This window comes from Nostoc sp. (genome assembly GCF_036916985.1).
Taxonomy (GTDB): Bacteria; Cyanobacteriota; Cyanobacteriia; order Cyanobacteriales; family Nostocaceae; genus Nostoc.
In genome coordinates, this window is sequence record NZ_JBALFD010000064.1 from 1 (window position 1) to 57,671 (window position 57,671).

At 41.0% G+C, this 57,671-nt stretch carries 56 protein-coding genes and 1 pseudogene (1 of these 57 running past the window's edge); 17 read left to right on the forward strand and 40 right to left on the reverse strand.

What is annotated here, in order from left to right; genetic code table 11:
* Nucleotides 1-3,105, forward strand: a 3,105-nt coding sequence (locus V7L07_RS21220) for a CHAT domain-containing protein (protein WP_335060875.1), incomplete at its 5' end; no start/stop codon positions are given.
* Here the strand turns inward: V7L07_RS21220 and V7L07_RS21225 are convergent.
* Complete coding sequence (locus V7L07_RS21225) at nt 3,102-3,470, reverse strand: hypothetical protein (RefSeq protein WP_335060876.1); 369 nt, start codon at nt 3,468-3,470, stop codon at nt 3,102-3,104. The genes V7L07_RS21220 and V7L07_RS21225 overlap by 4 nt on opposite strands.
* 244 nt (nt 3,471-3,714) lie before the next feature.
* A pseudogene (locus V7L07_RS21230) lies at nt 3,715-3,831 on the reverse strand (M42 family peptidase); the annotation flags it as partial.
* Between V7L07_RS21230 and V7L07_RS21235 the strand changes: the two are divergent.
* Nucleotides 3,816-3,977, forward strand: coding sequence for a hypothetical protein (locus V7L07_RS21235; RefSeq protein WP_335060877.1), 162 nt, complete (start codon nt 3,816-3,818; stop codon nt 3,975-3,977). The pseudogene V7L07_RS21230 and the gene V7L07_RS21235 sit on opposite strands and share 16 nt — an antisense overlap.
* 25 nt (nt 3,978-4,002) lie before the next feature.
* Here V7L07_RS21235 and V7L07_RS21240 read toward each other — a convergent pair whose 3' ends face one another.
* From V7L07_RS21240 to V7L07_RS21250, 3 genes are all read right to left on the reverse strand, one after another.
* Nucleotides 4,003-5,037: an SGNH/GDSL hydrolase family protein gene (locus V7L07_RS21240; RefSeq protein ID WP_335060878.1), complete on the reverse strand. Its 1,035-nt coding sequence runs from the start codon at nt 5,035-5,037 to the stop codon at nt 4,003-4,005.
* A 497-nt stretch (nt 5,038-5,534) separates the two neighbouring features.
* A complete protein-coding gene (locus V7L07_RS21245; RefSeq protein ID WP_335060879.1) occupies nt 5,535-6,935 on the reverse strand; it encodes an S-layer homology domain-containing protein in 1,401 nt (466 codons plus the stop codon).
* An 860-nt stretch (nt 6,936-7,795) separates the two neighbouring features.
* Nucleotides 7,796-7,972 (reverse strand): hypothetical protein, encoded by a 177-nt coding sequence (locus tag V7L07_RS21250; protein ID WP_335060880.1) that lies wholly within the window; start codon nt 7,970-7,972, stop codon nt 7,796-7,798.
* 605 nt (nt 7,973-8,577) lie between these two features.
* On the opposite strand from V7L07_RS21250, the gene V7L07_RS21255 reads away from it, so the two are divergent.
* Nucleotides 8,578-9,783, forward strand: coding sequence for a histidine kinase (locus tag V7L07_RS21255; RefSeq protein ID WP_335060881.1), 1,206 nt, complete (start codon nt 8,578-8,580; stop codon nt 9,781-9,783).
* A 19-nt stretch (nt 9,784-9,802) separates the two neighbouring features.
* On the opposite strand, the gene V7L07_RS21260 is transcribed toward V7L07_RS21255, so the two are convergent.
* Both V7L07_RS21260 and V7L07_RS21265 read right to left on the reverse strand, forming a co-directional pair.
* Entirely contained in the window at nt 9,803-10,831 is a 1,029-nt protein-coding gene (locus V7L07_RS21260; RefSeq protein WP_335060882.1) for a PleD family two-component system response regulator, read from the reverse strand.
* Nucleotides 10,819-11,022 (reverse strand): hypothetical protein, encoded by a 204-nt coding sequence (locus V7L07_RS21265; protein ID WP_335060883.1) that lies wholly within the window; start codon nt 11,020-11,022, stop codon nt 10,819-10,821. Before V7L07_RS21265 ends, V7L07_RS21260 begins: the two co-directional genes overlap by 13 nt.
* A 588-nt stretch (nt 11,023-11,610) precedes the next feature.
* Here V7L07_RS21265 and V7L07_RS21270 point away from each other — a divergent pair.
* Nucleotides 11,611-11,871, forward strand: coding sequence for a chlororespiratory reduction protein 7 (locus tag V7L07_RS21270; RefSeq protein ID WP_335060884.1), 261 nt, complete (start codon nt 11,611-11,613; stop codon nt 11,869-11,871).
* A 150-nt stretch (nt 11,872-12,021) separates the two neighbouring features.
* Here the strand turns inward: V7L07_RS21270 and V7L07_RS21275 are convergent, their stop codons facing one another.
* The gene (locus V7L07_RS21275) at nt 12,022-12,591 is read right to left on the reverse strand and encodes a DUF2854 domain-containing protein (protein WP_292849317.1); all 570 of its coding nucleotides are present in this window, start codon (nt 12,589-12,591) and stop codon (nt 12,022-12,024) included.
* Between the two features lie 277 nt (nt 12,592-12,868).
* Here V7L07_RS21275 and V7L07_RS21280 point away from each other — a divergent pair, with 277 nt between their 5' ends.
* The gene (locus V7L07_RS21280) at nt 12,869-13,042 is read left to right on the forward strand and encodes a hypothetical protein (protein ID WP_335060885.1); all 174 of its coding nucleotides are present in this window, start codon (nt 12,869-12,871) and stop codon (nt 13,040-13,042) included.
* A gap of 130 nt (nt 13,043-13,172) precedes the next feature.
* Here V7L07_RS21280 and V7L07_RS21285 read toward each other — a convergent pair whose 3' ends face one another.
* Both V7L07_RS21285 and ppk1 read right to left on the reverse strand, forming a co-directional pair.
* Nucleotides 13,173-13,589: a response regulator gene (locus tag V7L07_RS21285; RefSeq protein ID WP_335060886.1), complete on the reverse strand. Its 417-nt coding sequence runs from the start codon at nt 13,587-13,589 to the stop codon at nt 13,173-13,175.
* A 554-nt stretch (nt 13,590-14,143) separates the two neighbouring features.
* Nucleotides 14,144-16,324 (reverse strand): polyphosphate kinase 1, encoded by a 2,181-nt coding sequence (gene ppk1 / locus V7L07_RS21290; protein WP_335060887.1) that lies wholly within the window; start codon nt 16,322-16,324, stop codon nt 14,144-14,146.
* 797 nt (nt 16,325-17,121) lie between these two features.
* On the opposite strand from ppk1, the gene V7L07_RS21295 reads away from it, so the two are divergent.
* The gene (locus tag V7L07_RS21295; protein ID WP_335060888.1) at nt 17,122-17,553 is read left to right on the forward strand and encodes a hypothetical protein; all 432 of its coding nucleotides are present in this window, start codon (nt 17,122-17,124) and stop codon (nt 17,551-17,553) included.
* 366 nt (nt 17,554-17,919) lie between these two features.
* On the opposite strand, the gene V7L07_RS21300 is transcribed toward V7L07_RS21295, so the two are convergent.
* The gene (locus tag V7L07_RS21300; protein WP_335060889.1) at nt 17,920-18,063 is read right to left on the reverse strand and encodes a hypothetical protein; all 144 of its coding nucleotides are present in this window, start codon (nt 18,061-18,063) and stop codon (nt 17,920-17,922) included.
* 402 nt (nt 18,064-18,465) lie between these two features.
* Between V7L07_RS21300 and V7L07_RS21305 the strand changes: the two genes are divergently transcribed.
* Nucleotides 18,466-19,368 (forward strand): cation diffusion facilitator family transporter, encoded by a 903-nt coding sequence (locus tag V7L07_RS21305; protein WP_335060890.1) that lies wholly within the window; start codon nt 18,466-18,468, stop codon nt 19,366-19,368.
* A gap of 92 nt (nt 19,369-19,460) precedes the next feature.
* Here the strand turns inward: V7L07_RS21305 and V7L07_RS21310 are convergent, their stop codons facing one another.
* From V7L07_RS21310 to V7L07_RS21355, 10 genes are all read right to left on the reverse strand, one after another.
* The gene (locus tag V7L07_RS21310) at nt 19,461-19,865 is read right to left on the reverse strand and encodes a response regulator (protein WP_335060891.1); all 405 of its coding nucleotides are present in this window, start codon (nt 19,863-19,865) and stop codon (nt 19,461-19,463) included.
* 1,560 nt (nt 19,866-21,425) lie between these two features.
* Nucleotides 21,426-23,048 (reverse strand): glutamine-hydrolyzing GMP synthase, encoded by a 1,623-nt coding sequence (guaA, locus tag V7L07_RS21315; RefSeq protein ID WP_334775794.1) that lies wholly within the window; start codon nt 23,046-23,048, stop codon nt 21,426-21,428.
* A 228-nt stretch (nt 23,049-23,276) separates the two neighbouring features.
* Entirely contained in the window at nt 23,277-24,392 is a 1,116-nt protein-coding gene (gene cbiD, locus V7L07_RS21320) for a cobalt-precorrin-5B (C(1))-methyltransferase CbiD (RefSeq protein WP_335060892.1), read from the reverse strand.
* Between the two features lie 15 nt (nt 24,393-24,407).
* Nucleotides 24,408-24,809 carry a hypothetical protein gene (locus V7L07_RS21325; protein WP_335060893.1) on the reverse strand — a complete coding sequence of 134 codons (402 nt, stop codon included), beginning with the start codon at nt 24,807-24,809 and terminating at the stop codon, nt 24,408-24,410.
* Between the two features lie 157 nt (nt 24,810-24,966).
* The gene (locus V7L07_RS21330) at nt 24,967-25,425 is read right to left on the reverse strand and encodes a hypothetical protein (RefSeq protein ID WP_335060894.1); all 459 of its coding nucleotides are present in this window, start codon (nt 25,423-25,425) and stop codon (nt 24,967-24,969) included.
* Between the two features lie 115 nt (nt 25,426-25,540).
* Nucleotides 25,541-25,792, reverse strand: coding sequence for a DUF6887 family protein (locus V7L07_RS21335; protein ID WP_334718921.1), 252 nt, complete (start codon nt 25,790-25,792; stop codon nt 25,541-25,543).
* On the reverse strand, nt 25,779-25,967 hold the full coding sequence (locus V7L07_RS21340) for a DUF6888 family protein (RefSeq protein WP_335060895.1): 189 nt from the start codon (nt 25,965-25,967) through the stop codon (nt 25,779-25,781). Before V7L07_RS21340 ends, V7L07_RS21335 begins: the two co-directional genes overlap by 14 nt.
* Before the next feature lie 45 nt (nt 25,968-26,012).
* A complete protein-coding gene (locus tag V7L07_RS21345; RefSeq protein ID WP_335060896.1) occupies nt 26,013-26,309 on the reverse strand; it encodes a DUF7734 family protein in 297 nt (98 codons plus the stop codon).
* A gap of 16 nt (nt 26,310-26,325) precedes the next feature.
* The gene (locus V7L07_RS21350) at nt 26,326-26,922 is read right to left on the reverse strand and encodes a DUF3177 family protein (RefSeq protein ID WP_335060897.1); all 597 of its coding nucleotides are present in this window, start codon (nt 26,920-26,922) and stop codon (nt 26,326-26,328) included.
* Between the two features lie 598 nt (nt 26,923-27,520).
* Complete coding sequence (locus tag V7L07_RS21355) at nt 27,521-27,766, reverse strand: Calvin cycle protein CP12 (RefSeq protein WP_069074399.1); 246 nt, start codon at nt 27,764-27,766, stop codon at nt 27,521-27,523.
* A gap of 371 nt (nt 27,767-28,137) precedes the next feature.
* Between V7L07_RS21355 and V7L07_RS21360 the strand changes: the two genes are divergently transcribed.
* On the forward strand, nt 28,138-29,370 hold the full coding sequence (locus tag V7L07_RS21360; protein ID WP_334775817.1) for an FIST signal transduction protein: 1,233 nt from the start codon (nt 28,138-28,140) through the stop codon (nt 29,368-29,370).
* A gap of 87 nt (nt 29,371-29,457) precedes the next feature.
* Here V7L07_RS21360 and V7L07_RS21365 read toward each other — a convergent pair whose 3' ends face one another.
* Both V7L07_RS21365 and V7L07_RS21370 read right to left on the reverse strand, forming a co-directional pair.
* Nucleotides 29,458-30,585, reverse strand: coding sequence for a metallophosphoesterase family protein (locus tag V7L07_RS21365; protein WP_335060898.1), 1,128 nt, complete (start codon nt 30,583-30,585; stop codon nt 29,458-29,460).
* 274 nt (nt 30,586-30,859) lie between these two features.
* A complete protein-coding gene (locus tag V7L07_RS21370) occupies nt 30,860-31,135 on the reverse strand; it encodes a DUF5674 family protein (protein ID WP_335060899.1) in 276 nt (91 codons plus the stop codon).
* 98 nt (nt 31,136-31,233) lie between these two features.
* On the opposite strand from V7L07_RS21370, the gene V7L07_RS21375 reads away from it, so the two are divergent.
* Nucleotides 31,234-32,106, forward strand: a complete 873-nt coding sequence (locus V7L07_RS21375; RefSeq protein ID WP_335060900.1) for an S-methyl-5'-thioadenosine phosphorylase — start codon at nt 31,234-31,236, stop codon at nt 32,104-32,106.
* A gap of 261 nt (nt 32,107-32,367) precedes the next feature.
* On the opposite strand, the gene V7L07_RS21380 is transcribed toward V7L07_RS21375, so the two are convergent.
* Complete coding sequence (locus V7L07_RS21380; RefSeq protein WP_335060901.1) at nt 32,368-32,967, reverse strand: hypothetical protein; 600 nt, start codon at nt 32,965-32,967, stop codon at nt 32,368-32,370.
* A gap of 336 nt (nt 32,968-33,303) precedes the next feature.
* Between V7L07_RS21380 and V7L07_RS21385 the strand changes: the two genes are divergently transcribed.
* The gene (locus tag V7L07_RS21385; protein WP_335060902.1) at nt 33,304-34,224 is read left to right on the forward strand and encodes a lysylphosphatidylglycerol synthase domain-containing protein; all 921 of its coding nucleotides are present in this window, start codon (nt 33,304-33,306) and stop codon (nt 34,222-34,224) included.
* 12 nt (nt 34,225-34,236) lie between these two features.
* On the opposite strand, the gene V7L07_RS21390 is transcribed toward V7L07_RS21385, so the two are convergent.
* Nucleotides 34,237-35,562, reverse strand: a complete 1,326-nt coding sequence (locus V7L07_RS21390; protein WP_335060903.1) for a hypothetical protein — start codon at nt 35,560-35,562, stop codon at nt 34,237-34,239.
* A gap of 520 nt (nt 35,563-36,082) precedes the next feature.
* On the opposite strand from V7L07_RS21390, the gene V7L07_RS21395 reads away from it, so the two are divergent.
* A complete protein-coding gene (locus tag V7L07_RS21395) occupies nt 36,083-36,322 on the forward strand; it encodes a hypothetical protein (protein ID WP_335060904.1) in 240 nt (79 codons plus the stop codon).
* Between the two features lie 197 nt (nt 36,323-36,519).
* Here V7L07_RS21395 and V7L07_RS21400 read toward each other — a convergent pair whose 3' ends face one another.
* Nucleotides 36,520-37,071, reverse strand: coding sequence for a hypothetical protein (locus V7L07_RS21400; RefSeq protein ID WP_335060905.1), 552 nt, complete (start codon nt 37,069-37,071; stop codon nt 36,520-36,522).
* A gap of 38 nt (nt 37,072-37,109) precedes the next feature.
* Here V7L07_RS21400 and V7L07_RS21405 point away from each other — a divergent pair, with 38 nt between their 5' ends.
* Nucleotides 37,110-37,385 carry a hypothetical protein gene (locus V7L07_RS21405; RefSeq protein WP_335060906.1) on the forward strand — a complete coding sequence of 92 codons (276 nt, stop codon included), beginning with the start codon at nt 37,110-37,112 and terminating at the stop codon, nt 37,383-37,385.
* The gene (locus V7L07_RS21410) at nt 37,382-37,633 is read left to right on the forward strand and encodes a type II toxin-antitoxin system RelE family toxin (RefSeq protein WP_335060907.1); all 252 of its coding nucleotides are present in this window, start codon (nt 37,382-37,384) and stop codon (nt 37,631-37,633) included. The genes V7L07_RS21405 and V7L07_RS21410 overlap by 4 nt, the downstream gene beginning before the upstream one ends.
* Nucleotides 37,634-37,739: 106 nt before the next feature.
* Here the strand turns inward: V7L07_RS21410 and V7L07_RS21415 are convergent, their stop codons facing one another.
* The 5 genes from V7L07_RS21415 to V7L07_RS21435 all read right to left on the reverse strand — a co-directional run bounded on the left by V7L07_RS21415 (nt 37,740) and on the right by V7L07_RS21435 (nt 41,795).
* Nucleotides 37,740-38,162 (reverse strand): hypothetical protein, encoded by a 423-nt coding sequence (locus V7L07_RS21415; RefSeq protein ID WP_334979585.1) that lies wholly within the window; start codon nt 38,160-38,162, stop codon nt 37,740-37,742.
* A gap of 68 nt (nt 38,163-38,230) precedes the next feature.
* Nucleotides 38,231-38,917 (reverse strand): hypothetical protein, encoded by a 687-nt coding sequence (locus V7L07_RS21420; protein ID WP_335060908.1) that lies wholly within the window; start codon nt 38,915-38,917, stop codon nt 38,231-38,233.
* A gap of 92 nt (nt 38,918-39,009) precedes the next feature.
* Nucleotides 39,010-39,759, reverse strand: a complete 750-nt coding sequence (locus tag V7L07_RS21425; RefSeq protein ID WP_335060909.1) for a Uma2 family endonuclease — start codon at nt 39,757-39,759, stop codon at nt 39,010-39,012.
* 29 nt (nt 39,760-39,788) lie between these two features.
* The gene (locus V7L07_RS21430) at nt 39,789-40,451 is read right to left on the reverse strand and encodes a restriction endonuclease subunit R (protein WP_335060910.1); all 663 of its coding nucleotides are present in this window, start codon (nt 40,449-40,451) and stop codon (nt 39,789-39,791) included.
* 153 nt (nt 40,452-40,604) lie between these two features.
* Complete coding sequence (locus V7L07_RS21435; protein WP_335060911.1) at nt 40,605-41,795, reverse strand: RNA-guided endonuclease InsQ/TnpB family protein; 1,191 nt, start codon at nt 41,793-41,795, stop codon at nt 40,605-40,607.
* Nucleotides 41,796-42,029: 234 nt separating this feature from the next.
* Here V7L07_RS21435 and acs point away from each other — a divergent pair, with 234 nt between their 5' ends.
* The gene (gene acs / locus V7L07_RS21440; protein WP_335060912.1) at nt 42,030-44,003 is read left to right on the forward strand and encodes an acetate--CoA ligase; all 1,974 of its coding nucleotides are present in this window, start codon (nt 42,030-42,032) and stop codon (nt 44,001-44,003) included.
* A 456-nt stretch (nt 44,004-44,459) separates the two neighbouring features.
* Nucleotides 44,460-45,140 carry a tetratricopeptide repeat protein gene (locus tag V7L07_RS21445; protein WP_335060913.1) on the forward strand — a complete coding sequence of 227 codons (681 nt, stop codon included), beginning with the start codon at nt 44,460-44,462 and terminating at the stop codon, nt 45,138-45,140.
* A gap of 614 nt (nt 45,141-45,754) precedes the next feature.
* On the opposite strand, the gene V7L07_RS21450 is transcribed toward V7L07_RS21445, so the two are convergent.
* The 7 genes from V7L07_RS21450 to V7L07_RS21480 all read right to left on the reverse strand — a co-directional run bounded on the left by V7L07_RS21450 (nt 45,755) and on the right by V7L07_RS21480 (nt 52,737).
* Nucleotides 45,755-46,315 carry an antibiotic biosynthesis monooxygenase gene (locus V7L07_RS21450; protein WP_335060914.1) on the reverse strand — a complete coding sequence of 187 codons (561 nt, stop codon included), beginning with the start codon at nt 46,313-46,315 and terminating at the stop codon, nt 45,755-45,757.
* Between the two features lie 140 nt (nt 46,316-46,455).
* Nucleotides 46,456-47,373 carry an SMP-30/gluconolactonase/LRE family protein gene (locus tag V7L07_RS21455; RefSeq protein ID WP_335060915.1) on the reverse strand — a complete coding sequence of 306 codons (918 nt, stop codon included), beginning with the start codon at nt 47,371-47,373 and terminating at the stop codon, nt 46,456-46,458.
* Between the two features lie 501 nt (nt 47,374-47,874).
* Nucleotides 47,875-48,003, reverse strand: coding sequence for a hypothetical protein (locus V7L07_RS21460; protein ID WP_335060916.1), 129 nt, complete (start codon nt 48,001-48,003; stop codon nt 47,875-47,877).
* 90 nt (nt 48,004-48,093) lie between these two features.
* Complete coding sequence (locus tag V7L07_RS21465) at nt 48,094-48,906, reverse strand: isopenicillin N synthase family dioxygenase (protein WP_335060917.1); 813 nt, start codon at nt 48,904-48,906, stop codon at nt 48,094-48,096.
* Between the two features lie 258 nt (nt 48,907-49,164).
* A complete protein-coding gene (locus tag V7L07_RS21470; RefSeq protein ID WP_335060918.1) occupies nt 49,165-50,655 on the reverse strand; it encodes a BamA/TamA family outer membrane protein in 1,491 nt (496 codons plus the stop codon).
* A 245-nt stretch (nt 50,656-50,900) separates the two neighbouring features.
* Nucleotides 50,901-51,713 (reverse strand): DUF3598 family protein, encoded by an 813-nt coding sequence (locus V7L07_RS21475; protein WP_335060919.1) that lies wholly within the window; start codon nt 51,711-51,713, stop codon nt 50,901-50,903.
* Nucleotides 51,714-51,834: 121 nt separating this feature from the next.
* Complete coding sequence (locus V7L07_RS21480) at nt 51,835-52,737, reverse strand: cell division protein FtsX (RefSeq protein WP_335060921.1); 903 nt, start codon at nt 52,735-52,737, stop codon at nt 51,835-51,837.
* A gap of 236 nt (nt 52,738-52,973) precedes the next feature.
* On the opposite strand from V7L07_RS21480, the gene def reads away from it, so the two are divergent.
* Both def and V7L07_RS21490 read left to right on the forward strand, forming a co-directional pair.
* A complete protein-coding gene (gene def, locus V7L07_RS21485; RefSeq protein WP_335060923.1) occupies nt 52,974-53,537 on the forward strand; it encodes a peptide deformylase in 564 nt (187 codons plus the stop codon).
* A 10-nt stretch (nt 53,538-53,547) separates the two neighbouring features.
* A complete protein-coding gene (locus V7L07_RS21490; protein WP_292849232.1) occupies nt 53,548-53,751 on the forward strand; it encodes a hypothetical protein in 204 nt (67 codons plus the stop codon).
* A gap of 63 nt (nt 53,752-53,814) precedes the next feature.
* Here V7L07_RS21490 and V7L07_RS21495 read toward each other — a convergent pair whose 3' ends face one another.
* On the reverse strand, nt 53,815-57,342 hold the full coding sequence (locus tag V7L07_RS21495; RefSeq protein ID WP_335060924.1) for an NB-ARC domain-containing protein: 3,528 nt from the start codon (nt 57,340-57,342) through the stop codon (nt 53,815-53,817).
* A gap of 287 nt (nt 57,343-57,629) precedes the next feature.
* A protein-coding gene (locus tag V7L07_RS21500; RefSeq protein ID WP_335060926.1) for an efflux RND transporter periplasmic adaptor subunit crosses the window boundary here: on the reverse strand, nt 57,630-57,671 show its final stretch. The gene runs 1,311 nt beyond the window's last position; the window shows 42 of its 1,353 coding nt (coding positions 1,312-1,353); its start codon lies beyond the right edge, outside the window; it ends in the stop codon at nt 57,630-57,632.

Sequence of the window (57,671 nt, forward strand, 5' to 3'; positions counted from 1 at the left end):
GCTTTGCCTTTTGAATGGGCAACAACGCAAAATAATCTCGCTGCTGCCTACAGCTATAGAATCAAAGGAGACAAGGCAGATAACATCGAAAATGCAATTGCGGCTTATACTGCGGCTTTAGGTATCCACACCAGAGAAGCTTTGCCTTTTGAATGGGCAACAACGCAAAATAATCTCGCTGCTGCCTACAGCTATAGAATCAAAGGAGACAAGGCAGATAACATCGAAAATGCGATCGCTGCTTATACTGCGGCTTTAGGTGTCTACACCAGAGAAGCTTTGCCTCAAGATTGGGCAATGACGCAAAATAATCTCGGACTTGCCTACAGCAATAGAATCAAAGGAGACAAGGCAGATAACATCGAAAATGCGATCGCTGCTTATACTGCGGCTTTAGGTGTCTACACCAGAGAAGCTTTGCCTCAATATTGGGCAGCAACGCAAAATAATCTCGCTGCTGCCTACAGCCATAGAATAAAAGGAGACAGAGCAGATAACATCGAAAATGCGATCACTGCTTATACTGCGGCTTTAACCGTCAGAACTCCTGAAGCTTTGCCTCAAGATTGGGCAGCAACGCAAAATAATCTCGGACTTGCCTACAGCTATAAAATCAAAGGAGACAAGGCAGATAACATCGAAAATGCGATCGCTGCTTATACTGCGGCTTTAACTGTCAGAACTCCTGAAGCTTTGCCTCAAGATTGGGCAGCAACGCAAAATAATCTCGCAATTGCCTACAGCGATAGAATCAAAGGAGACAAGGCAGATAACATTGAAAATGCGATCGCAGCTTATAGTGCTGCTTTAACTGTCAGAACTCCTGAAGCTTTGCCTCAAGATTGGGCAATGACGCAAAATAATCTCGGACTTGCCTACAGGGAGAGAATCAAAGGAGACAAGGCAAATAACATTGAAAATGCGATCGCTGCTTATACTGCGGCTTTAACTGTCTACACAAGAGAAGCTTTGCCTTTTGAATGGGCAATGACGCAAAATAATCTCGGACTTGCCTACAGCAATAGAATCAAAGGAGACAAGGCAAATAACATTGAAAATGCGATCGCGGCTTATAGTGCTGCTTTAACTCTCAGAACTCCTGAAGCTTTGCCTCAATTTTGGGCAATGACGCAAAATAATCTTGCTGCTGCCTACAGCGATAGAATCAAAGGAGACAAGGCAGAGAATATCGAAAATGCAATCGCAGCTTATAGTGCTGCTTTAACTGTCTACACAAGAGAAGCTTTGCCTCAATATTGGGCAGGAACGCAAAATAATCTCGCTGATGCCTACAGCGATAGAATCAAAGGAGACAAGGCAGAGAATATCGAAAATGCAATCGCAGCTTATAGTGCTGCTTTAACTGTCTACACAAGAGAGGGTTTGCCTCAAAACCATGTAGGATCTTTGTGGGGACTGGGAATTGCTTACCAAAACACAAACCAGTTTACCTCAGCTTACGATAAGTTTAAATCTGCCATTGCCACTATAGAATCTTTACGAGAAGAAATAGTATCTGGAGAAGAGAGCAAACGCAAACAAGCGGAACACTTTAACGAAGTTTATAGCGGCATGGTAGAAGTTTGCCTGGAATTAGATAATATCACCCAAGCAATTGAATATGTTGAACGTAGTAAAACTCGCTATTTAGTTGAACAAATTCTCGAACGTGACTCTAAAACCATCTTTCCTCCAGAAGTATTCACTCAATTAGAAAAATACAGGGATGAAATAGCCGTAGGACAATATCAAATCCAAAATGGCAAAGCTGAAAATCCCAAAGTCCTTGCACAACATCTCCAACAGTTGCGAAAGCAGCGTAATGAATTGCAAAACCAATACTTACCTGTTGGTTATGGTTTCAAATTCGACTCCTTCCAAGCTTCTTTGGATGAGCATACAGCCATTATCGAGTGGTATATTCTCAACAATAAAATTCTGGCGTTTATTGTCACAAAACAAAGAGAGGTAACTATTTGGCAATCCCAGCCAGAAGATAGAAAAGCTTTGACTGATTGGATAATTCAATATTTGCAGAACTACTACACTCAAAAAAAACAATGGCGAAATAACTTAGGGAAAGCACTCAAAGAATTAGCTTCGATTCTGCACATTGATAAAATACTAACCCAGATACCAAAGCACTGCGATCAACTCATCCTAATTCCCCATCGGTTCCTGCACTTATTCCCCCTTCATGCAATTCCAATAAATCAAAATTCTGAAAATTCGTCTTGTCTTCTGGATTTATTTGCTGGTGGTGTGAGCTATGCACCCAGTTGTCAACTACTGCAACAAGTACAACAGCGCAAACGTCCTGATTTTCAATCTCTGTTTGCAATTCAAAATCCTACAGAAGACCTGAATTACACCGATTTAGAAGTACAAGTTATTCAAAGCTACTTTAATACTTCCAACGTTCTGAAAAAAACAGCAGCGACACTCACAGCAATTAATAATACTGACTTAAATACTTACCATTGCGCCCACTTTAGCTGTCACGGGTATTTTAACTTAACAAACCCCGGTAATTCAGCCTTAATTTTGGCAAATGCACCCATCGCAGACACTCCAACAAAACCCGACTCCGAACGTTACCTGAATTTACGAGCAGGGGAAACCCACGATTTAGAAAAATGCCTGACTTTAGATAGAATATTCAGTCTCAAATTAGCAAAATGCCGCCTCGTTACCCTTTCCGCTTGCGAAACTGGATTGATTGATTCTAAAAATACCAGTGACGAATACATTGGTTTACCTAGCGGTTTTCTGTTAGCAGGTAGTCAAGCTGTAGTCAGTAGTTTGTGGACTGTCAGCGATTTATCTACAGCATTTTTGATGATGAAATTTTATGAAAACCTGCAAACAATAAATAGTGTCTCCATAGCACTCAATCAAGCTCAACAATGGCTACGGAATTTAACCATAGAAGAATTTGAAATAGTTTTGGAGCAATATAAGCCGCAAATTGCGACAACGTTAGCACAAATGCGACCCGGACAACGTTTATTATTTCAAGAATATCTGAAACGCATCAGGCAAGGACAATCCTTGCCATTTGCAAATCCTTACCACTGGGCAGCCTTTACTGCAACAGGAGTTTAAGCATCAGGTTTATTTACACCGCAAAATTTCTTTGCCCCTAACTTAAACACACAAATACTCAGTGCAGTTGCCATACCTGGAGGAATCGGAACACCAATTGCGATCGCTTCTATCGCTGGAGCAAGCAATCCAGATTCCAAAGCTTCTCTAACTTCCTCCTGACAGAAAAATTGGCGGCATTTTTCCAGCCAATCATTTAATCCTCTATCTGCTTCTTGTGCAGTCTCGCGCATAACAAGCAGTGCAACTGCATCGTCTAAATAGCCTTCACACTCTTCTATGGTATCTAATGCTGTTAAAGCTTCAGGACTATTCGCCAACTGTCTGCGAAACTGACTAATTTCCTCTGGTGTAACGGTAATCATTTAATAGTTTTAACCAGTAAATAAATATACGAAGCATTCAGCAATTATACATTTAATGCCTAATCTAGAGATATGGCGTAGTTTACAGCCGTAGGCATCGCGATCGCACGACATCAACAGTAGGAATAATGTTGCTGTGCGATGTCTACGACGGGCTACGCCTACGCGCATTTTCGACAACCAGAAAATTCACGCAATTTTGGGTTGATATGCGATCGCTCCTTCAAATCAAAGCCTCGATAAATCACTCAAACTCAGTTTCGCAGAAAGCTTTTAACAAATCGATACAATTAGCGATCGCTCCTAAATGAGCAATTTCATATCCATGTGTATTTTGGGTGGGAAATGCCAAACAAGCAGCACACTACGCACCAGACTTCCACACCCAGCGCCGTAAATCGTTGCATCAATAACTGGTTAATCTCAGCTTCTACACCACTCGGAGAATGGTGCATGGCTAATTATTCAAGTATTTCCAATCAGCGATCGCAATCTCACATCGATTAGTTTAGTTTTCAACTGTTATATGAGATCATTGTGCATCAACAACCCGACCTGCTGAGACAAGTGCCGATCTTTTTTGTTGACGCTTCAACACTCCTACCGCGCCAAAAGCACCAAGAGCTAAAATCCCCAAGTTTATTGAGGGTTCAGGAACAGACTTAGCCTCAATTGCCGCCAATACCGTTTCTGCTATCACCCTATGACCAGCGGTTGTTGGGTGAAAATCGTCCCAAAAGAGAAAATTGTTGTTCACTGGATTACATATATCTAGCCTATCTAGACAAGACTCAGTTACATTTGTAAAACCGAATGTGCTTGCCTGACTAAATAAAGAATTAGTATCAATATAACTAATGTTGAGATTAGGGTTTTGACTCAAACCGCTTACAGTTTGTCCTAAACCTAAGTTAAACGCACTAGTCGAATTACTAAGAGTTGTAGGGTTGCGACCATCTTTATTAGCCCCTGGTACCTGTCCTAAATCTGGCAAGTTAAATACCACAATATTTTTCGCGCCGATCCCTACTAGAGTATTCAACGCCTGCGATATATTACTGATTGGCGTAGCCGAGTCTCCAGGATTAACAAAAAGGAAATCATTCGCACCTGCCCACAATGTATAAAGTGCATTGGGATCGGCAGTTTGATTAGTTGCTTGCAAAATTCCAGCAAAATCAGAGACTTGTTTGAGAACTCCCGGTAAACCTTGATTGGGAAAGACAGCGTTATCTAAACCAGAGGTAGCACCACCGAAAGCGAAGTTTATCCCTTGGGTAGGAATTGGTGTGGGAGGAATAGTAGTGAAATTTATATCAGTTACTAAAGTGGGCTGTAATCCTAGTTGATTTCCAAGATAATCCACCCAGTTTCGCCCATTAGAAAAACGTCCTTCAAAGTAAGGTGGGCTTGGAGGATATGTTTGGCCGCTAGCATTGTATATATTACCTGTATCAGAAAGACTATCGCCAAATACATAAAGCTGATCGAAACTCGCAGCCGAGGCTTTGGTCGGCAACATGAAAGAAAATAGAACAAATCCGACTGCGACAGCTTGTTTTTTCATATTTGTTTTATCCGTGGTATTTTTTGGTCTGCTGAAAAGTGATAAAAGGGCGATAGTCTGACAAATTGTCCTTTGAGTTACTTCAATGGGTCGCGCCGAGAATTCCTCAACTTCTCTACAACACGCTACGCGTAGCTTGCTTCTACGAAGTAGTACAGCACAGCAAAAAGGTGAGTAATAGTAGCTCTGGGACTGAGTACTGGGGATTGGGAAAAATAATTTTTCCCAATTTGGTTGGGGTTTGAATCCCCATGAAAATTGTCCCAGTCCCTAATCCTCAATCCCCAATTCAAAACTAAGTACCTTTATTGAGCTATTCTGCGTTATTATACTTAAACTATGCCTTAAAAATTCATAAAACACAGATAAAAACGCTGAAAATACTTAGATTTACATTTTCTTCATCAAAAATCGGGATTTTACAAAGAAATAGCAAAATTTACTACCTAAAAGGTTGTAATTGCTCACTTTTATGTTTAGGCTAAAGTAACTGCTTTTTAACTTCTCTTTAACTTCACAGCCTCAGCAGCCGATACACCCTCACCCTGAGTGCCAAAGTACCACAAAGCCATAGCAGCCTCAGCACGCGTTACTGATTTTTTGGGTTGAAACAGAGTCGTATAACCAAACACCCGCCGAATATTCGATTGTTCGCTATTTTGGTAATCAGCCAACACTGCTCTTAAAGCCTTGGGGTCAATTCGCGCTGCATCTTGGAAACCCCAGGTTTGTTTGACTGTATCTAAGTTAGCAGAGGGTAAAGCTTGGCGAGTATCTAGGGGTAATTTCCACAGTAGTAACTGTTCCCGCGTTAGGGGTGCATCAGGACGAAACAAAACTACTGTCGAGTCTCCAGACAAAGGACTGGGAATTAATCCAGCTTCCGCTAATCCCTGAATAGCAGGAAAATCAGGGTCTTTTGCCGATAAATCACTAAAAACTGGTTGAGTACTTTCTGATGCCAAGCGAATTTGTTTAGCTGGATTGCTGGCATACATAGCATTATTAGCAGCAATTAGCCAACGGGCATATTCCCGATGTGTAACGATTTTACTCGGTTCAAACTGTTTAGTAGTACTAATAGTAGAGTTGCTTTTAATTGTCTTTGGCTCTAAAGACAAAACACCTAATGTAGCCAAGTCTTGGATATGTTGCCGCCATTCTTGCGGTACAATATTAAGATCGTTGAATACCTGAGATTCAGGTGTTGCTGTCGGGATTGTTTGGTTATTAGCCGTACTTGGTGTCTGTACTGCTAAGTTTGCAGGTGGTATTGGGCCAATGAACTGGGGATTTCCTGGTTGAGGAGAAATGGCGTTAGTAGTTTCGCCAGGATTTGTAGTTGGGGCAGGTTGTGCCGTTGCAGGACTATTGGGTACGTAATCAATCAGTAATTCAGTAGCCGTTTGGGGTTGATTCGGTGTGGCGTTAGTAACTGATTTAGGCTGAATGGAAATCTTCAACAGCAAATCGTTACGACGTGCCTCAAAAGCGCCCCCTGCATCATCTGTTGGCTGTTGCAAAATCTGCCAATTATTTGTTTGAAACTGGCTGCGATAAAAGCTAGCAATAAAGTTGCTGGGGTCAGAACTCAACCAACGAGTTGAGATTTTATTTTCTGAACTGCTAGCAGGTGTAACTTCCTCTAGTTTGGCATTGGAATATAGGGGAATATCTTTAGGAAAATCAGCTGGTAACTGGACTGTTGATTGGTTTTGCTGTGCTTGTGGTTGGTTAACCTGAGATTCTCCAAAGACAACTGGATTGCTTTGCAGTTTCGGATCTGCTGCCAAAGATTGCTCTAGGTTTTTGGCGACTGGACTGTTAGCACAGGCTGTTAAGGAAGTGAGTAGAACAGCCCAAATTAGAAATACAGCTGGACGTTTACAGGGAAGCACAGGAAATCACAAATTGAGTTTCAATTCCTACCCTAGCGCAGACTGTTCATTAAATGGGCATTGGGCAAAGACAGTTCCGTTTGCGGATAGCTAAGGTTTAGCCCGTTCCGAATGGGGAATCTCACTTATTTACTCAGCACTCCTGAATGTCACAATGCCACTACCACACATCATAAAATTAGGACTTCGACTACTGTTTGCGTAAGTCCCATCATTCAGATCACCAAAAGACACTACCGACTCGCGGCGTCTTCTTCGTAAATGTCTATGTTGGTGAAGATAATATCTCCAAAAATGAGTAAACGGTAGCAAAAGCTACCGTATTGTCTTTGTTTTACAGCCATTAGGTTTTTATAATTCCCATGCTTACTTATAGAATTCCCTAAAATTCTGGAAAACTAACATTTTTGAAAAAAAAAAGAAATAAAGCTGAAATTCTTGCTAGATAAGAGTTTTATGATTTGGGAGTTCGGAGAAAGTTTAGTTCTTAGATCAAGGCTAAAGCCACCGACTACGAACTGATCAATACTAGATTGTGAATCAATAGGTCGCGCCCTTTCCAATATTTTAGATAACTGTCTAAAATATTCCATTGCTAGAGTGCATGACTAGCTTTAATCTGGTTGCAGATGCACTAGTTGTAATGCGATGCCTACGGCGGGCAAAGCCTACGCCAAGCAACTGAAGTGATAGACTAGGACTAAAGCCCCCCTAGCCTCACCCAAGGAGGGGAAATCAAGTTCGCTAACGCTGGCTTACAATCAATTTTGGAAATTATTCATCTAACGATGGTAAGCTGAGTAAGGCAATCTCTGGAAAATGCCAGTGTTAAGCAATTCCAGGAACTTAGCGTAAGTTCATTATTCTTGGCAACTGGGGTAATAAGCAAAGTAGCTGAGTGTCGCAGCAGTTTTCCTAGCATCTCTAAATTGATTTTCTAGGGAAAATGCTACTTGTGCTATTGTCAAGAGTTTCTTGACAGCCTCGAAAGCAGTGAGTGCTTTCTCTAAAAGTGCGTAGTTTACCGCCGTAGGCATCGCCTCTATGTTATCTAAAGCTTTTCCTTACTAACCCATCCCCTGTTCTTCTAGGAAGGATGGTAGTTTTTAAAGGACAAAGCTGGACATAAGGTGTGCTTCGCAATTTATAGAGACAGTACACAATTAGCTATCGCTATTTTACCAATCATTAGTAAGATTAGGTAAAGGCAGGCAAAAAAGACACTTCATCGAATCACTGGCGGTTGAGAAAACCCTCTACAAAATTGGTCTGAACAGTTAACAGCTTCCTGATAAATTAGATACAATTAGCATCTGTGTTTACTTGGGTGATTGCTTATTCAAAGCAAGTACTCGAATTGACAGGCTGCCTCACTAACCGATTTGACATAGTAATAACGTTTTCACCTGCTAACTCTGGCGAAAATTTTTAATTCAGGGCAAATTAAGACTTATATTCAAGGGGCTTGGGTGTTTCTTGGAGATGAAGTTAGCCAAAAGGCTGAAAAATATGTATCTGATGTCAAAAATGCAGATCGGATAGGAGTATGAAAATCTAAAATATATATTAAGAAGAAAAACAACGACCATCGACAACCGTCAGTCTATTTTACTTTCTGTAAAGCGTCACCGGGTTGTTACCAGTGCTGAAACACGATTACATGCAAGTTTCCCAGGATCAGCCGATTCATTCTGAGGCTCCACTCCAACTGCTGCTGTTTGTCGATGGACGCCCCAAGTCCCGCCAACAGGTACAGCGAATACGTGCTTACTTAAAAGAATTGCAGGCTGAGTATAGTTTTGAACTTCAAACTATTGATGTTGGACAACAACCTTACCTAGCAGAACACTTTAAATTAGTAGCAACGCCAGCTTTAATCAAAATTCATCCCGAACCACGACAGGTTTTAGCTGGGAGTAATATCATAGCGCAATTGAAAAACTGGTGGCCTCGCTGGCAAGTTGCTGTAGACGCCTATTTAAAATTACAAGAAGACTTACAAGAACGTATAGATGATACTGCAAGGGTCACATCACCCAAATCTACTATCCGTTCTGTTGCTGTTTCTGCTGAACTAATCCGACTCTCAGACGAAATTTTTCGCTTGAAACAGGAAAAAGATAACCTCCAAGAGCAGTTACAGTTTAAAGATCGGGTGATTGCAATGCTGGCGCACGATCTCCGCAATCCGTTAACTGCTGCCGCGATCGCCATAGAAACTCTTCAATCTAACTACAATTTAGATACAGGTCAATTTCAACGCCTCAAACCATCCTTGACCGCACATCTCTTAAAACAAGCCCGTAATCAAACTAAGGTTATCGATCGGATGATTGCCGACCTTTTGCAGGTAGGTCGTGGTAAAGATACAGAGTTTCCTATTCTACCACAAAAAGTGCAGCTAGGTAAATTGTGTTTAGATGTACTAGAAGAATTGTGCGATCGCTATACCGCCAAATCCCAAGAGGTAGAAACGGATATTCCCAATGACTTACCTTATGTATATGCTGACCCAGAACGCATCCGGCAAGTGCTAGTAAATCTGTTGGATAATGCCATCAAATATACGCCAGAAGGTGGCAAGATTAGCATTGCTGGATTACACCGCACTACCCAAAAAGTTCAGTTTAGTATTGGTGATACCGGGCCTGGTATTCCTGTAGAGAATCGCGATCGCATCTTTGAAAACCACTTCCGCCTGCAACGGGATGAAGGTACAGAAGGTTACGGCATTGGTCTTTGTCTATGCCAACGTATCGTCTTAGCACATTATGGCCAAATTTGGGTAGACTCTGCCCCCAATAACGGAGCATGGTTTCACTTCACACTACCAGTTTATCCTTCTTAGGTAATGACCAATGACTAATTCACAAACTTGAGACAAAGCGATCGCGCCCCCCGGCCTTTGCTTGATATAGTGCTTTATCTGCCAGCACAATCAAATCCGAAGCTGAGGATTCCCAAGTGGGGACAACAGTTGCCACGCCCATACTTATGGTGACATGCTCACTCACCAGAGATCCGTCATGAACAATTTGCAAATCTTTGATTCCCGCTTGTATCGTTGCAGCAACGTGAAGTGCGCCAGATGCAGGAGTATATGGCATAATCACAGCAAATTCTTCGCCACCATAACGCGCTACTAAATCCTGATGTTTTTGTGCCTTAAGGCTTAACACAGCACCCACCTTTTGTAAACAGACATCGCCAGCTGGATGACCATATCTATCGTTATAAAATTTAAAAAAGTCGATATCACACAAGATCATCGACAGAGGAGATCCCTCTTGTGCGAGATTAATCCACTGAGTATTCAGATAATCGTCAAAGCGGCGACGATTAGCCAACTCAGTTAAGCCATCTACATTGGCCAGGTGATGCAAAGCTTCGTTTGCCGCCTCTAATTGTTTGTATACTTGCGCTTGCTGTAACAGTCGGCGTAATCGCTGGCGCAATACAGGCCAGTGAATTGGCTTAGTAACGTAATCAGTTGCACCAGCGTCAAAAGCACGGTTTACGGAATCCTCATCATCCAAGCATGTGATCATCAAAATGGGAGTGCGCTCCCATATCTTGGAGATAACCGTATTGTTAAGGGTCGAGTCACTATCAAAGTTTGCAAGGGCTGATATTAAATTATTCCTGGCAATCTGGAGCAAGTGCTTACAGCAGGTAAAGCCATCCATCACAGGCATGACAGCATCTAGCAAAACTATATCCGGTTTGATCGTCTCGTAAGCATCTAAACATTGCTTACCATCATTGACCTCGACCACTCGATAACCTTCTTGTTCCATCGCTTTACGCAACAATACGCGGATGGTCTTGTCATCATCAGCCACTAGAATTAGTGGCGGTTGCTTAGTAGAAACAGGAAATGGGCTTATGCCTGACATGAGTTGCCTTCCACTTGCGGGACTATCCTGAAAAAGGCTGTACAATTCGTCGATCGCATGGGGGCGATCGCTATTTTCATCAATGCCAGGATTTGCGGTGGAGGTGTGTCTAGCTTCACAATCAACTGTTTTTTGACAATGGACTGCTCAATGTTCTTGAGCCAAGCAAGCGGTAGATAACTAAATTGCATAGACAATCTATAATTGGAACACGAAGGCAATTATTACCTTTTTGTTCGGCTGTGGTTATGGGAGGAAATGTTACTTTTATATTTCCCAATTGTTAAAGTTAAATTACAACTTTTTTGAGAATTGCAAATAGACACCTTACGCATTTAGTTTTGGAGTTACTTTAGAAACCTAGTAAGACAGAACAAAGCAATTGCCAAAGTCCCCTCAAAAGATAGCTAATACTAAATTCTCAGATCGGCTGACTTAAATTTATTCAGTCTATCCGGTAAGGTTTGCTGGGGTTTAGTATAATTACATAAGGTTGAGATTAAGCCTGTACAAGGCTTGATTATCCATTGACTCTAGTTAAGAAATTAAGTAAAAATTCTTATTTAGTTGTATTCAGAATATTGAGTTATAAAAAAATATATGTGTTTTTATAAAATGTATACAAATATACTAAAAATTAAATTTATCTAATATATTGAACAACTAAATCTTAGGATTTCTTTACAGACTGCACATTAAAATTGCCATCTTAACTAAACAAATAATCAAAAATTCTTTCAAAAATTTCCAAAACTATTTACATTCACTAAATCCTTAAAATGCCAGACTCATTAATGTATCAGCAGGATAATTTTGTTGTCCTAGAAACAAATCAGCCAGAACAATTTCTGACACTATCAGAGTTATTAAAAAAGCTCGAAACAACTCTTCAAAAACTCATAATTCAAGATTTGTCGCCTGACCTACAAAACTTTGATACTGTGGAAGCTCAAGCACAATATTTGCTAGACACCAGCTGCGAATTAGATATTGGCCCTGGACAATATTTACAGTGGTATGCAGTTCGTTTAGAAAAGTAACTTTTTGGTCAGTGATTAAGAGAATCCCAAAAAATAAATTTTTCAATAGGAATACTACTTGCCTAAGTTGCTTAGATAGTCGGCTTCTTAAAGAAGTCGGCTATCTAAATCGTAGATAAAGGCATGGAGTTAGAGTAACAATAATTTTTGTTATTGACTACTGACTAAGGACTCTTTTTGAGTATTAATCAGCGCTAGCTCAATTGTATTTTCAGATGGCTGTGTTATTTGAATCTCCAATCCAGGGCCAAAATAATTGGTCATTTTTTCCTGCTTTTTTTGCCACACATCAAATGGTATTAGCGGTGAATCAAATTCTAGAATTAGGGCATAGCTCCCATTCACTTCTGTTTCTCGCAACCCTGTTACCGTTGGTCGTTCCTGGTCTGTGGGACTTAAACCTAGAAAAGAAAGTGTTGTATCTAGATGAGCGTCTTGACCATAGCAATATCGGGTGATGTCTTTGCGAATTTTATTTTGAGTTTCAGTTGCTTGCTGCTGGCGTAGTATCAATGCTGAAGGTGATGTCGTTTGGCTAAAAGGTACTGGCTTAAGTTCATTAGCTTTTAGCGCCAGCCCTCCCAACAATAGAGGAATCCCGTAAAAAAATCCGACAAGATTGAGCGTGGCATTATTATCAGCATAGGCAATGAAGCCAATGACGGTTAATATACCGCCGATAGTTAAACCGAGTGTTCCCAAAGATATTTGGCGTAGCATGAGCTTAAATTAGTATAAATTCAGAATACCTTAGTTTTATTATCATCGGCTATGAGCAACAAATTAGGGAAGAACATCGTTCCCATCTGGTAGTTAAAAGGTCGAATGAAATTTGCCCTAGCTCTAAGTTGACACGTATGAGTAGGGTTACGGAAGATACAGAGAGTTTCTGACGAAGAAAAGTTACTTTAGTGAACTACTAAGGGCGTACAGTGGCCAAAATATTAGATTTTGAGTTAACTTTAAATTTAAAGGTAGTTAAAGATAGGAAAAAATAATGGATTTACAGACTATAAAAGAACGAATTGCCGCAGTTCAAAGTAAACGGGAGTACCTGTTAAGCCTACTGGAACAACCAAACCTGGGAACTTTGAGAGTTGACGTAAATCAAGCTTTAGAAGAACTAGATGAATTAATTGATGAATTTAGACGCACCATTCCTGTAGAGTAGAAAATATCAAAAATTGCGTCGGTTTAACCCTCAACTTCAGGCTATACCGACGCTTTTTATTACTATCATGTCCTCAAATCCCCAGAATTAAACTAAACCTGAGTTGGCGAAGCAACATAGCTTAATCGGCTTATCCTGCTGCTGAATCATCTCCTGCACGCTTACCTAATTGTCTAACTAAGGCAATAAGTTCACTTGTAGGTACATCTTTCTTACAAACGTCATCAAAGCTAGACATTTCTTTTGTACCCTGGAAATTTACGTCTTCCACTGAGGAGTAAGCAAGGATTTGGGTGTTTGGAGATATAGCTTTAATGTGACTAGACGCACTCCAGCCATCCATGACAGGCATTTGTAAATCTAGAACAATTACGTCAGGATGACAACGTTTAACCATTTCTATAGCTTCTTCACCATTACTGGCTAAACCCACTACTTGAATGTTTTCCTGGCAAGAAAAAACCAATTGTAAGGTTAAACGAGTCAGTTCGTGGTCATCAACTACTAGAACACGCAAGGTAGAAAGCTCACAGGATAACATTAACATTGAGGGGAAAGACAAATTTATTCAGAGTAACCCCTCTAGTTTATGGGAACAAGTACCAGCACTAACTCTATCCTATGGTTGAATAACTTGCGTGAACCCATGACAAAAAACCTAGACAACCGCTCAAAAAATTCAGGTTTTCCAAAATTAACTAAGTTGAGCTAGTTGTCAAGGTATAAATGAAGAGTGCTGAGTTCCGAGTGCTGAGTGCTGAGTTAAAAGACCACGCGACAAGGGGCGGGGCTTGTACCAAGTACACAATTGCTGAGTAGTTCTTCTTACTTACTCGCTTGCCGAGGCACTCAGGACTGAGTGTTGTCAATACGGTTCGGTTAAGGCTTTACTCTTTGTCAAAGTAATTTTTATTAACGTAGACGCGGAGGGCTTGCCGCAGGCTACCGCAAAGGACGCATACTCCTACGGAGAAGCAAGCTACGCGCAGCGTCTCGTCAGAGAAGGAAGAGAAGCTTAACTGAACTGTATTGAGGTATAAGTAACTTATTTTTTAACGCTTTGCAGAAGTCTGCAACCTCAGCGAAGCAGGTTGGATTGCTTCACTCAATCAGGTTTGAGGCTATACCAGTTGAACGTAATGCCATGTTCATAATAATTTTTTGTGAGTTAGCTTCTGGAGAATCATCATAAGGACGACGTTGAATATAACTGCCATCGGCTTGTAATTCCCAAGCTTGGCGATTGTCTGCGAGCATAATTCCCATAATTTCTTGCAAATCTTTGGCAATATCTGGGTCTTTGACTGGGGTAATTACTTCGACTCGGCGATCTAGGTTGCGGCGCATCCAGTCGGCACTACCGATATAGATTTCCTCTTGGGTATTGTTATGAAAATAATAAATCCGAGAGTGTTCTAAAAAGCGACCGACAATGCTGATGATGCGAATGTTTTCACTAATGTCTTTGATTCCTGGACGCAAACAACAAACGCCCCTGATAATTAAGTCGATTTGCACTCCGGCGCGGGAAGCTTCATATAGAGTGGCGATAATTTCTGGATCGACCAGGGAATTCATTTTGGCAACTATACGCCCAGAAAATCCATTTTGAACATTTTCGATTTCGCGGTGAATTAGTGCCAAAAAGCGATCGCGCATATTCACAGGTGCAACCAGCAACTCTCGATAAGACTTTTGCAGGGAGTAGCCTGTCAAGAAATTAAATAAATCTGTGATGTCAGCACCCAATTCTTCACGGCAACTAAATAATCCCAAATCTGTATATAGGCGTGCCGTCTTCGGGTTATAGTTACCCGTGCCAATATGTACGTAGCGACGTATCCGGTCTTTTTCACGCCGTACTACCATGACGGTTTTACTATGGGTTTTCAGCCCTACTAAACCATAGACAACATGAACTCCAACTCTTTCTAGTCGTTTTGCCCAGTAAATATTATTTTCCTCATCAAATCGCGCCTTCAATTCCACCAGTACGGATACCTGCTTGTCATTTTCGGCAGCAGCAATTAAAGCATTGACGATGGGCGAGTCACCAGAAGTCCGGTAAAGGGTCATCTTGATGGCTAATACATTCGGGTCATAAGCGGCACTAGTGATAAAGCGCACCACTGTTTCCGAAAAGGATTGATAAGGATGGTGTACTAGTAAATCCTTTTCCCGAATCACAGCAAAAAAGTCTTTTCCTTCGTCCGTCTCCAAGACATCTGGATCTAAACTCGGTTCTCTCAGCCTTTGCAGGCGTAATGGTACAACAGATTGGCGTGGTGGATCTTTGAGTTCTGGTAATGGCAAGGCCATGAAATACATCAAATCCCGCAGTCCCAAAAGACCGTCTACTTCGTAGAGATCGCTTTCTGTTAATTCCAAATCTTGTAATAATCGCGATCGCACTATTTCAGGAGTCTGGGATTGAATTTCTAGCCGGACTGGACTCCCACCCAACCGTCGTTTTCTTAATTCCTGTTCAATGGCTAACAACAAATCATCTGCTTCATCTTCTTCTAAGACTAAATCAGCGTCACGGGTAATACGGAACGGATGATATTCTTGAATGTTCATCCCTGGAAATAGAGATTCCAAGTTATGAGCGATCACCTGTTCTAAAGGTACTCCAGTCCAGTTGGTGGGTTTGTCGCTGTTCTGATCTCCCAATTCTGGTGGTATGGGTAAAAATCGTGGTAGGACGCTGGGGACTTTCACTCTGGCAAATAATTCTTCTTCGGTGTCTGGGTTTTTGACCACAACAGCTAGATTCAGACTGAGATTAGAAATAAAAGGAAAGGGATGACTAGGATCAACAGCCAAAGGAGTTAAAACAGGAAAGACTTGTTCCTCAAAATAACTGTTGATATGAGTCCGCTGTTTTTGATTTAAATCTATGTAATCCAGAATATGGATGCCATGATTTGCTAATAAGGGTCGAAGTACTTGCTCAAAATGTTGGTGCTGTTTCTTAACGTGGGGAGTGAGGGTAGACCTAATATCGTCTAACTGTTGTTGTGGTGTCCGACCATCGGGGGTTAACAGACTAACTTTCGCCTCTACCTGTTGCTTTAAACCAGCAACGCGCACCATGAAAAACTCATCCAAATTCGAGTTAAATATTCCCAAAAACTTGAGGCGTTCCAGAAGAGGTGTGCGATCGTCACAGGCTTCATGTAACACCCTGCCATTAAATTCTAGCCAGCTTAACTCTCGGTTAAGATAATATTGTGGATCGCTGAGATTGATGGGGGTAGCGCTTTTCTTAGATTTTGCCATAATGACCTAAAGGCAGCAAATGTAGCCCATTGAACTGGGGGACAATAAACATAGTAAGTTAAATGGTGCTTGAGCATAACGCTAAGGCCATTTTTGGCAATGCTAATTTTCCGCCGCAACACAGTGACTTTCTTTGGAACAAGGGGTCTAAAATTTTTGTAGTTTTGCGTAGGCATAAGTAAGTCGTCGATATCGCCTCTGACGCTTACTTTGCACTATCGTGTAGCGTTTTTTTCAGAGAATCACTCTACCCAACCTATAACTATATTTTATAGGTGTTTTCAACTGTGTGGAATATGGTACTTGCATACAGTTGTGTGCCCTGACAAAATATCGCATTCAGATAAGAACTGTAATAAGTCTAGGGAGTCAAATCGTTGTCCACAGCATATTACCCATGAAGATGCACTTAAGATTTCGTCAAGATATGACATGGGCATTTCTGAATATGTGTGACTCATTGTTAAGCAGAGTTTACAGAGAATTATTGCGTTTAAAGTGGTCTAAAGCCTTACCTAGAATGCTTTTGGAATTTGGCTTTCTAAAATCATAGTCTTTGTAAGTATTACCACAATTTCTATACATACATTAAGTAAATCCAAGCCTTGCTGGATATTGATTTTATTGTTGTTGTGCTGATGTTTAGGAGATTCTCGCCAACAATTTTATCTATTAGTTTTTTTAATTTATAACCACTGATATTTTTAAAAATTCCAGTATTGTTACTGAGAAGTTTTCTGGAAAGCGATGGTTATATTGAAAACGCAAAGAAAAACAACACGAGGAGTTTGTTAATCATGAAAATTTCTGCAATTCTCAAAGGAAGCATCTGCTTGTTAGGTTTGGTTAGCGTTGGTAACATCCTGGCTGCACCAGCAAGTGCAAATCAAGCAGCAGCCCGTGGTGCAGTAACTCTTGTTAGAGCTTCAGGTGCTTCTATCAGTGTTAGTGGTGAATTAACTTTGCCCAATAACGCGTTCTTTCCTGGCCCTTTAACAATTACACCTACTTATGGTGCTGGTACAGCAGCTACAGACGATGAAACTATAGCTACTTTGGAAGTAGATCCAGGCACACCTGATACTACTAATCTTTCTACTAGCAGCAATCCTTTTGTAGCTTCAGCAGCAGCAGCATTAGATGCAGCTGTTACAAATAATGATATTGGCGCACAAGCAGCTATCATTCGGGCTGGTGCTGGTGCTAATGGTTTAGGCGGTTTAGAGTAGATTGAATTTTTGTCTCTTAAGTACTTACAAAATTTTCTGCAACTGACAGAACAGTTGAATACATTTTAAAAATAGGGAAGAGATATAGCAATGCTATTTATCTTTCCTATATTTATGTTTTTGGTAAATTTGTCAGCTAACGCAATGTGCAACTTAATATTCTGACTCCTAGAAGGAGAGAGGCTTTAAATTTTCTCCTTTCTCTGAGATGGAATGGGGAGCATCCCAATACAAGCAATTTTACTAAAATTCTTAGGAATAATAATTAAATAACATACAATTTATATCCCTGGTTTACCTCACCCTTAATCCCTTTCCTTATAAAGGAGAGGGAAGCTAGAAACAGGATGAAGTTTTGCATCTTATTTAATCCATGTTCCTTAGTAGAAAAGCATACTCCTTCGCTACACGGTAGCATCTCCAATAGTTGCTGAATGAAGCGATCGTAACATCTGTAGTTTGCGATCGCTTTGCCTCACTACATTCTTCTTGCAATGACAAATTATTCACCAATTTCTGAATAAACCGTCAGCTTTCTTATCCTTATAAGGTAGTAAATAAAACTCATTCAGATTATCAGTTATTTGGAGTAAATACAGACCACTGATGTTCTTCATCATATCTTTGAATACAATTCGATGCAATCTCAGTGGATGTATGAATAACAAAATTAATTAAAATATTCTTGAAATTAATGCTAAAAATACGCGCTTATCTGTCAAAGCTATTACTAATGCCTATCCAGGTTGTAGCTGCTGTTAATTAAAAATAATCTCAATAAATTGCTCTAAAAATAGAGACTATAGAGATACTTAATTCATACTGCGTAAGACTTTGATACATTTTATTTGTGTTTATTTGTATTTTGAGTTCTACATTAGAAGTCATAGAACTTGATGTGATAAATTATCTATGACTTACGATAACCGCGCCGAAGTACGAAAAGTTTTAATTATTACCTTACTGCTCAACTTGTTTGTACTGGGATTAAAAGCACTTGTGGGCTACTGGACAGGTTCTTTAAGTTTGCTAGCTGATGCCTTGCATAGTGTGACAGATAGCGCTAACAATGTTTTAGGATTAGTTGCCAGTAAATTTTCTTCTCCACAACCCGATCGCGAACATCCCTACGGACACCACAAATTTGAAGCAGTAGGCGCTCTAGGAATTGCCTCATTTTTAGGAATAGCCTGTTTTGAAATTCTGCAAGGAGCGATCGAGCGCATTCTCAAAGGCAGTGGTGAACCTGTGAAAATTTCGCCACCTGAGTTGTGGTTATTACTAATTGTCCTGGGTGTGAATATTTTTGTGGCGTTTTATGAACGTGCTGTAGGTAAACGGGTAGGTAGCTCAATTCTCATTGCTGATGCTACACATACCATGAGCGATATTTGGGTGACAATCTCTGTAATTGGCGGCTTAATAGGAGTTTGGCTAGGTTATCAATGGATGGATTTGGTGTTAGCTTTTCCTGTGGCCTTGTTGGTATTTTGGAGTGGCTGGTCAGTTTTAAAAGAGAATTTGCCTTGGCTTGTAGATCAAATGGCGATCGCACCAGAAGCAATACATGCGATCGCTATTTCTGTTCCAGGCGTAATTAACTGTCATGCGATCGCTTCTCGCGGTGTTCTTGGTCGTCAAGTGTTCATTGAAATGCATTTAATAGTGGATGCAGCAGATGTAGAAACCGCCCACCACATCACCGAAGAAGTAGAAAGCCGATTAGAAGAACGGTTCCGTCCAGTGAGAATCTTAATTCACGTCGAGCCACCAGCATATAAATCTGAGCAAATTAGTTTTGAAACGAAGGGATGAGGGAGAAATCAATTCAAAATTCAAAATTAAAGAACTTCTGCTTCCCGCCTCCTCTTTACCAATGCCCAATGCCCAATACCTGTATCTTTGTGTCAACTTTTATAAGATGCAACCAAATTAGCAACGATCGCAACTAGTTCTCCTGGATCAACCGGTTTAGGCACATGAGTCTGAAAGCCTGCTTCCAAAGCGCGGCTACGATACTCGCTATCGCCATAGGCAGTTAAAGCGATCGCGGGTATTTTTCCATAACTATCAGACTTCAGCGCCCGAATTTTGCGGATAAGAGTGTAGCCATCTTCACCAGGCATTGCAATATCACAAATCAAGACATCTGGTTGCAACTCAGGTAGTACTTTCAATGCTACCGCTGCTGATGCAACTGCCGTAATTGCGGCTCCATCAGCTTCCAACACGGTAGTAATGTAAAAACGGCTATCATCATCATCATCAACTACGAGGATGTTTAAGCCAGCAAGGGGAAAAGCAGGTTCCATAACATCTCCATAAACGTTGATTTAATGAAACTTATTTCTAATAATCTGCTTGTTATTTTTTATGGCATCATACCTTTGGTAATTTTACTGCGATCGCGCCTATTTTCCTAGACAATAACTCAATTTGTCTAGCCACCATCCAATTGATGATTAGTCATTCATTGGTATTTATAATTATTGAGTAGATAAAATTATGTTAGTGTTTAAATTCCTTTATATTTAAAAAATTACCTTTCACGAATAGTTGAAGTTTTATAGGACTACTATTTGATTTTTGAAAAGATACGTAGTTGGGTATCAAGGCTAAAATGTTACAAAAAAATGTAGGCTGGGTGGAGGCTTTGCACATTGGTGTCAACTTAAGCTGGAAATAGCTTATCTGTTGGCTTCCATGCCCGCCCGGAAATAAATAAATGAATAATGAGTAATAATTAATACCTATTACTCATTATTTATTACTTATTACTTCAAAAATAAATTTCTTTGGCTTTTAGGCTAAAGTCTACTGAAGTAGACTGGAGATTTTTGGCGATATTTAGTCATCTTCAGATGACTTTAGCTATTATACGGGAATTTCAATTCCCGGCGGACAAGCGGTTTCGCGTTAAGTTGACACCAATGGGCTTTGCGTAACCCAACATCCTGATATATGTTGGGTTCCACCCAACCTACGTCTAATGTACTATTTTAAGCTTGCCACACTAGTAGGGTGCGCTACGCGAAACACTAACGCACTACAAATACTTAATTCTTTCAAAAATCAAACTGGATTCCTATAGAATAATCTTGCTGATTAATAACCGCTTTATTACTAAGGAATAAGAATTAAATAAACGTGAGTTCGATGAACCTCTCCCTCCCAACCTCCCTCTCCGAAACGGAAAGGGAGGAGCAACGAAAAATTAAGCTTTTTGCTCCCCTCTCCGTGTCGGCTACGGTGTACACACAAGTTGTATCTACAAGGGTTTCAAGCTTTCTAGACCCAATAAATTGTCATTACGAGCGGAGCGAAGTAATCGCATAATCCCGTAGTTTTTGCGATTGCTTGTCTGCGACACGCTCTTGCGTTCGTCGTTCCTCCTCTCTACGAGACGCACTCGCGTTCGCAATGACAAGCTTTCGGAGCGATCCAACAGCTTAGGGATAGACGACGAAACCAAGTGTAAGGTGTAATTTCAAGACTTGTGTGTACACCGTAGCCTTATAAAGGAGAGGGAAGCTAGAGACAGGATGAAGTTTTGGATCTTATTTAATCCACGTTCCTAACAGGTTTAGATATTAATCGATGCTTTAAAAATTAAATGTAGTAATACCAAAGTCAAAAAAATAGACAATACCGAGGCTTCAAACAAGTCAGTTCGGCATTGTCATTTTGAAATACAACTGAAGCGGAGGCGGAGACGCTCTGCCACAAATCTTCAATTGGGAGTCAGAAGTAAACTAGGTTTTATCCTTGACTATTAACTTGCAAACTGCTGTATTATGAATCTCAACTAATATAACTAATCTGAATCAGATGAAAGATTCATAAGCTTTGAGTTAAGTCAAATCAAAATTTGATTACTCCCATTCAATGGTTCCAGGCGGCTTAGATGTGATGTCATAAACCACCCGATTTACGCCTTTTACTTCATTCACAATCCGCGTGGAAATCACTTCCAGGACATCATAAGGTACTCTCGCCCAATCAGCAGTCATACCATCTTCACTGGTAACAATCCGCAAAACAATGGGGTAAGCGTAAGTACGTTGATCTCCCATAACGCCAACGCTACGAATTGGTAGCAATACAGCAAATGCTTGCCAGAAATCATGATACATGCCGCGTTGGTTAATTTCTTGCCGGACAATCAAATCTGCATCACGCAAAATGTTTAATCGCTCAGATGTGACTTCCCCCAAGATGCGAATTGCCAAACCAGGCCCAGGAAAAGGTTGCCGTTGGACAATTTCTTCTGGTAAACCAATGGAACGTCCAACTTTGCGGACTTCATCTTTAAATAGTTTCCGCAGTGGTTCTACTAATTTAAATCTGAGGTCTTTGGGCAAACCACCAACATTATGATGACTCTTAATTTTAACCGCTACCCGCTCACCACTTTGGGGATCAACATTGGTGTCAGCAGATTCGATGACATCTGGATAAAGAGTCCCTTGAGCCAGATAGTCAAACTGACCGAGGCGCTTGGATGTTTCTTCAAATACACTGATAAATTCGTGTCCGATGCGGCGGCGTTTTTCTTCTGGATCTGTGACATCAGCGATCGCAGCTAAAAAGCGATCGCGAGCATTAACATACTCTACAGGAATGTGAAATTGCTCTTGAAACAGCTTTACCAATCGCTCCGGCTCATACTTTCGCATAAAGCCTTGATCGATAAACACGCAAGTTAATTGCTCACCAATAGCTTTATACAACAAAAAGGCCAAAGTAGAAGAATCCACTCCGCCAGACAAGGCCAGCAACACCCGCTTTTCACCAACCCTGGCGCGAATTTCTCGAACTGCATCTTCGACAAAAGCTGCTGTTGTCCAAGTGGGTTCGCAATCGCAGATATGGTAGACAAAATTACGAATTAATGCTATCCCACCAATAGAATGTACTACCTCTGGATGGAACTGAACACCATAAAGTTTCCTTTCGTGGTCGGCGATCGCAGCACAGGGAGTATTTTCGGTATGTGCCAGCAATTCAAACCCTGATGGCATTTGGGTAACTGAGTCTCCATGACTCATCCACATCGTAGTACCATCTTCGACATTCGTGAGCAAATCTGTAGGATCATCAATATATAATGAGGCTTTGCCGTATTCACCCCGCTCGGCCTTTGCCACTTCGCCACCGAGTTGGTTTACCATCAGCTGCATCCCATAGCAAACACCCAAGACGGGTATTCCCAAATTCCAGATTTCTGGATCGCAATGGGGAGCCTTTTCACCATAAACCGAACTTGGACCACCAGAGAGGATGATTCCCTTAGGATTGAGTTGGCGCAAATGTTCAGAAGTAGTGCGATAGGACAAAACTTCGGAGTATACTTGAGTCTCGCGGATGCGACGGGCAATTAGCTCAGAATATTGAGAGCCAAAATCCAGAATTACAATCAATTGACGATCAAGCCGCCCAAAATTTTCCAATGTTTGGGGCGCTTCTTGAGTTGGTAGAGTCACCGCTGTATTCATGACGGGAGAGTTATATCTGTTAAGGATAAGTAGATGCTTTGTGGTCTATGGAGATGCTATTATTCAGCCTGGGCAGGCTGATAATGGTATAGAAAGCCTTGACAAACGCAAGTTTATGTGCGTTTGTCAAGTACCGGAGTCGGAGATGGTATTAGAACGATAAATCTACCCTAGAGTGGTTACTTAAAGGATTATTTATTTGGATTGTTTACGATTATTCATAATAAATTAACATAATTTTCCCATCAACAGACCAGCAGTTTTACTCTTCACGATAATTTTGCGATCGCGATCAAAGAGAATAGAGCCGCAGACTGTTACTTTTGTGCCGCTTTCGCTATGACTTTGAATGTATTCTTGGGCACGAACATCGATAGTTTCGGCGATCGCACTGTAAACTTGATTTACCCAATCACTACCAGTTGCAGCATCTAGGGATTTTAGATGTGTTAGTGCTGCTTCAGCAGTAGCACTATTAAACACAGCTTGGATATCTGGTAATTTTAAACCTGCGATCGCACAGTGCGCGGCTAAAATTTCTCGCCGTCCATCAGCTAAGTAATGATGGGTATGAAAAATCCCGCCAGCCAGTTTCATCAGCTTACCGTGATAGCCAAATAATAAGATTTCTTTCACACCCAGCACATCAGCTTCTACTAACATTGGGCCAAGCCAGTTAGCAGTTTTGACCAATTGATCGGGATTAATCCCTAGTTTACGCGCCAAATCTAGGCCATTCTCCCCGATACAGAATACTAAAGTTTCAAAACGACTGGCTTTATTTTGTAATTCTGCCCGAAAAACAGCAAGCTGATCTGGGGTACTTAAGGGTTGAGAAATGCCAGTAGTGCCTAAAAGCGAAAGTCCTTCAACCACACCAAAAGCAGAGTTTGAGGTTCTAACAGCTAGCGATCGCCCTTCAGGTAGAATAATCGTCACCGTGATTTTTTCCCCTGGTGCTAGTATTCGTTGCAAATTCTCTTGCAACAGCCTTTGAGCGTAAGCATAAATAGCCGGCTTATCATCAGCATTTAATTGCCTACCAATCCCTTCGCCACCTTTAATAATTACTGCATCATCACCCTGTTCTCGCCATTCTACCAATGCCCAAATCGGTGTATCTTTAGTCAGGTCAAGATTATCACCGGGATCGCTGCGAGCGATCGCTAAAGCTGTATTCTCAGATAATCCTGCAACCTGTTCAATGGGGATTTCTGCGATTTGAGCGGGTTCAATCAAATCTACAGATGCTAAAGTTAGGGGTTTGCGATCGTGTAACCAGTGTAAAGCTGCAACAGCAGCAGCGCACGCAAAGACGGGAAGTGTGTATCCAGAACGGGACATTTTATATCACTGAACCTAGCATTTTTTCCCCAATTGTGGTTTGATATTAGCTTTGGTAATAACGTCAATACAATCATTGTCTGTAACAATAAAGTAATGAACCACATCCTTAGTTTCCAACATTCCGCAAGATTCATCCACTAACTCCTCTACAATATCTGAATTGGACACCACATATAATGTTTCCTCCATTGGTATAGGCAAGTGCTGGAGTTGCTTGAGCCTGCGTCCTTCGTCTATAACCCGATACACTTCTGTATATGTGAACTTCACTGTGATAGTTTGATTTGGATTGTAAAAAATGAGGTCTATTTCCAGACCATCGTCACTATCTTTAAGCAATTGCACATCACGACGTTTTTTTGGGAAAGCTCCTATCTGCCACGGTTTGTAAGACTGATGTTGAGTTCTATCCACTTTGTTGAGACCTCACATAAACCCACTCTGTTGGATTGAAAATTATGATGTCTAAATAATTCTTCAAAATTGTTCGCGCAGCGTCTCGTAGAGAAAACAGTTTCAGATAGCAATTTAGACCCATCTGTAGCTTGCTTCATGTGATACAGCCGCTTAACTAAAAACTAGGATAGTTTTGATCGCCTTCAAACATCGATTCTAGCTCCTCAACTGCTGCAAGAATTGCCTCTATATCTCCATCTGAAGCCAACTCCTTAATTTCCTTGAGACATTCCAAAACTCCTGTTTTCCCATCTGCAAGCAATGCATTGAACTGATACCAATTGTACAGGTGATACAGCAGGTGATACGCAACACTAGTATCTAGTTCATGACTGGGTTCACGTAAAAATAACTCTAAATCAACTAACCAGTCTATTGCGGCTCCAATCCCATCAACGTAAGTGTGAAAAACAGCAGTTTTCAACATCTCCTCTGGTGCATTGGGATAAGATTGGCGGAATGCCTGTTTTGCCTCGCTGGTCACGTTACTACGTTGTAGCAAGGTTTGTACAATTTCCCAACGTTGTTCTCGATTCAATTGTTTTGGCGTGTTCGCATCTTGTGACTGTTGCATCTCAGCCCATCCAATAATAGCTAACAGTGTAACCAGTCTGTCTTAACTGCGATCGCCTAACCAACACTATAAAAAAGTAGATAACCTTTCTTTGACTTTCTTTGACTTTCACAGATCACTCTTGGTCAGTTGGCTCCAACGCAGTGTTAGCCTGCTGACTACTGCTTCTTGCTGCTTCTAGCTTTTGGCGAATCGCTGCTTGAACCTTCTCATCAAAATCGGGATCGTTGGGGCTTGCGACAATCCTACGCGGACGCTGATTAATCCTGTCCAAGTATGCTTGAAAAGCAGCTTGATCTCCCCGATGCTTGAGAAAATACTGTTTCAATTCAACATCAGACATTAAATCGTAATTAATTCGGCTCATCAGACAACTCTCCGTTGGGTAAAATTTGGAATTCAATCTCTTCGTCATACCCAGCAAGAATGTATACATTACGAGTCCGATTATCAACGCAAATGAGGTATATGGGCTGAAGCATGATATACGTCAGTTGATAGCTAATACGATACAAACTTGTTAGTTGAGCAGCAGTAGGCATTTTAGTTAATTACAGCAAAATTCCGAATTACGAATTTGTAATTAGTTAAACACCTACTTCTAATAATAGAGCTTCCATAGCTTCCCAAGAGAGTCCTTGTTGAATATAACGGGGTGCTTCAGGATTGTAAGGACTGGCTACTCGGTCAATGTTGAGGATGTTTGCCCCATCTGGTAGAACTGGTACATCTGCATCAAATGCCGTTGGACGCATCAAAGAACTGGAAAAGCCTTTGAAAATAGCAATTGTATCTTGCTCATCGGCAATTTCCACCCTTACAATTAGGACTTCTTTGGTGCGTTTAGCGGTGTATTGTTCCAGTCGCTTGCCAATGGAATTCATTTTTTTTAGATTAGGGTTACTGTGGTGTGGCTGAACGTCCCTGTTTACCCAGCTTAATTAGAACAAAATAGCTTAAATAAAGCACATAAATTACTAAACTAGCTATGCCAAGAAAACCTAAGAACTCAGCCTTGCTGTTAGCATGAAAATATTCTTTGAATAGTAACGGAGCCTCGAACCATACCTGACAATAGGAAGTCTTCAGCACATTGCCAGAAAAAGCACAACCCAAAAAAGGGATAAAGGCGAGTGTGCCCAAAAAACAATAAACAGTTGTCGCCCAGCGCCAAGAAGTAAAAATAAATTTCAAAGAACCACTGGTTTGATACTCAATTTCATCGTTGATATCCACCCAGAACCACAGCGAAATCGGGATCAAAATCCGAGCCATCAACCCAGAGATAAAGCTAACTGGATACTGAGCAATCATTAAGTAAATCGTGATTGCCACTAGGCTTGCGACTCGCCAGTATATGATCAATAAGCGTTGTATACCTTCTGCTTTTTGCACAAATGCCCAAATCAGAAGAATTAGCGGAATAATTACCAAGAATAATACTGATAGTCGGTAATCAATCCAGACGAAAGGGCGAAACCAAATATTATAGTCCATAGTTTTTCTCAAACAGTAGATAAAAAATAAGTCAGAAGCCAGAATAAATCAAGTGGGGTTTTATACCACTACATGATTGTAGACTGCTAAATAAGGCAGTGGTAAAAACCCTTTTATTCAGGAGTCAGTCGAACTCCAATTCATCCTGAATTCTTCTTGATAATAGTTTATTGAACCTCGTATGACTATAAGTCACGAGTATTACAAAAAATTTATAGGGGCATACATCTGTACGCCCCTACTAACAATTAATTTGTTGTTTAATTTATAAAAATCCTAGTTTATCCCTTTGGAATAAGCCTCTTGATTCAGATAAAGAATTTACAGATGATTTCAAGTTAGTGAAGTACACAAACTAAATCTCAAAACCAGGGTATAAAGCTTGTTTTGCTTCTGTTAGGGCATCGGGGCGTAGCCTATTGTGATTCCTGAATTCTGCTGTATTTTTTGTCTCCACGACTAAATTCGGGGGCTTTAAATAAAACGCTTGCAAGTGGAGGAAATTGGTAAATCTCCGCATCCCCCACTTTGGGCGTATTCTTTGGTCAATGCTGGTTGCTTGCTGACCAAACAACAGAAAATCCGCTTGCTTCAATTTTTAGTCGTCGTAAACGCGGCATTCAATTGCATCTGGGTTGTCATCACAATACTGTTCTAGAGAGTTTTTTGGCTTACTTTGGCGCTTGTGAGAAGCTTCGGCTTGCAATTCTTCTACTGCATCCCAAGCAGCAGCACACTCTGGTGAGTTGCTACCGTTGATATCACAAACAGTACGCGCTTGTTCTACTTCTTCTTGGATTTTCTCTTGGATGTCGCCTTTTGCTGTTTCTTGGATGTTTGTCATTGCTTTAGTCTCGTCGTGTGTTGTTAATACTAGTATAGAAAATGTTCAGAAATGGCAATTTTTCGCTTGATTAATAACCATTCTAACCATTTAGCCGATCATAAGTTGGTGCTTTAGCTATTGATTTATAACCAATACAGCAAGTTAGCGTATATATAATGCATTTACTTTTATTTTTTAAGATTTTGTGGAATCAGTAGTATAGATAAATAATCATACAATATATTTAGATGCCTATATAGGGAATGACAACCCCAGCTTCTTGGGATGGTGGAGACAAAGGGCTGGTGTCAATTCTTGTAAAATGTAATTCTTCCCAAAATCAAAAGTCAAAACCTACTAGCCTAAAAAGAGAAAGAAGCTCAAAACTCATGGCAGACCAAATGCAGTGGGCAAATGCCCTATCAACCCGTCATTCTTTGGAAGCCGCTGTTACAGATGTGGTGGAACGTGCTGTCTCATCGTTAACGGCACCTGCGGATCTAGGACTGGTATTCATTTCGTCTGCTTTTACGAGTGAGTATTCCCGACTGTTACCTTTGTTAGCTGAGAAACTTTCTGTGCCAGTGTTAATTGGCTGTAGTGGTGGAGGTGTGATTGGGACAACAGTTAGCGGAGATACCCAAGAACTAGAAGCTGAACCAGCTATTAGCTTGACTTTAGCACATCTTCCAGGAGTGAAGATTCAAGTTTTTCATGTTGTTGCTGAAGAATTACCTGACTTAGACAGTTCACCAGATGCTTGGCTTGATTTGATTGGTGTACCACCCTCCCCCACGCCCCAGTTCATCTTACTTTCTAGTTCTTTCGCCTCTGGAATCAACAATTTGTTACAAGGGCTGGATTTTGCTTATCCAGGATCGGTGATTGTGGGGGGACAGGCTAGTGGTGGGGGTATGGGTGGTCGTGTTGCCTTATTTTGTAACGATGCTAGTAGTGAGGAACACCAAAACCTTTACAGAGAGGGTACTGTTGGTATAGCTTTGACTGGCAATATTGTTTTAGAAACGATTGTAGCCCAAGGATGCCGACCGATTGGCAAACCATTGCAAGTCACAAAAGCCGATCGCAATATTATTCTGGAGTTAGATGAAAAAGTACCTTTAGTGGTGTTGCGAGATTTGATTGCCAGTCTCAGCGAACAAGAACGGAGTTTAGCACAGCATTCTCTGTTTGTGGGTGTGGCAATGGATGAATTTAAGTTAGCTTTGCAGCAAGGAGACTTTTTAATTCGTGGTATTCTTGGGGTCGATCCAACAGCTGGAGCGATCGCAATTGGCGATCGCGTCCGTCCTGGTCAAAGGCTGCAATTCCACCTCCGCGATGCCCAAGCTTCTGCTGAAGACTTAGAATTACTCCTGCAAAGTTATCAACACCAGCGAGAATCTGAACCCTCTGCTGTAGCTGCTTTGATGTTTGCCTGTCTGGGACGAGGTGAAGGACTGTATGGTAAACCCAACTTCGATTCGGAACTATTTCAGCGCTACCTTAACGATATTCCTGTAGGTGGCTTTTTCTGTGGTGGTGAAATCGGCCCTGTTGGTGGCAGAACCTTCTTACACGCCTACACTTCAGCATTTGGAATTTGTCGTCAAAATCAGTAATCAGTGTTAAACCAATTTTAGATTTTGAATTTTGGATTTTGGATTGAAATAAAAATCTAAAATCTAAAATCCAAAATTGAATCACTCCTAACTTTTATCCAGCAAAAGTGTGGTGTTATTATCAATCAGTGTCAAAGTTCCAGCAGTGGCGATGCCTGGATTAGGCTGTGATGCACTATATGTCTGAATATAGCGCCGCACTTCTGGGGGAAAATGAGGATAATCTAACACTGCATCACCATCGGCAATAGTTGCCCAGAAGTCCCGCAAACCAGGGGCTAATTTTTTTGCCTGTGATAATGGTAAGTTTAATGGGGAGTGAGTTAGTAGCTTAACTAGGAAGGGGAAAGAGCGATCGCCCATCCACTGCCTTGATGACTGTTGCAAGTCGGGAAACTCCGGCACAGACTCAACGCGATGGGATAAAATTTGCAACCATTCTTTACCTTCGTGATCTCGATGAAACTCTAGCACCCGATAAGGGTGAGGGTAGCTCACTAAAGAACCAGTGGTAATATCATAAACTCCATCTGAGTAAGCAATATCCTGAACGTGCAAATGCCCGGTAAACACTAGCTTGACTCCATAGCGCCTTAGCAATTGCAACAGTTCTGCGGAATTAGATAACATATAGCGATTTGCTAGTGGATGACTCGATTGATTGGGCAAATGCTCCACTACATTATGATGCACCATCACCAGAACTAAATCATCACCAGACGCCGCCAGTACTTCTTCTAACCACCGTAGCTGTTTGGCATCTAAACACCCGACTTGCTCCCCCTGGTCATTAAAGGAGTTAGAATTCAGTCCAATCAGCTTGACTCCAGGTAGCAACTCACGAATGTAGTAAATCTGCTGTGGATCTTCATAGCCAAACTTTGTGTAATAGTAGGGAAAATCCGCAAAAGCAATTGATTGCTGATCGGCCAAAAGTACAGGAACGTCATGATTCCCAGGAACAACATAGACGGGAAAAGGAAGTTCGGCTAAACATTGTTGCAACCAAGCGTGATTTTCTGGTTCGCCGTGTTGGGTTAAATCTCCTGGTAACAACAGGAAATCTAAATCGAGTTGTATTAAATGTTCTAGTACACTTTTAAACGCTGAGATACTTACTTCCACTAGATGAAAGCGGCTGGGATGATCCCAGATTGTGTGAGGAAGTGCCAGGTGTAAGTCGCTGACTACCGCAAAGCGAAAATTGAGAGTCATTGATTTATGAAAATGTTAAAAGCAGGGGTTAAAACAAGTCTTTTTCCAAAAGTATAACGCTTGCTTTGTTTCCCTGCGTAGGAGTGCATCTACTTAATATTTGTATACATTAAGCTGCGATCGCACCCCATATACAAAGGAGATTTGGAATTAAATTATTGATGCTTTGCTAAGATATTTAAAAATTTTATCCAAATGGATATCGGCTAAAGATATAGAAAAGTTGTGGTCGGTTCAGAGATGTGAGAGTTTTTCTAGAACTAAAACCTGGAAGTCAAGCGCTCAGTATTGATCGGTTTTGGCGAGGGCGAAGATTTACCATTGACTCAAAAATAATTTTCCCAGTCACAGGCATAAAACTGGCAGCCCAAATATTTTGTTGCCTACTACCCTCATTCAACAAAACTTCTTCACAGTCAGCATGCATATCACCACCTCCAACTATTACCCGACGTTCTATATCAACTGCAAGTTTGATGCAGAACTTGTGTTCTTGGAGCATCTGCTCTATTTGTTCAGGAGTAGCACGAGCGTGAATTAACAGAATCAATGTATTTTCCTCACTTCTAAGCGTTGAGTAAAGAATAGTTTGGCAAGACATCCACGATAAAATAACTTAGCAGATCAGCAAGTAACAGGTTCAGAGTCATGGGTCAAGCTAGTATTGGAATTATTGGTGGTAGCGGTCTGTATAAAATGGATGCGCTCAAAGATGTCGAAGAGGTGCAAATCCAAACTCCTTTTGGTTCACCATCTGATGCTTTGATTTTGGGGACTTTGGATGGGACACGGGTAGCGTTTTTGGCGCGTCATGGTCGCAATCACACGCTTTTACCTTCTGAGTTACCGTTTCGCGCTAATATCTATGCGATGAAGCAATTGGGTGTGAAGTATTTAATCTCAGCTAGTGCTGTCGGTTCCTTGAAAGCAGAGGCGAAACCACTAGATATGGTGGTACCAGATCAGTTTATTGACAGGACAAAAAATCGGATTTCAACGTTTTTCGGTGAAGGAATTGTGGCTCACATTGCCTTTGGCGACCCGATATGTAAGAATTTGGCTATTGTGTTGGCAGATGCGATCGCATCTCTCAATTTACCAGAAGTTACTCTCCATCGCGGCGGTACTTATGTGTGCATGGAAGGCCCAGCTTTTTCTACTAAAGCAGAATCGAATCTTTACCGCAGTTGGGATGCAACAATTATTGGCATGACGAATTTACCAGAGGCGAAGTTGGCCAGGGAAGCAGAAATTGCTTATGCAACTTTAGCACTGGTGACAGATTATGATTGTTGGCATCCAGACCATGACAGTGTGACAGTAGAATTAGTGATTGGCAATTTGCTGCGAAATGCTGTGAATGCTCAAAAAGTGATTCAAGAAACTGTGCGCCGCTTGAGTGAAAATCCGCCAACCAGTGAGGCGCATTCGGCGTTGCAGTATGCGATTTTGACTCAGTTGGATAAAGCACCAGCAGCAACAAAGGAAAAATTAGGGTTATTGTTGCAGAAGTATTTGTAGTGAGGAATTCTCAATTCAGGAGTCAGAATTCAGAATTCAGAAGCCAGAATCAAGACGCTTCTCTACGAAGAGACTGCGCCAACGCTATCAGTGGGGCATAGATCCCATGTGAGAAGAAGGCTATAGACTTGCTACTAATTAAAAACCACCAAATCTTACAATTTGGTGGGGGTATTAAATCTATCTATTCATCAGCTACTTGTATAGAATTCATGCTGACTCCTGAATTCTGACTTCTGAATTCTGTTTCGATAACTAATTTCAATCAACCTTTCTGACTGCACCCTTCACTGCGTCACCTGCATCCTCAGCTGTGCGCTGAACATTTTTACCAGCATCATCAGCCCCACGTTGAACATTTTTCGTCAAGTCTTTGGCTGCATTTTGGGTATTTTCCTTGAGATTTTCAAATCCACGCTGAGTACCCTTAACAAGACCTTCCCGCAATTCCTCGGCGGAACTACCAACATCTTCACCCAGATTCTTCACTCTTTCGCCAAGGGGTGTACCTTGTTGGAAATTCCGAACATATTGCTCTCGGCTGTCAATTCCCTTCTGCTCAATATTTTTTTGAGCATTTTTTACTAGTGCCTCAGCTCTATCATTAGCTGCTTTTTCATCTGTCGCTCTGGGATCTACATCACTAAAGTTATTTATCCCGCCAGCAGGAGAAGAGAGAGGATTATCTTTTGTAGGATCATATCGCTGGACGTTAGGTGCTTGGGAACCTGGCTGTGGTGGCTGTGCTGCTACTCCTGGAGCGCCACAAGCCTGTGTCATAAATAAAAACATTCCTGCCAAAAAAACAGTTAAAACTTTCAGAGGACGAATGTCTTTCAGCCAATTCATTGCTTTTTTCATAGTTCTCACTCCTTGCATTTTTGTGACTAAGTTAAACTTCAACCAACATGGCATTTGGAATTATTTTTGTATGCCAAGCATTCAGAAAAATAATAACTTTTATTAATGATATTAAGAATTAAATGAGTTTTACTCTAGCGCAAGTAACATTTCATTTATTACAAAAGGAATAGTTTTATCTAACTTTAGGGAGAGATAAACTAAGATAATATAGTTGTTGTAAAAAGAGCTACATCAACCTGTTTGATACCTGAAAAGCTTTGGATATATAGCTGACATACCATAAGATTTAAGCTATTTAGCCTTTGTAGCTCTCACCGTTAAATTACTAAATCCATGAAGCAATTTTTCCGCTGGATAATTTTGGGGGGAACGCTGTTTTTTTTAGGGAAAGCTTTGAAGGATAATTGGAGCGAGGTTACTGCTATCCGCATTGATGATGTAGGATGGGCAATTATGGCGATCGCTACAGGGATAACTTTACTAGCTCATACTTGGGCAGGCTGGATCTGGACTTGGATTCTCCAAGAGTTAAATCAACCTGTATCATCTCCCCAGTTTATCCAAGTTTACCTAAAAACGAATATAGCTAAGTATTTACCAGGTAATATCTGGCATCACTACGGACGAATTGTCGCCGCCAAAAATGCCAATATTCCTACTGGTGCAGCTACCCTAAGCGTTTTGCTCGAACCCCTACTCATGCTAGCGGCTGCTTTAATCATCATTGTTCTATGCAGTAGCCAATTTGCACCAGCTAATACTACCCTTGTTATACGAGTACTACAATTGCTGAGTTTAGCTGTAGTCCTTTGTGCGATTCATCCCTGGTTTTTAAACCCAGTTATTCGCTTTTTGTACAGATTGAAAGCAAAAAAGTCTGCTGCTACCACTCAACCAACCGTTCCTTTCAGTCTTAAAAGTTATCCTCTACGCCCTTTGTTAGGAGAATTGGGCTTTATGGGATTACGCGCCACTGGGTTTATACTAACTGTATCCGCCCTGGGTTCGTTGAATGCGAATCAAATCCCTTTGTTGCTAGGGGCTTTTAGTTGCGCTTGGTTATTGGGGTTTGTCGTACCGGGTGCGCCTGGTGGCTTGGGTGTGTTTGAAGCGACTGCGTATGAACTTTTACGACACCACTTTCCAGCAGCTTTAGTATTTAGTGCGATCGCTGTATATCGTCTCATTAGTATTCTAGCTGAAACTGCGGGTGCAATCCTCGCTTGGCTAGACGAACGCCTTGCTAAATCATAAATCAGGCAAAACTTATTTTTTTCTATCTACCTTCATCTGTGAAAACACACGATAACCATCGAGATTTAACTGCTGATTACTGCTTTGTTCTTCTTCTTCCATCTTAATCAGGTTATATTCTACGTTTTCTGCATAAATTGCAAAGGTGATATTAAAAATCTCGATAAAATTTATTACTCCCTTGCATTCCTCTTCTGAATATTTTTCGTAAAAACGAATCAGATTAGCAATGCGAGTTTCTAAATGTCTGCGAGAATTTCTAGAAATCAAAATAATCTTTAACAGAATAATTACCAATGTTAGAGCATTGCCTTGGTTCAGCAATAAGACAAATAATGATGAAGGCTCTTTGCCATTTTGTGTTGTCAAGCAATCAATCACTCGATTACAGGTTCTCAAAAATAATTCTTTAGTGATATTTTCTTGATTATAATCTGTCTTCCATAAGGATAAACTATTTACAAACTGCTGCCGCCAAGCCTCTATCGATTCTTTATTGTCTACAGAAATAAATAGATATTTTTCCAGGTTTATTTTAAATTCTTCTAGAGTTTGGTTTTGAGTTTGCTTGATAAATATATGGGCAATATTTTCATGACTAAACACACCTCTTTTTAAGACAATTGCTTTGATTAAACGCAGAGCTTGATCTCCCAGAATACTGGGATTTGTATAACGTGCTGTACTTGAGACGGCAGATTGAGAACGAGCAATATACATTGCTAGTTCAAACTTAAATTTGTCTTTCATCTGTTTAGAAAGCCTTCTAGCAGCCTCTTGTTGCTCTTTAGGATTCTTCTCATTAACAGATTGATCGATTAATAAATAGGAAGTGTAGCGATTAGCCCAATGACCTTTAGATGATTCCTCGTATTTAGTAGCAAATAATTTCAAATCCTTGTAATCTTTGCTGTTGACAAAATTCTCTAGCCAACTTTTACAAATCTTTACTACTGGAGGATTATTGTCTTTTATCTTGAGATTTTCATTAACAAATAAATTAACTAATTCTTGGATATATTTGTCTTTTCGGTTAGTTTTCCAATTATTAACTATGATGTAGCAACACCGCTTAAGTGTATTACATAATTCCTGCTCGTTATCATCTAAAAAAATACTATATATTCCAGGTATATAATCGGAATCTTCTGAATCAAGACCATCTATAAATAAACCTTTGAATTCGCGTAAAACATCCTCTGGTGGCAACTTTTTGACAATTTCCACGAAGAAGCTATAAACCTCATCTTGTGCAATTTGCACATTTACTTGTTTAGAGTTAGTAGACTTAACACAATGGGAATCTTCCTGACTAATTGATAAACGATGAGCGGTCATTTCAGTTATCAGGACAAAAATACTTCCTGTTCATATTATTACCAGCTTAACCTTGCTGAACAGTAGCATCAATCTATTCTTCAGTGATTCAGTAATTTTTTTACACAAATTTGATTAACCAAGACCATAAATAAAGTATTAAAGACAAATTGTTTAATACTTCATCAAATAGTTCAGTGAGATTACTTACTTGTGAAGGAGGTTAGGAGATTGTAATACAGTTCATATCAGCCCAAAACCCTCATGTAGAGACGCGATAAATCGCGTCTTCTTTAGACTACACTAATAACCCCAAGCCTATTGCAGTGTAGGTAACTCTTGGGGGTGCTGCGCGAACAGTCCTACACTAACCAAATTAGAGATTTAGAGGCTGGCTAAAACCCAATACGCTTGGGTTAAGGGCTACTGGCAACAATTTTGGGTTTTCAAGATGCCATAAATCGACGTCTCTACAAGTGTTTTGGGCTTATCTGAACTGTACTGGGCTAAAATCCTTGCTCTCTCTGTCTCATTAACTATCGTGCTAACAATTTTCCAGAGTCCGAGGGATGCTTTTGCTGCGGGGATAGCGATCGGCGGTAGTCGGCTTCACCGCATGATTCCTTACGATGAAAACTTTCAGATTCTTACCTTACCTACAACCTCAGAGGGAAAGGCGAAAGTTCAATCTGGAAGCGGCGTAAAAATTAACTCAATCTATTACTGGTCTAATAGTTTTCGTGACCCGCAAATTGAAAATACCTCTGGACTGGCTCTCTAGGAAGCTAGCGCGAATAGTGGGACTGACACAAGACAAAGCACTCCAGACAGACGAGGAGTGGGAAGAGTTCATGGCAGTGTGGGAGGATAGTTACGATGGTTCTCTTGGAAAGTGAGCAATTGCCCTTACTCGATTTTTAGAGGAAAAGTTAAGGATGCGTAGTTTACCAATCGTACTCAAGCCTAAAAATAAGCAATTTAACCAAGATAAGGATATTGTGGCGGTTTGATTTTCAATAATTCTGTCCAGTATCGTATAGCATTATATTTGGTGGTTTCGATGTCACGCGATTTGTGAACTCTGCCTATTTCCATTAGAAAATATGTAAGTTTAAGAGCAGTAAGTAAGTTAATCAACCCTACAGCTTTAAAATGTTGTAAAAATAAGTGAATAATAGTTTGTAATTTTTGTTTATGACGAAAATACATCCACCATTTCATTTGATGTATGGCGATACTGTTTTGATAAACTAATGTAGTTTCTACTTGAGTTAATTTATCTTTAACTTGATGATAAAACTGTATTTCTTTGTCAAAATTACCTGCTTTCTGGGCTAAAGCAGCATAATCCGCTAATTGATAAGCCTGACTAATTAAGTTACCTGCCGTTTCTGCCTGCTGTTGAGTATAACCAAGTTTCATATATATAGTAGCTGCTGCTGATGCCAATTGGGCAAACTCCTCAGCATCATGTAACCAATATATTTGTGCTTGTAATTCCCCTAGTGTGGCTGCTAAAGTCTCATTCATATTCAATCTAACTTTTCCTATAAGGCAATCTGGTAGTGATGCATTCAGGGTTTCCTCTAAGAGGATGTTTGAAAAGTCGGGCAGTTTGTAAAAAAACTCTCTCAGTATACGCTGATCGGGAAGCTTTTTATGCATTAACGGACAAACTTAGAGAAGAACCAGGAATTGAAATTACCTCAACAGAGCAAATGCATGAGCTAATTGAAGCAAGGTTAGATGAGGCTGATGTAAGAGATGCTCATACAGCATTAGAGGAAATTGCAGGGCTGGGGACAACACCCTTTGAAGAAATTAAAAAGGAGCTAGGGATATGAGCTACCAAGTAGCATTAGCACCTTCAATTGTGCAGAAAATTACAGAATTGGACTCAGAGGTGCAGCAACGACTAGCACAAAAGTTAGAGGAACTAGCATTAAATCCACGTCCAGAAGACGCTCACCCATTGAAGGATACTGAACGGTTGTATAAGGTTCGTTTGGATCAATACCGCATTATTTATCAAATTCAGGATCAAGCCTTACTACTAACAGTGATAAAGATTGCACATCTCAAAGATTATTAAAGCTTATCTGGAAAAGCGATCGCCTATATGCTACTCAATCGTCACTAAAAGAAAACCTGAAAACCCTTGAGTTCACAATTTACTCACCACTACGCAACTAAAAATCTCACAGAATATCTGCCAACTTTACCAGCAAACTATTTGCTAAATCTGTATCAACACTATTTTCTTCACTAACTAACAAGTGCCTCACAGCAGATAATCTGTCATGGTTTTCAGAAATTCTCCAAGATTCTTCTAAATTTACTGCAAAATCAAACAGCGATCGCTCTCCTAAGTGCTGTCTTACTTTCACTGCTACACTATCATTACTTACCAAAAATTCTTTGATCGTATCTAATTGAAAATTACCCAATATTTCGTCATGTCCCCACGTTTCTAGCCAGTCTCCATCCACATCTTCAACGTAAATATTGACAAAATCAACCCCATAAGTTAACCAGTTCTGCTGCATTTGTCGCGCTGTTGCTAAAGCTTCAGCAAATGTATCTACTTGATTGTTGCAGTGAGTTTCTCTTTTGTTAGCCATAAAAGCTCTAATTAGCACGTAAGTATGTAGGCTAGAACACAAATCTGAAATATCAAATTCCTGAAATTTCACGAAAATTTTAAATATTTGCCACCAGAAAGGTAATCACTGTTATACAGGGCCACGTTGACTAACTGGTTTACAAAATTAGCATCCTTGGGATTGTAGCTTAAGAACAACCCTCTCTCGATTTCCCACGATCGCAGTGTATTTTGCCAAGCTTCGTACTTTTGATGATTAAGTTCTTCACTAACACTTGTAACTTGAATGCACAGTGGTTGATTGTTACGACTAACAATCAAATCTGTTGCCATAGAAAGGTCGGCAATATAACGCTGCCAAAAACTACCTTCTCGTTGAACTATATCTTGGGCTATTGATCTAATGATATCATTATCGACCTGATTAAATTCGCCTGCCATCAATTTTTGTTTCCAAATATAAAACTTGGAGTCACTTGCATTTATCCATCTGGGAAAGAGATAACCATACCAATATCTCTCAATTGGCGTCATTAGCTCGAACTTTGCTTTTTGTTCTTCTGAAGGTAATGATTTGATGATCAGCCATATTGTCGAATCTGTAATCACCTCTAGCAGGAAGGCAATGACAAAGGGTTTTGCAGTCAGGGAACCTGGTTTGATGTTCTTTACCCAACGATTGATTTCATCTAATCTTCTCGCTAAATTATGATCTACCGAGGAGGCTTGCTCGATAAGGGACTTTAGCTTATCCTTAATCTCTTGTGCTTGCAAACGATGCCCTACTTTCAGAAGATAACTCTTTTTTTACACACTTTCAACTAAATCTTAACCCAAAAATGTCTTTAGTTAATTTCCTGATGTCATTAAATATTCTCTAGGTCGATGCCCTGTGTACGTAAAACCTCCCGCAATCGAGCAATTTCTTGCTCTGCTTGTTGGACACGTTCTTTTGCTTCTTGGGCACGCTCTTCTGCCTGTTGGGCACGTAAACGTTCTTGTTCAGCCAATTCCTCTGATGATAGTATTAATTGATTTTCAGTAGTGAAGAATCTTAATTTACCTTCATAAACTCCCAAATAAAGTTCTAACTGCTGACTCCACAAACGTCCATCAGTGGTTACTTGGATTTCTTGATACTTACCATCAACTAAATGAAATCCCTGAAGTTCGGTTGTTACAGGGTCAAACCAGAAATAATCTGGTGTACGGAAGGTATCTTGGTAAACTTGTTTTTTTAAACCTTTATCGACTGCTGTCGTCGAACTTGACAAAATTTCCACAATTAGGTTTGGATATTTGCCGTCTTCTTGGCAAACTACCCAACTCTTACGGTCTTTTTTCTGGGTTCCCAAAACTACAAAAAAGTCTGGGCCACGGAAATGTTCTGATTTTTTCTGGTTAGGACTATAGTAAATTGTCAAATTGCCAGAAGCATAGAAATCTTGCCGTTCTCGCCACCATAATTTAAGGATGCGAATCAGTAAATCGATTTGTTCTCGGTGTAGGTCACTTTCCAAGGGTGGTTCGTCACTCAGTATATCGCCAGGAGGAAAAATCACTTCGTCCTCTGAAATATTATCAGAGATGAGTTCTAGGGTAGCAGGTTCAGACATCAGTGATCGCTCCGCAATTTCGGTTCATTTTACTGAAAAGTCGGTAACTTACAGATAGCTTTGAAAACTTGTAATAACTCGATTGCACCGGGAGATTCATTCAGACTTAATAATGGCATTAACTGATAAGTTGGCTGCTGTTCATCTCTTAAATAAACAAATTGATAACGCAGTCCGTTAGTTACCAAACCCCAAACTGATGGTAGTTGGTCTAAACTCTTAAAAGCATAAGTGAGTAATTGAGGTAAACCCTCACCTACTTCAACCGCGCTGTTTTTAGTTTCAATCACTACAACCCAAAAAGGCGATGCAATCATACTTTGAGGATTGTTGATTGCTAAAATATCCATCCGCCCGGTAATTCTTCTATCTTCATCTTCGACTGCGTTGTTTACCGCCGCAGGCATCGCAATACTATCTTCCATTGTCAACCGAATTGGCACATCGTAAAATCCAGCTAGCCGCATTAGTGGCGCGATAGTTATAAACTTAACCAAACCTTCAGATATTTTACGTGCGCTTAAATAACGTTCAAAGTCGCTTCTGATTCGCAATAAATCCTGCTGTTCAAACTCAGAGAGTGGTTCTAAAGTTAAGAAATCTGTAAATGAACCACTTGAAAGCTTTTCTAGTTTGAGAAACCGATGAACATCGTTGAGAGATAAGCTGCTAGCTTCAACGGTAAGCGTCATAATTTCAGGCTTTGTTTGTCAAGACTACTTACAATATTGCAACATTCCCAGTAGATAGGTTGCAAAACCTGTTTACATTTCTTGATCGCTTGCTTTTGGTAGATGAAAATGAATTTGACACTCCCCGGCGTGAACGCACGGGGATTCTTCTATCTACGAGATAGCTTGCTCTGACAGGATTGCTCCAATTAGAGTAGAGGCGATTTCTCCAGAAGCGTTGCTTGCATCTAGTGCAAAGGTTCCAGTATGCCCTACTGTACCCAATCCTAAATTAAGAATGTTTAGAGAGGCGTTGTGATCTCTATCTAAATTGCATCCGCATTGACAAACGTGTGTGCGAGTAGACAGAGACTTTTTTACAATTACGCCACAGTTAGAACATACAGCAGAAGTATATGTGGGATTTACCGCAATAGTAATCCTTAAAAACACTTTCCCAAAGTACTCCAACCAAACTCTAAATTGATACCATCCAGCATCATTGATTGATTTCGCTAGACAGTGATTTTTCACCATGTTCTTAATCCTCAAATCTTCGTAGACTACAACATCGTTTAATGTGATTACGCACCTTGCCAACTTCACGGCATGGTCTTTACGCTGTCTACTTATTTTGAGGTGAACTCTACCTAATCTAGTTTTAGCTTTACGTCTGTTGCTAGAACCTTTAACTTTTCTGGAAACAAGTCTTTGCGACCGCTTTATTTTCTGTTCCCCAGTTCTATAGAACTGGGGATTTTGAACTTTATTTCCAAGTGAATCGGTGTAAAAGCAATTTATTCCTACATCTAGCCCAATTGTCTGATGAGTGGGTTTAATGGTTTCTGTCCGCTCTGCTGATATGGAAAACTGAACATAATAGCCATCTGCACGTTTAACTAATCGGACACGCTTTATTTGCTCAGGCTGATAAAAATTCAGGTCACGAGTACCTTTCATCTTAAGAGTGCCGATTCCATTTTTATCGCTAAATAAAATAGATTTTCTGTTTGGCGATAACTTCCAGCCAGTTGATTTATACTCCACGCTTCTACAATCTTTTTGAAAAGTTGGATACCCCTTTTTACCCAATACTTTTTTCTTGCAGTTGTCGTAGAACCGAGATATAGAAGCCCATGCCCGTTCTGCTGCGGCTTGTCTGGCCATTGAGTTTAACTTATTTGCAAAAGGAAACTCTTTCGCCAATAATGCACAATGTCGTGAGAGTTCAACCCAAGACGAAGCTTGACCGTCCATCCACAATCTAATCGCTTTATTCCGAATAAACTGGGTTGTTCGGATAGCTTCATCAATTGCTTGAAACTGTCTTGCTTTGCCGTAGGTTTTAAACTCAAAAACTAACATGGAAATTTCTGTTTATCTTACTCTTATGATAGCATGGTCATCATAAGATAATCAAAAATAGCAAGAAAATACAATCTAAAGCTGTCTTGGAAGGAGGCGGCTTTTACCCAAATTTTCGGTAAACTAAATAACTCGGCAATTTCCACCCAGCTTAACGAAAATCTAAACCCTGTGTAGCACAACTGGGCTAAGAATAGTTTTTAGTAACAATCGCGATCGCACTCATAACTAACCATGTCTCAACCAACCATCGAATCAATCCTACAAGAGAATCGCCTCTTTCATCCTGCCTCGGAATTCTCGCAGAATGCCCATATCAAAAGCCTGGCTGACTATCAGCGTCTCTACGCTAAAGCCAAAGCCGATCCGCAGCAATTTTGGGCAGATTTGGCTGGAACAGAATTAGAATGGTTTCAAAAATGGGATACGGTACTAGACTGGCAACCACCTTTTGCTAAGTGGTTTGTCGGTGGTAAGATTAATATTTCTTACAATTGTCTTGACAGACATCTCACAACCTGGCGCAAAAATAAAGCCGCACTGATTTGGGAAGGAGAACCAGGTGATTCGCGTACTCTTACATACTCCCAACTGCACCGGGAAGTTTGCCAGTTCGCCAATGTATTGAAGCAACTGGGTGTACAAAAAGGCGATCGCGTTGGTATTTATATGCCGATGATTCCCGAAGCGGCGATCGCGATGTTAGCCTGTGCCAGAATTGGCGCACCCCATAGTGTGGTATTTGGTGGTTTTAGTGCCGAAGCTTTGCGCGATCGCTTAATTGATGTTCAAGCTAAACTAGTAGTCACGGCTGATGGTGGTTGGCGCAAAGATGCGATCGTTCCTCTCAAAGAACAGGTCGATAAAGCTTTAGCTGATGGTGCTGTTCCCAGTGTCGAAAACGTGCTAGTTGTCAAGCGCACTGGACAAGAAACTTATATGCAGTTGGGCGGACGCGATCATTGGTGGCATGATTTGCAAAAAGGTGCATCAGCAGATTGTCCCGCCGAACCGATGGATAGTGAAGATATGCTGTTTGTCCTCTACACTTCTGGCAGCACCGGCAAACCGAAGGGTGTAGTGCATACAACTGCTGGTTATAATTTGTATAGCCATATCACCACCAAATGGATATTCGACCTGCAAGACACCGATGTATATTGGTGTACTGCTGATGTCGGTTGGATTACTGGACATAGCTACATTGTTTATGGTCCTCTTTCCAACGGTGCAACCACAGTGATGTATGAAGGTGCGCCTCGTGCTTCTAATCCTGGCTGTTTCTGGGATGTAATTGAAAAATACGGTGTTAATATTTTTTATACCGCACCTACGGCAATTCGGGCATTTATTAAGATGGGCGAACACCATCCCAACGCGCGCAACCTGTCTTCATTGCGTTTGTTGGGAACCGTTGGCGAACCGATTAACCCGGAAGCTTGGATGTGGTATCACAAAGTCATTGGTGGCGATCGCTGTCCCATTGTTGATACTTGGTGGCAAACGGAGACAGGCGGTATCATGATTACACCACTACCAGGCGCAATCCCCACTAAACCAGGTTCTGCAACTCTTCCCTTCCCTGGAATTATTGCAGATATCGTGGATTTAGAAGGAAACACCGTACCTAATAACGAAGGCGGTTATCTGGCGGTGCGACATCCTTGGCCAGGAATGATGCGGACAGTCTACGGCGATCCAGAACGCTTCCGCCGCACCTACTGGGAACACATTCCGTCTAAGGATGGTAACTATATTTACTTTGCTGGTGATGGCGCAAGACAAGATGAAGACGGCTACTTCTGGGTAATGGGTCGTGTGGATGATGTACTGAATGTCTCAGGACACCGACTTGGTACAATGGAAGTAGAATCAGCCTTAGTTTCGCATCCAGCGGTTGCAGAAGCGGCGGTAGTGGGGAAACCTGATGAACTTAAGGGCGAAGAAGTAGTTGCTTTTGTGACTCTAGAAGGCACTTATCAGGGAAGTGAGGAACTGATTAAAGAACTCAAACTGCATGTTGTCAAAGAAATAGGTGCGATCGCCCGTCCGGGAGAAATTCGCTTTACAGACGCTTTACCCAAAACGCGATCGGGTAAGATTATGCGGCGCTTATTGCGGAATCTAGCCGCAGGGGAAGAGGTATCTGGTGATACTTCCACACTGGAAGATCGGAGTGTGTTGGATAAATTACGGGAAGGCGCATAGAAATTTTAGATTTTGGATTGGCATTTCCTGTATTGGAGATGCCTTTCTATAATCGCACTGTTGCTAATTTCAGCTGGGAGCATCTCAATGAGTGTAAAAACATGCCTGCCCTGGCGAATGGAATTCGCGGCTATACAGACAAAACCCACCTCCGTGGGTTTCAAATTCTTTGAGTCCGCGTAGGCGGCCTACCCTTCGGGAACGCCAAGGGCGAACGTTTGTGTAGCCGCGATTTCTAATCGCCTGGTATAGTATAGCTAAAGCGAATAAAATTCGTAGTTATACAAACTGTCGTCCGCCTGTGCAGACTAAGAATTGAAGCTTTGAAACCCTACAGAGGTTGGTTTTGCTTGGGTAGACGCAATTTCTAACGGCTCATTTCAGTTGTAGTGCGTTACATGCTAACACGGCACATTTTATCATGGAGATAAGAACATTATCGAGGCGTTGAGGGCGATGAAGCTGAAGAGCAAACTAAAATCAGCATTTGTTCAACCTTTTAGCTGCATGATGCTGAGTATTCTCGCTGTAATGGGGATATCACCATTAGTTTTAGCGGTTCCTGGAAGAGTTTCGTTGCATACGCCAGAACAGGATACATACAAAGAACCACAAAAACTAGCACAATTTTCAGGTGCAGATTCACCAGAGCGATCGCAGCTGCTACAACAAGCTAATGCTTTATATAATCAGGGAGACTTCAAAGACGCAGAAGAAAATTTACGTAAATTCATTAAAAAATTTCCAGAAGATGCCTTTGGACACTTCCAACTGGGAAATGCGCTTTTTCAGCAAAAGAAATCAGAAGAAGCAATTAGCGTTTATCGAGAAGCCATTCGCCTCCAGCCAAAATATGCTCTAGCTTACAATGCGATCGGTATGGCTTACGCTAGCCAAAGTCGCTGGCAAGAAGCCATTACTGAATATAAAAAAGCTCTGGAAATTAATCCTAATTATGGCGAGGCGTTGACTAATTTTGCACTGGCAATGTGGCAAACCAATAAAAAAGACGAGGCGCTATCTTCTTTAGAAAAAGCTTTAAATATTTTCAAAGAACAGAATAGAGGTGAAAAAGTCAACCAAGTCGAACGAATTTTGCGAGAAATTAAAACTGCTGATGAACCTAGTGTTTCATGAAAATCATATTATTTAGAGTTGCTGCGATCGGCTTTAAGGATGCTTTGCAAAAACTGCGATCGGGTATTATCCAGCAGATTCCGTGGAATTTTGCTACTGGGTAAGAGGTATCCGGTTTTTAATTATTGTGTGGTGGGCTTTCCAGCCCGCTCTCTTAAAAGCATAGAAATAGAACACTTGTAATGATAAAATCAGGCTCGTTTATTCTCAATTGAAGTTGTTGTTATGGTTTAATCTTTTAAATCATCAATGTAAAATTCTGTCGCAGTTATTTGCCATTCTATCCAACCTAATGGCTTAATCAATAAGCCCTCTATGAAATATTCCGAATAATCCACACTAGCGTCATAACTATAATTGAATTCATTATTGAATAAGTGTTGTCTAAAGCCTTTAATTTGTTCTTGATTGTACTCATTAAAAATTCTTTTTGATGATATTACTCCTTTAAATATGATCTTATACCAATTTTGTATGAAGATGCACAGAATATTAAACGAACCGCCAACGCGGAGCGTCTCTAAGAGAAGAGCGCCAAGAATAGAGAGTTACTCATTTAGTGCAACTTCACATTAAATTGGTATAAGAGAGTTGAGTTAAAGTAATTTCAATTGCTAAACTTTTCGCGATTTAGGATATAGCCAGAAGCTAAACAAACGGCTAACTCTAGGCATGACAACATAAGTCAGCAGCAAAACCATTGTAATGGTAATAATTAACGAAATAATCAAGGGTGGTAAACCGCGAATTAGAGGCGTGATAAATGTATTCAACAAATTAATCAACACAAATACTGCTCCCCAAGTTAGCAATGCTATTTTATAGCGTGGTGGAGTTCTCAGCGGTTGACCAGGAAGAGAAAACCAAGCTTCTAATCCGCAGATTTGTTGAACATCAGGATCAGATTCTACCAAATGTTTACCTTGATTCAGCCAATATTCGCGATCGCGCGATGTCATCCACGCCTTTAAATTTTCATAACCGTCAAACCGGAAGATGATCACATATTCATTTCTTACCCCAAGTTGAGGACGAATCACATTTGTTCCCAGATGACCTATATAGGTTCTAGAAACTCTGGTAATTTCTTTCAACCAAGCCTCGTAAGCAGTTTCACATCCTGGTTTGACAACTTGTGTAATGACCACGGTTACAAATTGATCGTCCTGTTCCATCTCCATCAATTTTGGATTTTAGATTTTTTCACGTAGCTTGTTTTCGCGGGGTGAGTATCAATTTGCTTGTTGTAGAACACTTTTAAATTTGGGATTTTGAATTTAAAATCCCAAATTTAAAATATAAAATTCGGCCACGCTCAAGTCAAGGGATATCCAGCTTTTCCAACCTCAAGCCGAACAACGTTGGCAGGAACCACACCATTAGGCGGAGGTAAAAACATTCCGCCATTAGTTACAACATAAATCGCAGTGCGATCGCTTTTACTTTGACCAAAAGCCACAGCTGTACTACCAATTACACCTGCCTCGGCTTGAGCAATAATAGTAGTACTGCGATCGCTGGCAATTCGGACTACACTATTGTATATATGCGTCGCTCCGTAAAGATTGCCTTCCACATCAAAGGCAAAGTCATCAATATTAGTTTGCTCAACAAATATTTCCGGCTCACCTGGTTGATTTGCAGCATCAACGGGAATCCGCAACAACAACATTTTTTCCGTATTTGAAACGTAGAGGAAATCACCAAAACGCTTCAAACCATTTGCCGCCGGAGTGACATTTGCCGAATTGCTACGAGCAAGTAAAGGATGTTCTAGCCAAATCGATCCATGACGTTGAGCGATATCAATCAGCCAAATTGCACCCCGATATGAATCTGCTGTCAAATACTGAGTGTCAGAAAGTGGAGTGATGCCATTGAGAAATATTGCATCTGGCAGTGTTAGTAAGGTTTCTACTGTTCCATCATTGGCAACTAAAGAAATTACTGGTATAGAATCAGCATTCCAACCTGTGGCCACCAAACCCCCATTAGCAGTGAAAGCCAGACCGCTCACTTTGCCCTCAACAGTAGCATGAATCTGCTGATCGCCATCTGGACTAATGCGAACAATCTTGCCAACTTCGTGGTTACTTACAAATATTGTGCCATCTGGTGCGATCGCTAGATTTTCTAAAAAAGTATTGACAGGAAACGAGGTAATAACTTTAACAGGAGCCAATTCAATCGGCTTCTCTGCATAAATAGACGGTAAAACTGCGGAATCTCCCATATTAACCTACCACTGTAATTGAATGGGCCCACCAAACTTTCGCATCTCTGCAATGATTTTGATGAATTGCAATATGACCAACATGATACCGCAGACTCCCGATAACAATCGCAAGTTTCAATCCCTAATAGGGATTTTGGTTAATTGCAAGCCATCGATTTGGAATATCTCAAGTTTGCAGATTTTAGTTTCAATCCCTAATAGGGATTTTGGTTAATTGCAATGCGGCAGGCTGAAAGCCGAGCTATATTTAGTTTTCAAGGTGCGATTGCGCGAATCTGGGGTAATCATAGCATTAGAAAATTCCTTTGGGAAGAGTTCGGCAAAGATTGAAGACTGAAACCCACTTTTTGTAAGTGTTTCAGACATTGCGCGGATGATGCTTGGGCGATTAATGGGGTGAAATGCTTGCTGGGGTTGGGATAGAAGCACTTTTTTCGGGCTGTGGAATTTGTACACCTACCCTTCCGCGCATTGGACGTATAGAAATGGCTTCAAACCCTATAATAGCGATCGCTGCAATTCTGGAAAAACTTTAGACACCTTACTCAAAACGTAATCACCATAGGTTCCGCGAAAATCATGAATGTTAGCTTGATCCCAGCGATCGCCTATATTATAATTTGCCACGATATGATCTAATTCAATGGGCTTTACTTCGACATCAAAATTGGGATCGAAAAAGAAGGGGAACGAAAGGCGATGATTTCCCGACTGGTTTTACACGCGATGAGGTGTAGAACGATATAAACCTGCTGTCATTTTCTCTAGCATATCGCCGATGTTGCACACAAAGGAACCGGGAACGGGAGGCGCAGCAACCCAATGTGACTTGGATTTAACTTGTAATCCGCCTGAGTTATCTTGCTTGAGAATGGTCAGAACGCCATAATCAGTATGTTCGCCAACGCCCCATATTGGTTCACCATCTGACGGTGACAAATTTGGAGGATAATTGAAGATGCGAAATAACACTAAGGGATCTGAGGTGTAACGGTCAGCAAAGTAGGATGCTTCCAATCCCAAACTTAGGGCAATACCAGTCATTAAAGTGTGTCCCAAGTTTGTCATTGCTTCCATATATTCAAGGATTGTTTCGGCAAATTGGGGGATGTTGGCGGGGAAGAGATTGGAACCATACATCTGAGTACCAGCTTGCACTAGTGGGTGTTCTTTTCCCTGTTCTGCACCAAAGTAAATACCTTCCTTCAAGTCGGGTTTACCGGATGTCAGTTCACCACCAACGGGGAAATAACCTCGCCATGCGATACCTGCTAAAGCCATGCGGATTTTCAGTTTAGTTTCTAAATCCTGGGCGAAAAACTGGCGGCTGATTTCTTCGAGTCGCTGCTGCAAATTTTCGTCTACGCCATGCCCGATAATATAGAAAAAACCTGATTCTTGACACGCTTGGTTGATTTGTGATGCTACGGAATAGCGATCGCCTTTTTCAGAAACCAAGGTGCTAATATCAATAATCGGGACGTGTGAAAACTCTTTATCAGCAACTTGTAAATTAGTAGTCTGTCCCATTAATTTTGAGGAGGTTGAGAAACGAACCGCAAAGGACGCAAAGGACGCAAAGGACGCAAAGGAAGAAAAGTTAAGAATAAGTTCACCCATTATATTTAATGTGTGAATCAAATTTCAACTTCTCTTCTTTCCTTCTTCCTTTGCGACGGCAGTCACTCATGGGGAAAACCCCCAAGACCGCGCTGCCTCCTCTTTGCGTCCTTTGCGGTTCGTTCTCTTATCCCTCAAATTTAATGCGATACACCACTAGTTACACTATTAAAACCGCTGACCTGTGGTAACTTCCAATCTAACTTCTCCTTGGTCGCTAATTCCTAAATCGCCTCGAATTAACCCAAAGGATGAATTAACTCGCAATCCTAAGCCGTAACCAAAGCCACTTCCAGGTTTGTTTCGCAGTACTCCTGGTTCGCCTAGTACGGTGTCGCTAGACCCGAAATCGGAAGCGAGGTCAGTAAACAGAACTCCTCCGATTGACTGAAAGATTGGGAAACGATATTCCACCGAAGCTAAACCATAACTCCGACCACTGGCGACTTTTCCATAACCGTAACCCCTGACAGAATCTAGTCCACCAATATTAAAAGCATCAGCTGGTGGAAAGTCTCCGATAATCGTACCAATTTGGAAATTAATCGCTAACATTTCGGGATTGTCGGTTGGTTTGCCGTTACCAATCCAACTAACTGGTAAATACTGAATATAATCTCCCTTGAGGCGATTGCTGGAAATATTACCCAGTCCAATGGGAATCGCTTGTTCTGTGCTAAGGGTGAGGATTGAGCCTTGAGTTGGATTGTTTCGGCGATCGCGTTGATCTCTGGATACAGCAAATGATACGGTAAATAAGTCATCAATGCCAGTACCGCTCACAGATAAAGGACTCCCTAATCTATCAACCTGTACAACGTTATATTCGCGATCGCGTAGGCTAATCCTGGTATAATTAAGACTTATAGCTGTATCCCACTCATCAAAAGATTTTAAAACTCCTACAGAACCGCCAAACCTGCCCTCGCGCACTCTGTCACCGTTAGACAATCTGATATCTTCGTTGAAGGTTCCCGATATATTACGACTACGAAAACCTCTAATGGTGTAGCCTAAGCGGTTTGGTTCTTCAGGACGATAACGACTAGTGAATTGACCATGAAATTGGACATCTTTGCCGCTGATTTGCAAGGTTGTATCTAATTTATCGTTAATACCGCTAATATTTGCATCTCTATAACCCAATTGACCGTATAGACCAACATCATCGTTATTACCGCCTCCGAAAATTAGAGCAGGAAATTCACGCTCTTTGATTTCATAGATGAGATTAACGCTTGTGGTATCTTCTTGTCGATAAACATTGACTTCATTAAATGACTCTAATCTTCTCAACCGTTGCAAGTCTGCTTCTAGTAAATCTTCACGAAATACCTGACCAGGTTTGAGTTTCAGCAGACCAATGATAAAATCTTTTTGAGTGCGTCCTTTAATCGGCTGACCTTTGTCATCGAGTAACTGATCTTTGTTATTCACAAAACGAATCTGAATATCTTTGACAATTCTCTGAGAAAACTCCACAGACTGCGTATCTACTGGAGTTGAACCGATATAATCACCATATTTTGCATATCCTCCCTCTATCTGTAACGTAGGTTTTACGCCATCCTCAGTAGAAAATTGCGAGTTTGCAATAGCTTCGAGATTTTGCCCACCTACTAACATTACTGCGATCGCAATAGCTATTTGAATACGCATAAATAAAGTTTTATCATTACCCGCATTTTGGGAACAGTTAAATTGTCCCATTAGAACAGGACTATCGTCACTAATAGCTAGAGGCTGGGAACAAGGAAAACAAAGGTGCAAGTCAATGCAATAACGATGCAAAATGAATTATCCAATATTGTGGAGTGGGCAACATGAGCGCCCAGTCTGTATGGCGGGCAAGATGCTCACTCCACAAGAGTTAATTGGATATTTTTTTATTTTCCAGTCCCTAATCAAAGTTTTTTTTCTTCAGTAACTAACGTTAGACTAACCCATTCGCCTTTATCGTTATAACTGCGAATCATTCGCTGGCGCAGATTTGGCTGGATTAACCAACCCACTTCTATAAAAAATGGTTGGCGTAACTGCACCTTGAGAGGAGAAGTTGCAGAAGCGCCATCTGGTAAAAATAATACTTGCACCTGTTTTTGGGGGTCTTGGTCAAAGAGAACAATGGGGCCTTTGATGCTAGCAGTTGAGGTAATTGTGCGTTCTGCAAAAGATGTATTTTGAATTAATCGCCCAGTATCATCAAGTTGTAATTTGAAGGTTGTAGAGTAAGTATCAGGCGAACGCCAATCTGGATATATTGTAATTGCTTCGCCTTGCCATTCTCCCAACAAATCATTTATCTGCAAGGGTGGACGTTCTGCTGCTGGTGTTCCAGCGAGATGTTCTCGAATTAAGATGAGTTCTTTTAGCTGACCAGTACTATCAAACAGTTGCACCAGACGCAAGCGGCGATTTTCATGAACAAAGGCGAGTTCTCCACCAAATTCGGAAAATGGCCCTAGCTGAATTAAACCTTCAGAAAATGAACCATTTTCAAAAAACAGCAGACCCCCTCCCACAGAACTAAAATCTCTAATTACATCTTGTCCCGAACGACTCAGAGTTAGACGCACTTTCTGGCTATTGTTTAAATGTTCTAGGGAAAGACGACTAGGAGTATCGTTCAAAAGTATTCCTTGGGGAGAAAAATTCGTAAATGAACCTTCCCAAACACCAAGATTTTGCAAAAAACATTCCCATTGTGATTTTGTCATTGGTCATTTGTCATTTGTCATTGGTCATTGGTCATTGGTCATTTGTCAGTGGTCTTTGGTCTTTGAAAATTTCGTAGTTCAGAGGTCGAAGTTTCGAGTTCAAAGGACAAATGACTAATGACTATCCTTTAGCAAAACGTCTGACAGCAAATAAGCTTCCCATTAATCCTACAGCTGCACCGAAACTCAAAAGAATTAGGGGCAATAATAAAATTTCTCCTGGAGTGAGTTGCACTCTGTTGGTGATGACTTGGATAAACTCAGGTTGATTGACTAGCAACTTACCGAGAAACTGTTGAATCACAGAAATGAAACTCCAAGCGATCGCACCACCAACTAAACCAAAGGCAATTCCTTGTAAAATAAATGGCAGGTAAATCCAAACAGAAGTTGCTCCCACTAGCTGCATAATTTCAATCTCCTGGCGACGCGCCATGACAATTAGCCGAATTGTGGTTGTAGTGACTGCGATCGCTGTTAAAGTCAGAATAATTGTAATTGTGAAAGTAATCCAGTTCAAACCTTGGTGCAACTGAGCAATGCGTTTGACTGCTTCATCAACATACTGCACCGTTTCAACTCCCCGTAACTTAGCCAACTGGGTTGCTAAGTTTGGCACAACTTGAGAATTCCGGGCTTTCACCTTTATCTCATCAACCAGAGGATTTTCACCTAGTTGTTGGGTAGCACCTTCAATATCAGAAATTCTCATTTCCTTAACTAACTTCGTCCAGGCTTCTTCTTTGCTAATGCTTTGTATCCCCGCCACTTCTGGCATTTTGGCGATTAGTGGCTCAATATTTTCCATCCGCGTATCTGGTTCAAGATAAACTGATACTTCTAACTGGCTACCAAACTGATAGAGGAGTTTTTCGACTTGCCAAGAGGTTTGCAGACTCAAGCCGAATAAAAACAGTAACACCGTTACAGTACTGACAGCTGCCCAATTCATCCAACCTCCCCGCAGTAAACCGAGGAAAGTTTCTTTCAGTAGATAGTCAAGTTTCGTGAGAGATTTAAACACAAATCACCCCAGTCAATAATTCGTAATTCGTAATTCGTAATTTATATAGTTCCCAATTCCCAATAGACATCTCCGAAAAAGAATGTAGAGACGTAGCACTGCTACGTCTCTACAAGGGTTCTGGGTAACGCATATTTAATTTGTGGAGATGCCCAATGCCCAATTCCCAATTCCCCACTCCCCAACTTGATAGAATTAAAATAGTAGGAATTTTCACCATCTAGCCATCAAGACTCATGCCCTCTGAAATTGCTGTAGAGAAAAAAAAGTTAAAAAATCCACCTTTGGAGCTTCATTATTTAGGCGATCGCGTGTTGCGTCAAGCTGCAAAGCGGATTTCTAAAGTTGATGACGAACTTCGCCAAATAGTGCGCGAAATGCTGCAAACTATGTACAGCAAAGATGGCATTGGTTTGGCTGCACCCCAAGTAGGAATTCACAAACAACTAATTGTCATTGACCTGGAACCAGAAAACGCAGCTAATCAGCCTTTAGTGTTGATTAACCCTACCATTAAACAAGTCAGCCGCGACCTCTGTGTTGCCGAAGAAGGATGCTTAAGCATTCCCAATGTATTCCTAGACGTGAAGCGCCCCGAAGTCGTGGAAATCGCCTATAAAGACGAATACGGTCGTCCCCGGACATTAAAGGCTAGTGACCTTTTGGGGCGTTGCATTCAGCACGAGATGGATCACCTCAACGGTGTGGTATTTGTAGACCGTGTGGAAAACTCCTTGACTTTAGCCCAGGAGCTATCTAAGAATGGCTTTTCGTATCAAGCGGTGAAACCAATAGCATAGGGGGCTAGTAGTGTATTTAACTCCAAAAAGCAGTTTATTTCTGGGTGGTTCTTGTGTAAGTGCGATCGCAGCCGTAGGTTCGATTTTTGAACTCGCTTATGGACAACCAGATTTTGGTGTCACAGCCACGGCGATTATCCTGGTATTGAGCATTCCACTCACAGGATTATTTTTCTTTGCCGCAGTTAAGGACGCAAGGGCTAACATGAAATAAGCATCAGGTACATAAAAAAGGTAAAGGAATGAATGAAAAAGGCAAAGTTCATTCTTTTACCTTTTATTTTTGCTCTTTATTTTCCACTGCCCCTAAAGCTTTTATCGTTACTAACTGCGCTGCCGTTAGCCCTGTAACCCCGGTGATATTCATTTTTTCGTAGGGTCGTGGCGATCGCAGTGTTCTTAAACACTCACCCGTCGATACATCCCAAAGCTTAATTGTCTCATCTTGGCTGCCACAAATCAGGGTTTGACCATCGGGACTAAAGGCCACTGACTTTACCCAATTAGCCCCTGACAAAGTTTTAAGGCACTTGCCATTGTAGACATCCCATAATTTTACTGTTTGGTCTTCGCTAGCACTAGCTAAAATTTGACCATCGGGACTAAAGGCAACTGACCAGACCCGATTTGTATGTTCTTGCAAGGTTGTCAAGCACTTGCCCATATAAATATCCCATAACCTCACTGTTTGGTCATCACTGCCACTAGCTAAAGTCTGTCCATCGGGGCTGAAAGTAACCGACCTGATACGATTGCTATGTCCCTCTAAAACTTGGATACATTTTCCTGTATAAATATCCCATAACCTGACTCTTTGGTTTTCACTGCCACTAGCTAAAGTTTGACCATCGGGACTAAAGGCAACCGATCTTACCCAACTGGTATGCCCTTTCAAGGTTTGGAGACATTTTCCGGTGTGGACATCCCATAATTTCACTGTTTGGTCGTCACTGCCGCTAGCTAAAATTTGACCATTGGGACTAAAAGCAACTGACCTAATTCGATTGGTATGTTGCTGCAATTTTCTGAGGCATTGTCCCGTCTGAACATCCCATAATTTAATTGTTTGTTTTTCGCTACCGCTAGCTAAAATTTGACCATCAGGACTGAAGGCAATTGACCGTACCCAACTGTTATGCCCCTCCAGAATTTTGATAAATTTATCGTTGCGGACATCCCATAATTTTACTGTTTGCTTTTCACTGCCACTAGCTAAAGTTTGACCATCGGGACTAAAAGCTACTGACCTGACTCGATTGCTATGTCCTTGCAAGGTTGTCAAGGATTTACCATTTTGGACATTCCATAACTTCACTGTTTGGTTTTCGCTACCGCTAGCTAAAGTTTGCCCATCGGGACTAAAAGCTACTGACCGTACCCGATTGCTATGCCCCTGGAAGGTTTTCAGGCACTTACCATTACGGATATCCCATAATTTCACTGTCGGGTCATCACCACCGCTAGCTAAAGTTTGCCCATCGGGACTAAAGGCGACTGACCATACCCGATTAGTATGTCCCTGTAAGGTTTTCAGGCATTTACCATCACGAACATCCCATAATTTCACGGTTTGGTCATCACTGCCAGTAGCTAAAATTCCCCCATCGGGACTAAAAGCAACTGACCTTACCCAACTGCTATGCCCCTGTAAGGTTTTCAGACATTTACCATCACGAATATCCCATAACTTCACGGTTTGCTTTTCACTACAACTAGCCAAAGTTTGACCATCGGGACTAAAAGCAACTGACATAATTCGATTGGTATTTCCCTGCAAAGTTATCAGACACTTACCATTGCGGACATCCCATAACTTCACTGTTTGGTCTTCACTGCCACTAGCCAAAGTTTGACCATCGGGACTAAAAGCAACTGACCTGACCCAATTGCTATGTCCGTGCAAAGTTTTCAGGCATTTCCCATCATGAACATCCCATAACTTCACTGTTTGGTCATCACTGCCACTAGCTAAAGTTTGCCCATCGGGACTAAAGGCAACTGATTTTACCCAACTGCTATGTCCAATACAAGTAAAAAGTAGCTTGCCCTCGTCAACTTGCCACAAGTAAGTCTTACCATCAGCATCACCCGTAGCCAAAAGTTTTCCATTGGGGCTAAATGCTACTGACGAAATACTAACTAATGTTTCTGCAAAAACGGACTTAGCTAAATCAGTATTGGTAAAATTCACTCGATGCAAATTCACGCTTTGTAAATATGCTTGCCAAATAATCAAGTTAGAAAAGTCATAGCCGCTAAAATCAGTTTGTAATTGACAAAGGATATTTAGCAGATTTCCACCTGCATAAGCTGCTGTTTGGGGAACCTGTCGCAGATACAATAAAATTTGATATAAATGATGTTCAATATTTTTAGCATATCTAAAAATATTTAATAATCTATCGATGATTGGTTTAATAATCAGAGTAATTTGAGTGTTTCTAATATAATCTTTTGCCGTTGCTTCCATTAAAGCATGGCTCATAAATAGTCTCAGATCGCGAGTGGTAATTTCGTGACAAACCTGTTCTACTAATCGGTCGGTCATGTATTCCATCACCACAGACTGGAGGGTGAAAATTGCTCTTCTTTGTTCAATTAGCGATCGCCGCCGCAGTGATTCTAGCGCTTCCATCATTTCCCTTTTGGGCAAGGGACGCACAATATCATTGAGCAATTCGTCTAGAGAAACTAACTCGCGCTTGATTGCTAGCCAATAAATTATTTCTTTTTCGATCTCTGATAACCGCTCAAATTGCTGGTCTAGTAAATTTCGGGTGTCGCCAAAAATGATCTCGCCTTCAGCCAGAAAGGCAGCAATATCACCACCGAATAACTCCCGAATTGGTTGAGAAACTAGCTTTAACGCCAAGGGATTACCAGAATATTTCTCAACTAGTTTGGCCCATTCTTGTGGTGAGCCAAATAACCCTTTATCTTGGAGAATTTCTTGCCCTTCTGTTTGTTCTAAACCGACTAATGATAATGTTCTAACTGGTGATTCTTGTCCTTCTAAAGGAGCAAACTCTTTTGGCTTTTCGCGAGATGTCAGCACTAGGCAGCTTTGATGTAGTTCTTCTCCTACCCGTTGCAGTAGTTGACCATAATCTTCGTATTCATGTCTATAGTGTCCAGCGCGATCGCCTTCTTGTAAAATTGTCTCTGTATTATCAAATACCACCAGACAACGATGCTCTCGTAAATAATTAATCAGCAGTGTTACTCTACTATCTATGCTTTCTGGCAAATCTGTTTCTCTTTCATCAGATAAAAATCCGATCAGGTTTGCTAACATCTCGGCTACAGGTGGCGCATTGCGGAGACTTCGCCAAATCAAATACTCAAAATTTTCCTCAACTTCCTTTGCCAGTTTCACGGATAAAGCAGTCTTGCCAATTCCGCCCATTCCCAATATTGCCACTAGTCGGCAATTATCTTCGATCAACCACTGCTGTAGCTGAGACAATTCTGCTATGCGTCCCCGAAAAAAGCAGACCCCAGGCGCTTCACCCCAATCTTGGCGATTTTGGGTAATGGATTTTTCATTCAATAAAGATGCTTGATACTCAGATTCAATAACTTGCTGTAACTTAGTGAGCTTACCTGGACCACTACCAATAACATTAAATTTCTTGTAAACTTCACTTAATCTTTTGCGTACTGCTTCGGCACTGATTGCCAATTTTTTCGCGATCGCATTTGGCGATTGTCCCTCAACAGCATATAAAAACACTTCTATCTCGCTGCTAGACAAGCACCGTTTTTCGGCGAAAGCCAAAAGAACGTTTTCGGGAATGACACTCATACTCACACAAAGACACAGTACAAACCAATGTTATCTCACTATGTGAGATAACATTACTGCCAATTTGGTATCCCCTCAATATTTCGGGGTAGACATTTGTTGCTCTGGGAATGCTTTCTTGGGCTTTTTTTGATGAGGTGCGCGATCGCGCCAATTACTTTATTGTACCTCACTTCAAGAGTGCTGAGTAACGAGTGCTGAGTTTAGGAGTTAGGAGTTAGGAGTTAAAAATTTATTATTCTCCCCCTGCCCCCTGCTCCTTGCTCCCTGCCTTATCCCAACGATAATTATTTACGCTGACTTTGTGCAACTGGCTGCACGCGCAAGCC

Excerpts from the sequence above, each read along its gene's own strand:
- V7L07_RS21405 (WP_335060906.1), top strand. The coding sequence starts at position 37,110 with ATGCATTCAGGGTTTCCTCTAAGAGGATGTTTGAAAAGTCGGGCAGTT.
- guaA (WP_334775794.1), bottom strand. The coding sequence starts at position 23,048 with ATGAATACAGCGGTGACTCTACCAACTCAAGAAGCGCCCCAAACATTG.
- V7L07_RS21445 (WP_335060913.1), top strand. The coding sequence starts at position 44,460 with ATGAAGCTGAAGAGCAAACTAAAATCAGCATTTGTTCAACCTTTTAGC.
- V7L07_RS21265 (WP_335060883.1), bottom strand. The coding sequence starts at position 11,022 with ATGCAATTTAGTTATCTACCGCTTGCTTGGCTCAAGAACATTGAGCAG.
- V7L07_RS21340 (WP_335060895.1), bottom strand. The coding sequence starts at position 25,967 with ATGCCTACTGCTGCTCAACTAACAAGTTTGTATCGTATTAGCTATCAA.
- V7L07_RS21465 (WP_335060917.1), bottom strand. The coding sequence starts at position 48,906 with ATGGGACAGACTACTAATTTACAAGTTGCTGATAAAGAGTTTTCACAC.
- V7L07_RS21250 (WP_335060880.1), bottom strand. The coding sequence starts at position 7,972 with ATGCCTACGGCGGTAAACTACGCACTTTTAGAGAAAGCACTCACTGCT.
- V7L07_RS21260 (WP_335060882.1), bottom strand. The coding sequence starts at position 10,831 with ATGTCAGGCATAAGCCCATTTCCTGTTTCTACTAAGCAACCGCCACTA.
- V7L07_RS21450 (WP_335060914.1), bottom strand. The coding sequence starts at position 46,315 with ATGGAACAGGACGATCAATTTGTAACCGTGGTCATTACACAAGTTGTC.
- V7L07_RS21475 (WP_335060919.1), bottom strand. The coding sequence starts at position 51,713 with ATGACAAAATCACAATGGGAATGTTTTTTGCAAAATCTTGGTGTTTGG.
- V7L07_RS21365 (WP_335060898.1), bottom strand. The coding sequence starts at position 30,585 with ATGACTCTCAATTTTCGCTTTGCGGTAGTCAGCGACTTACACCTGGCA.
- V7L07_RS21380 (WP_335060901.1), bottom strand. The coding sequence starts at position 32,967 with ATGAAAAAAGCAATGAATTGGCTGAAAGACATTCGTCCTCTGAAAGTT.
- V7L07_RS21355 (WP_069074399.1), bottom strand. The coding sequence starts at position 27,766 with ATGACAAACATCCAAGAAACAGCAAAAGGCGACATCCAAGAGAAAATC.
- V7L07_RS21430 (WP_335060910.1), bottom strand. The coding sequence starts at position 40,451 with ATGACGCTTACCGTTGAAGCTAGCAGCTTATCTCTCAACGATGTTCAT.
- V7L07_RS21285 (WP_335060886.1), bottom strand. The coding sequence starts at position 13,589 with ATGTTAATGTTATCCTGTGAGCTTTCTACCTTGCGTGTTCTAGTAGTT.
- V7L07_RS21280 (WP_335060885.1), top strand. The coding sequence starts at position 12,869 with ATGGATTTACAGACTATAAAAGAACGAATTGCCGCAGTTCAAAGTAAA.
- V7L07_RS21225 (WP_335060876.1), bottom strand. The coding sequence starts at position 3,470 with ATGATTACCGTTACACCAGAGGAAATTAGTCAGTTTCGCAGACAGTTG.
- V7L07_RS21335 (WP_334718921.1), bottom strand. The coding sequence starts at position 25,792 with ATGAGCCGAATTAATTACGATTTAATGTCTGATGTTGAATTGAAACAG.
- V7L07_RS21470 (WP_335060918.1), bottom strand. The coding sequence starts at position 50,655 with ATGCGTATTCAAATAGCTATTGCGATCGCAGTAATGTTAGTAGGTGGG.
- cbiD (WP_335060892.1), bottom strand. The coding sequence starts at position 24,392 with ATGTCCCGTTCTGGATACACACTTCCCGTCTTTGCGTGCGCTGCTGCT.
- V7L07_RS21410 (WP_335060907.1), top strand. The coding sequence starts at position 37,382 with ATGAGCTACCAAGTAGCATTAGCACCTTCAATTGTGCAGAAAATTACA.
- V7L07_RS21305 (WP_335060890.1), top strand. The coding sequence starts at position 18,466 with ATGACTTACGATAACCGCGCCGAAGTACGAAAAGTTTTAATTATTACC.
- V7L07_RS21360 (WP_334775817.1), top strand. The coding sequence starts at position 28,138 with ATGGCAGACCAAATGCAGTGGGCAAATGCCCTATCAACCCGTCATTCT.
- V7L07_RS21455 (WP_335060915.1), bottom strand. The coding sequence starts at position 47,373 with ATGGGAGATTCCGCAGTTTTACCGTCTATTTATGCAGAGAAGCCGATT.
- acs (WP_335060912.1), top strand. The coding sequence starts at position 42,030 with ATGTCTCAACCAACCATCGAATCAATCCTACAAGAGAATCGCCTCTTT.
- V7L07_RS21295 (WP_335060888.1), top strand. The coding sequence starts at position 17,122 with ATGAAAATTTCTGCAATTCTCAAAGGAAGCATCTGCTTGTTAGGTTTG.
- def (WP_335060923.1), top strand. The coding sequence starts at position 52,974 with ATGCCCTCTGAAATTGCTGTAGAGAAAAAAAAGTTAAAAAATCCACCT.
- V7L07_RS21495 (WP_335060924.1), bottom strand. The coding sequence starts at position 57,342 with ATGAGTGTCATTCCCGAAAACGTTCTTTTGGCTTTCGCCGAAAAACGG.
- V7L07_RS21310 (WP_335060891.1), bottom strand. The coding sequence starts at position 19,865 with ATGGAACCTGCTTTTCCCCTTGCTGGCTTAAACATCCTCGTAGTTGAT.
- V7L07_RS21235 (WP_335060877.1), top strand. The coding sequence starts at position 3,816 with ATGCCAAACAAGCAGCACACTACGCACCAGACTTCCACACCCAGCGCC.
- V7L07_RS21435 (WP_335060911.1), bottom strand. The coding sequence starts at position 41,795 with ATGTTAGTTTTTGAGTTTAAAACCTACGGCAAAGCAAGACAGTTTCAA.
- V7L07_RS21270 (WP_335060884.1), top strand. The coding sequence starts at position 11,611 with ATGCCAGACTCATTAATGTATCAGCAGGATAATTTTGTTGTCCTAGAA.
- V7L07_RS21415 (WP_334979585.1), bottom strand. The coding sequence starts at position 38,162 with ATGGCTAACAAAAGAGAAACTCACTGCAACAATCAAGTAGATACATTT.
- V7L07_RS21330 (WP_335060894.1), bottom strand. The coding sequence starts at position 25,425 with ATGCAACAGTCACAAGATGCGAACACGCCAAAACAATTGAATCGAGAA.
- V7L07_RS21350 (WP_335060897.1), bottom strand. The coding sequence starts at position 26,922 with ATGGACTATAATATTTGGTTTCGCCCTTTCGTCTGGATTGATTACCGA.
- V7L07_RS21385 (WP_335060902.1), top strand. The coding sequence starts at position 33,304 with ATGAAGCAATTTTTCCGCTGGATAATTTTGGGGGGAACGCTGTTTTTT.
- V7L07_RS21345 (WP_335060896.1), bottom strand. The coding sequence starts at position 26,309 with ATGAATTCCATTGGCAAGCGACTGGAACAATACACCGCTAAACGCACC.
- V7L07_RS21400 (WP_335060905.1), bottom strand. The coding sequence starts at position 37,071 with ATGAATGAGACTTTAGCAGCCACACTAGGGGAATTACAAGCACAAATA.
- V7L07_RS21275 (WP_292849317.1), bottom strand. The coding sequence starts at position 12,591 with ATGCTACGCCAAATATCTTTGGGAACACTCGGTTTAACTATCGGCGGT.
- V7L07_RS21390 (WP_335060903.1), bottom strand. The coding sequence starts at position 35,562 with ATGACCGCTCATCGTTTATCAATTAGTCAGGAAGATTCCCATTGTGTT.
- V7L07_RS21375 (WP_335060900.1), top strand. The coding sequence starts at position 31,234 with ATGGGTCAAGCTAGTATTGGAATTATTGGTGGTAGCGGTCTGTATAAA.
- V7L07_RS21425 (WP_335060909.1), bottom strand. The coding sequence starts at position 39,759 with ATGTCTGAACCTGCTACCCTAGAACTCATCTCTGATAATATTTCAGAG.
- V7L07_RS21240 (WP_335060878.1), bottom strand. The coding sequence starts at position 5,037 with ATGAAAAAACAAGCTGTCGCAGTCGGATTTGTTCTATTTTCTTTCATG.
- ppk1 (WP_335060887.1), bottom strand. The coding sequence starts at position 16,324 with ATGGCAAAATCTAAGAAAAGCGCTACCCCCATCAATCTCAGCGATCCA.